We start from the raw sequence: 55,327 nt of genomic DNA, 5'->3' as shown, positions 1-55,327 counted from the left end.
CGCCCCGATGGGCATCGCCCACGCCCAGCTCACGCCCGCACCCACCGGCCCCGCCGGGGCCTCGGCACCGAACGATGCCAAGCGCGCCGCTTACGACAGTGCCGTCAAACAAGCGGATGCCAATTACAAAGCTGCCAAGGACAAGTGCGATGCGATGAAGGGTAATGACCGCGACGTCTGCCGTGCGCAGGCCAAGGGCGATTACAACGTCGCCAAGGCCAACGCCATGGTCGAACGCGATGGCACTGAAGCCGCCCGCAACCGCGCCGCCAAGGAAAAGGCCGAGGCCGACTACGACGTCGCCAAGACCAAGTGCGATGCCATGAAGGGCAACGAGAAGGACACCTGCGTGAAGGACGCCAAGGCCGCCTACACGCGCGCCAAGGCCGGCGACGAAGTGAGCCACGCCAAGGCGACGGGCACAGCCAAGGACGTCAGCGAAGCGCGCCGCGATGCCGTCAAGGACACCAACGACGCCAACTACAAGGCCGCGAAGGAACGCTGCGACGCCATGTCCGGCGACGCCAAGACAAAGTGCCAGAACGACGTGGCCGCCAAGTTCAAGAAGTAAGCCGTACGAAAGTCTCTACACGGGCGGCCTGCGGGTCGCCCCTGCTTTGTCTCAATCTCTCAACTCGCGACGGAGGACGTATGAACTGGGATCAGATCGAAGGTAAATGGGATCAGGCCAAAGGCAAGGTCAAGGAGAAGTGGGGCCAGCTCACCGACGATGACCTGACCGTGATCCGCGGCAAGCGCGACCAGCTTGCCGGCAAGATCCAGGAACGCTACGGCTATACGAAGGAGCGCGCCGAAGACGAACTCAAGGCGTGGGAGCGCGATACCCGCTGGTGATGCAGCGGTGATGTAGCGTCACGCGGCCGGCGCTTACTTGGCGACCGGCCGCTTGCCCAGCTTGCGTTGTAGCGTGCGCCGATGCATGTTGAGCGCCCGCGCGGTGGCGGAGATGTTGCCGCCGTGCTCGGCCAGCACGCGCTGGATGTGCTCCCACTCCAGTCGCGCGACCGACAGCGGCGCGGGGTTCTCCATCGTCTGTTCTGCCACGGCTTCAGACACGCCCACTTGCAGCGCCAGCAGAATCGAATCGACATTGGCTGGCTTGGCCAGGTATTCATCAGCGCCCAACTTGACCGCTTGCACGGCGGTGGCAATGCTTGCGTAGCCCGTGAGGATCAGCATGCGCGCGTCGGGCAGCGCCTGACGCAGTGGGGCAATCCAGTGCAGACCGGAATCTGTGCCGCCATGGGGCATCAGGCCCTTGTCGCTCGCGGCCAGGTGCAGATCGACAGTGACATACGAAAAGCGTGTCTGGCGCGCCAGGGCCAACGCTTCGCCGCCGGTGTGCGCGATCTGCGGAGCAAAGCCGCGACGCGTGAGCGCGCGCGCCAGCGTCTGCGCAAAGACGTCGTCGTCATCGAGGATCAGAAAGGGGGCGGGCTGCTGCATGGTGTTCTCCGGGGCCGTACGTGCACGGGGCTGCGTCAGGCCGTCTCGTTATGTGAAGAGGGTGGGCGCGCCAATGATGGGGGCGGCCGCGTGTTCCATCGGACCGCCAACCGGCAGTCGGAGTTCGGCAATGGCGCCTTGGGGCGGGTTCGGGCGTAGCACCACGGTACCACCCAGGCGGCGCGCCGTGGTGGAGGCCAGATACAGCCCGATGCCGTGACCGCCATGCCGGCTTGGCACCGGCGTGCGGCCGAGCGACGTCCGCAGGTCTTCCGGCAAGCCCAACCCCGTATCGACGATGGACAGCACGATCTGCGGCGGCATATCGCGGAGCACATCCGGATTGGCGTCGATCTTGGCGGTCAGCAGCAGCGGCACCAGGTCGCGGCCGGCGTGGTGCTGGCTGCGGGCGGCGTTGTCCAGCAGGATGGTGAGGATCTGGCCGACGTTCACCGCATCCAATTCCACCGCTTGCGCCGCAGGCGAGGTCTCGGTGTGGAGGCGGATGTCCGGATGCCGCAGTTGCCACGTCTGCGTGAAATCCGGTAGCCATTGGCCGAGTGGCTCGGGCGCGCCGTCGTTGGGTTTGCGCTGCAGGCGCGCCAGCGCGGCGCGGCACAGTTCGAGTTGCTGTTCGATGGCGCGCAGGTCTTCGCGGTACGGGGCGAGCGGGGAGTCGGGCTGTTTTGCGTCGTGCTGCAGCTCGCCGGCGATGACGGCCACGGTCGACAGCGGCGTGCCCATCTCGTGTGCCACGCTCGCGCCCTGCGACATCAGCGCTTCGATGCGTTGCTCGCGCAGCAGTCGCTCGCGTGCTTCGGTCAGCTGCGCTTCGCTCTCGCGCAGCGCGGCGGACAGGCGCGCCGTAAAGCCCGCGATCATCGCGCTGCTGGCCACGAAATCGATCCACATGCCGGCCAGGTGATACGCCACTGCATCGGCCTGGTTTGCCAGCTTCAGCGGGATGTAGTTGCCGAGCATCATGCTGTAGGCGGCCAGCGCGTAGAGCGTCAGGCCCACCACGTGTGCGATCGGCAGCATGGCCGCCGCAATTGCCAGTGCCGGCAGGTAGAACGAGACGAACGGGTTGGTCGCGCCCCCTGTGAAATACAGCAGGGCGGATAGCGCGGTCAGGTCCACCAGCAGTTGAACCGTGATCTCGATATGCTGCACGGGCCGGTTGCGCCGCACCCGCCATCCGGTAAGCAGGTTGAACAGCGCATGCAGGCCCATCACGCTCAGCAGCGGCACCACTGGCAGTTGCACGCCAAAGACGAGCGGCGCGAGCAGCATCAGGACGAGCTGGGTGGCAAGCAGGCTCCATCGCAGCCAGAAGAGGCGGCGTAGACTGGATGCGTCCAGCAGTGGCGCGGCAAGAGACAGGGTGGAAAGCATGGTGGACAAGTGTAAACGTGCGCACCGCGCGGTTCTCCGTGCGGCGATGCGTCAATCGGCCGCACAATTGTGCACCCAACCTATCTCCCCACAAACGCTGTGCTTTAATGCGCAGCACGTTTGTCCCCGACAGGAGCCCTTGATGATGACGTCCCGATCGATCCGTTCTTCCGCTCGCCTGGCAATGCTCTGCGCAGGCCTGCTCGCCAGTGCCGCCGCTTTCGCGCAGGTCACGGTGCAAGACGCCTGGGTGCGCGGCACGGTGCCGGGCCAGACATCCAGCGGCGCGTTCATGACGCTGCAATCGGCCGACGGTGCCAAGGTGGTGGGCGTGTCGACGCCCGTGGCGGGCACGGCCGAGATCCACGAGATGAAGATGGAGGGCGACGTGATGCGCATGCGCGCGATGCCCTCGCTGGACTTGCCCAAGGGCCAGACGGTGCAGCTCAAGCCGGGCGGCTACCACGTGATGTTGATGAACCTGAAACAGCCGCTGGTGAAGGACACCACCGTGCCGCTGACGCTGAAGGTGGAACTGGCCGACAAGCGCGTCGTCGAGCAGAAGGTCGAAGCCCGCGTGCGCGACCTGACCGCCGGCAACATGCCTGCCATGAATCACGGCGGCGAACACAAACATTGATGGCTTGCGGCGAGTGTCGCTTCAAGCCACGCAAGGGAGCATTCCCATGGCTAACAAGACACTGGGCACTCGCCAGAAACTGACGTTTCGCATCGAGCCTTCAACGAAGGCCGGCACTGCGCGCCCGCGCAACGTTCTCGTGCCGCTCGCCCGCGGCCGCAAGGCCGGCGCCCATACCGAAGGCGGTCATGCTGAGCGCCAGCGCGGCCGGGCCGACGTCCGCCGCGCACTGCGCACGCTGGACGACGACAGCAAAGACAAGGATTGATCGGTCAGTTGGATATAGATGCTGCCCTTGCCTGCGCAATCGCCTCGCGCAGGCAACGCTGACAGCGGCAGCCTTGTCCCGGGCGCCGCGCGCTGGCGGGCAGAGTTTCTTCGGTCGTGCACCAGCACGTCGCGTCGGGCTGCTTACCGTCGCCGATCGCTCCGCAGCGCATCTGCGCGCCGCAGACTGCACATACGGTGTTGGCGGCCGACGGGATCACGCTGGGCTGCTCCCGTCGTCGTCTTGCCCGAGCTTGTGCATCGCCTGGCGCAGGAACCCCATCTGGTGCGAGAACCGCGTACAAGCATCGCAGGCAAACAGATGCACGCGCAGGCGCAGCCGCTCGCCTGTGGACAGGTCGCGGTCCATCTTCGACACCAGCATGCGGTGGGCTTCCTTGCAGGTGGGCAGTCCCCAACGGTTCGGCATGGTTGTTCTCTGTGATGCGGCTTGGGTGCGCTTACGGGCGATTCAGGCGGCGGGCTGATTGCCGAACCAGTGCAGGTCAAGGCACTCGCGCAGGCGCATGCGGGCACGGTAAAGCAGTGCCCACGCATTGGTCGCGGTGATCTGCAATTCCTGACAGATTTCGTCGGTTTCCAGCTCCAGCCACTCCCGCATCATGAAGACGCGGCCAACGCGCGGCGGCAGGCGATCGACGCACATTTGCAGCACGTCGAAGAACTCCCGCCGCGACAGCGCGGCATCGGGGTCGCCCCAGTCGGACGGTGGGCTGGTGTAGTGGCCGTCGGCGGCGAACAGACTGTCGAAGACGGCCTCGTCGGAACGCATGCCGGCCTCATCGGATTCACCGCCCGCAAGCAGTGAGATGCGCACTTCGCGCCGCCCCGAGCGGATCGCATCGATGATCTTGTGCTTGAGGATGCCGATCACGTAAGTCTTGAGCGAGGCGTTGCCGGCAAAGCGCTCCGGGTGTTCGAGCACCGCGAGGATGGTGTCAGCCACCGTGTCTTCAGCCAAGGCCGTGTCGCGCAATTGCAGTTGCGCAAAGCGCAGCAGGTGAGGGCGCAGCGCGTCGAGTTGGTCGGGTGCGATGGCCATGTTTCCCCAGGGTGTTCTTTGTCCGCAACGGTTTGGTGGGCACGCAAGCTGCGGCCAAGACCGCGCGGGCTTTTCTTGTAAAATCGCGCCTGCCGAAAAATGGGCTGCTGCGTTTTGTGCGGCACGCGACATTCGGCGTTCCATCATACCCGCCTCAATCCGCCCAATCCCGGATGTCACCGTCATGACCGCTTCTGCTGCCCCCGACCCTGCTGGCCTCGCCCCCGAACTCGCGCACGTTGCGCCGGCGTTGAAGGCTGAGATTCTCGCGCAGGCCCTGCCTTACATTCGCAAGTTCCACGGCAAGACCATCGTCATCAAGTACGGCGGCAACGCCATGACGGAAGAAAAGCTCAAGCACGGCTTCGCGCGCGACGTGATCCTGCTCAAGCTGGTCGGCATGAACCCGGTGGTGGTGCACGGCGGCGGCCCGCAGATTGACGAAGCCCTGAAGAAGGTCGGCAAGCAAGGCACCTTCATCCAAGGCATGCGCGTGACCGATGAAGAGACCATGGAAGTGGTCGAGTGGGTGCTTGGCGGCGAAGTCCAGCAGGACATCGTCATGCTGATCAACCAATACGGCGGCCAGGCGGTCGGTCTGACCGGCAAGGACGGCGGCCTGATCCGCGCCAAGAAACTGAAGATGCCGGACCGCGAGCGCCCAGGCGAATTCATCGACATCGGCTTCGTGGGCGACATCGAGACGATCAACCCGGCCGTGGTTAAAGCGCTGCAGGACGACGCGTTCATTCCGGTCATTTCGCCCATCGGCTTCTCTGACGAAGGCCAGGCCTACAACATCAACGCGGACGTCGTGGCCGGCAAGATGGCCGAGATCCTGAAGGCCGAGAAGCTGGTCATGATGACCAACATTCCCGGCGTGATGGACAAGCAGGGCAACCTGCTGACCGACCTGTCGGCACGCGAGATCGACGAGCTGTTTGCCGACGGCACGATCTCGGGCGGCATGCTGCCGAAAATTTCGTCGGCGCTGGATGCCGCCAAGAGCGGCGTGAACTCGGTGCACATCGTCGATGGCCGTATCGAGCACTCGCTGCTGCTGGAAATCCTGACCGAACAGGCGTTCGGCACGATGATCCGCTCGCACTGATGCGAACCACTCGGGCGGTGCGGGTGCGCCATGCTGCGCGCGCCTTCCCGCGCGAGGTGCCGGCGGGCTCCCCACCCGCCCGGCAGCCGGTCTGGCTGTTCGACCTCGACAACACTCTCCACCACGCATCGCACGCGATCTTTCCGCAGATCAACCGGCTGATGACGGCGTACGTGGCCCGCGTGCTCGGCACGGATGACGCCACCGCCAGCCAGGTGCGCGTGGATTATTGGCGCCGCTATGGCGCCACGATTCTGGGCATGGTCCGCCATCACGGCGTCGACCCCGATGATTTTCTTGCCGAGGCCCACCGCTTTGAAGACCTTCGCGCCATGGTGCGCGCGGAGCGCGGCCTCGCCCAATTGCTGCGCGCCCTGCCGGGGCGCAAGATTTTGCTGACCAACGCGCCGGCCGCTTACGCGCGCGAGGTGCTGCGGCTCATTGGGCTGAAGCGCGCGTTCCTACGCGAAATTGCCGTCGAACACATGTGGGTGCACCGGCGCCTGCGTCCGAAGCCCGACCCGCTGATGCTGCGCCGCTTGCTGGCGCGCGAACGTATTGCGCCATCGCGCGCCATCCTCGTCGAAGACACGCTTTCTCACCTCAAACGCTATCGGCGCCTGGGGATCGGCACGGTATGGGTGACGGGCTATCTGCGGCGCGTGCCGCCCGGCGTGCTGCCAACTTCCGCTGCCGACGCATTGCATCCAATGCAAGCGTCAGCGGTGGGCGCGCGTGCAAATTCACCACATCAACCGGCTGCCACACCGATTTTGTTCGCCAACCGGCCCGGCTATGTGAGCGTGAAAGTAAAATCGGTGCTTCAACTAAAACGAAGGCTTGTTCGACGCGGCTAGGCAGTGGTAACTCCGCGCTCGGAACGGGAGAGGGGCCAGGAAGTCATGAGCAACGCGCAAACGGAGTTTCCGACCGCCGAGCCGGTCGCGGACGTCGCCATAGAAGCACTGCCAGTACGCAAACGCCCCCGCCCGGGCGAGCGCCGTGTGCAGATTCTGCAGACGCTTGCCAGCATGCTCGAGCATCCGCGTGGTGAAAAGATCACAACTGCGGGCTTGGCTGCACGGCTAGATGTCTCCGAAGCGGCGCTGTATCGCCACTTCGCCAGCAAGGCGCAGATGTTCGAAGGGCTGATCGAATTCATCGAGCAGACCGTCTTCGGCCTCATCAACCAGATCACCTTGCGTGAGGAACACGGCCTGCGGCAGGCGCATGCCATCGCGCACATGCTGCTGTCGTTTGCCGACAAGAATCCGGGCATGACGCGCGTGCTGGTGGGCGATGCGCTGGTCGGCGAAGACGAGCGCCTGCCCGAGCGCATGGCGCAGTGCCTCGATCGCATCGAAGCATCGCTCAAGCAAAGCCTGCGCATGGCGGTCACGCAGGGTGCCTGGCCGGCGGATGCCGACATCGCTTCGCGCGCCAACTTGGTTGTGTGTGCGGTGCTCGGGCGCTGGCATCGGTATGCCAAGAGCGGCTTCCGGAAGTCTCCGGTGGAAGGTGCGGATGCGCAGTTGCGGGTGCTGTTGGCCTGAGCCTGCACCACCCCAAACGAAAGCCCCGCATTGCGGGGCTTTTTATTTGCGCGTGCCGTTGGTCAGCCAATGGTGCGTATCGCTTCCGCCAAGGTATGAAACCGCGCGGCAATCTGCTCCGTTTCCACATGGCCATAGCCCAGCAGCAACCCAGGCAGGCGGCGCGCATCGTCCTGGTAATAACGCGAGAGTGGGCGCGTGACGACGTCATTGGCGAGTGCCAGATCAGCAACGGCCACATCGTTGGTGCCGGCGGGTAAGCCCAGTACCAGATGCAGGCCCGACGCGCCGTCGTGCACCGGCAGCGCGTCGCCGAACTCGTGAGCGATAGACGCTAGCAGCGTTTCGCGCCGTTCCGCATACACCCCGCGCATGCGCCGGATGTGGGAGACGAAATGGCCTTCCGCAATGAAGTCCGCCAGCACGGCCTGCGTGAGAATCTGGCCGCCGCGGAACATCTCCGATAGCCCCGTCGTAAACGCATCGGCCAGCGCGGGCGGCACGACCAGATAGCCAATCCGCAAGCTGGGGAACAGCACTTTCGAGAACGTGCCCATGTAGAGCACGCGCCCGCCTTCATCCAGTCCTTGCAGTGAGGGCAGCGGGCGGCTGCCGTAGCGGAATTCGCTGTCGTAGTCGTCTTCGACGATCCACGCATCGGTGGCGTGTGCGGTGGCCAGCAGCGCGCGGCGTCGCGCCAGGCTCATCACCGAGCCGAGCGGGTATTGGTGCGAGGGCGAGACCACCATGAGCTTGGGCGGCTTGCTGCGCTGGCGCCCGCGCGCGGGGATGTCAAAGCGCATGCCCTCGTCGTCCACCGGCAACGGCACGGTGCGTACGCCCGCGGCAGTGAGGACGCTGCGTACGCCCCAATAGCCCGGGTCTTCAATCCATGCGCTGTCGCCGGCGTCGCACAGCAGTTGCGCGATGAGCTGGAGCGACGGGTGGATGCCTGCCGTGATGATGATCTGCTCGGGCTCGCAGCGCACGCCGCGCGCGGTGCGCAGGTAGTCGGCCAGCGCGGTGCGCAGCGGCAGGTAGCCCGCACCCACGGGATACGTCAGCAGCGCAGGCGATGGCTTGCGCAGCAGCCGGTTGTGCAGGCGCGACCAGATGCGCGCCGGAAACATCCGCACCTCCGGTACGCCAGGCATGAAGGCGCCCCATTGGCGTGAGCTGGCGCCTGCATCGCGCACGAGCGCCCGGCCGCGCGTGGACAGCATCGGCGCAGACGGCGTGGCCGCTTCGGTGATTGGCGCGACCGCCGGTGCGGCAACCGCTGCGGCTGGTGCCGGCGCGGCGTCCAGCCGGTCCGGCGCGGTATCGGCGACGAAGGTGCCGCTACCCACGCCCGCCGAGACATAGCCTTCCACGCCGAGCTGCTCATAGACGTGGATGACCGTGTTGCGTGCGATGCCCAGTTCGGTGGCCAACTGCCGCGACGACGGCAGGCGCGTGCCCGGCTGCAGCTCGTCGCGCAGGATGCCTTCCTGCAACACGCGGTACAGGCGCCGATGGTCGGGCTCGCCGCCTGGCTCTGCGCGGTCGAAGCGGCGTTGCAGATAGTCGACCAGCATGCTGGCGCGGTGAGTTGGGGAATGGTCGGCCATGGTGCGCGATGGAACCAAAGTGGTTCCAAAAGAAAAACCTAATTGGGTCTTATTGTACAGAGCCAATGAAGCCACACTGGCTCGCATCGCCTCTTTCTCGACCCAACGCACACGACCGCCATGAACGCCCGAGATCCGCAACACGCGCCGCAACAGAACGCCCAATGGAATGCCCAATGGAATGCCCGCCGCCTGGCCGCTACGCCGCGCGGCGTTGGTGTGATGACCGACCGCTACGCCGAGCGCGCCGAGAACGCGCTGTTCTGGGACGTGGAGGGCCGCCGCTACATCGACTTCGCGGCCGGCATTGCCGTGGTCAACACGGGCCATCGCCATCCGCGTCTGGTGCAGGCCGTGCGCGAGCAGCTGGATCACTTCACGCACACTGCTTTCCAGATCGTGCCGTACGGCTCGTACGTCGAGCTGGCCGAGCGCCTGAACACGATCACGCCGGGCACGCATGCCAAGAAGACCGCGTTCTTCACCACCGGCGCCGAGGCCGTGGAAAACGCCATCAAGATCGCACGGGCGCACACGGGCCGCCCGGGTGTGATCGCACTCACGGGCGCATTCCACGGCCGCACGTTCATGGGCATGTCGCTGACGGGCAAGGTCGTGCCGTACAAGACGGGCTTCGGCCCGTTCCCGGGCAGCATCTATCACGTGCCGGCGCCTGTCGCATTGCATGGCGTGAGCACGCAGGATGCGCTGGATGCCATCCAGCGCCTGTTCAAGGCCGATATTGATCCACGCCAGGTGGCGGCCATCATCTTCGAGCCGGTACAGGGCGAGGGCGGCTTCTACCAGATGCCCGCCGACTTTGTGCGCGCTATCCGTGCGCTGTGCGACGAGCACGGCATCGTGATGATCGCCGACGAAGTGCAGACCGGCTTTGCCCGCACCGGCAAGCTGTTTGCCATGGAGCACACCGGCGTGCTGCCGGACATCACGACGATGGCCAAGGGCTTGGCCGGCGGCCTGCCGCTGTCCGCTGTCACGGGTCGCGCTGAGATCATGGACGCGCCGGCGCCGGGCGGGCTCGGCGGCACCTACGCCGGCAACCCGCTGGCGGTGGCCTCCGCACATGCGGTGCTCGACATCATTGCCGACGAGAAACTCTGCGAGCGTTCGGCCGCGCTGGGCGCACGTCTGGTCGATGCACTGAACGCTGCCCAGGCCAAGCAGCCGCGCATTGCAGAAGTGCGTGGCGTGGGCGCGATGGTTGCTGTCGAATTCAATACGCCGGACGGCAAGCCGGACGCCGATTTCACCAAGCTCGTGCAGCAGCGCGCGCTCGAAGCCGGCCTGCTCCTGCTGTCGTGCGGCGTGTACGGCAACGTGATCCGCTTCCTGTTCCCGCTCACGATTGAAGACGCGGTATTCGAAGAGGGCCTTGCCATCCTGCAACGTGCACTGGAGGGCTGACACCATGACCCGCACTGACTTGCCGAGCGCGCCGGTTACGCCGCCGATCGCACTGAAAGACCCCGGCCTGTGGCGCACGCAGGCGTTCCTCGCCGGCACCTGGGCCGATGCCGATGACGGCGCCACGCGCGACGTGACCGACCCCGCCACCGGCCGCAAGATTGGCACCGTGCCCGGCATGGGCGCCGCCGAAACGCGCCGCGCCATCGATGCCGCCCAGGTTGCGCAACGCGCCTGGCGCAAGGTGAGCGCACGCGATCGCGCCAAGATCCTGCGCAAGCTGGCCGATCTGATGATGGAGCACCAGCAGGATCTCGCTGCCATCCTCACGGCAGAGCAAGGCAAGCCGCTGCCAGAAGCCGCCGGCGAAATTGCTTACGCCGCATCGTTCATCGAGTGGTTTGCTGAAGAAGCACGCCGCATTTACGGCGACACGATTCCGTCGCCGCAGGGCGATCGCCGCATCGTCGTGCAGAAAGAGCCGATTGGCGTGAGCGCGGCCATCACGCCGTGGAATTTTCCCATCGCGATGATGACGCGCAAGGTCGGCCCGGCACTGGCGGCGGGTTGCTCGATGGTGGTGAAGCCCGCGCTGGAAACGCCCTACTCTGCGCTTGCGTTTGCCGAGTTGGCCGTGCGCGCGGGCGTGCCGGCAGGCTTGCTGTCCATCGTCACGGGCGATTCGCAGGCGATTGGCGGCGAGCTGACCTCCAACCCGATCGTGCGCAAGCTCAGCTTCACGGGCTCCACCGCGGTTGGCCGCTTGCTGATGCGCCAGTGCGCAGACGACATCAAGAAGCTCTCGCTCGAGCTGGGCGGCAACGCGCCGTTCATCGTATTCGACGATGCCGACGTCGATGCAGCCGTGGAAGGCGCGATGATCGCCAAGTACCGCAACGCCGGCCAGACCTGCGTGTGTGCGAACCGCTTCTATGTGCAGCGCGGCATCTACGACACGTTTGCCGCCAAGCTGGCCGATGCGGTGCGTGCGCTGCGCGTGGGCAACGGCACGGAGCCCGGCGTGCAGCAGGGCCCGCTGATCCACATGCGCGCGATGGACAAGGTGCAGCAGCACCTGGATGACGCCGTACGCCAAGGCGCCCGCGTGCTGGTGGGCGGCAAGCCGCATGCGCTGTCCGCGCAGGGCGGCGCGTTTTTCGAGCCGACCGTCGTCGTCGATGCAAAGGCCGACATGCTGGTCGCGCATGAAGAAACGTTCGGCCCGCTGGCCGCCCTCATTCCTTTCGACACGGAAGACGAGGCCGTGGCGGCCGCAAACGACACCGAGTTCGGGCTGGCCGCGTATTTCTACACGCGCGATCTTGGCCGCGCGTGGCGGGTTTCCGACGCGCTGGAATCGGGCATGGTCGGCGTCAATACGGGGCTGATCTCGACCGCCGAAGCGCCGTTTGGCGGCGTCAAGCAATCGGGCTTGGGCCGGGAGGGCTCGAAATACGGCATCGACGAGTACCTGGAGATCAAGTACATCAACATGGCCGGCCTTTGACCCCGCATATGGCAGGGGATCGGACGCATCACGCTGCGGTGATGCGTCCGCCGCCGCTTGCTCTATAATCACCTTCCTCTGGCGCGCCGATTTGACGACTGGCTTGCGGGCGCGCGGGAGTTCAGACTGCACGAATGTGGCTCTGGGCTCTCATTACAAATGCGGCTAAAGAGGTTCGGTCAGAGCGGGGGTGGTGAAAGCAAGCGCCCCACGTGCGCCACATGAGAACCCGATTGGTTGCGTGAACAGCGTTGCCGGTCGGGTTTTTTCTTTGGTGCCATGACAGACATCCAGGCTGACCCCGCGGTCACCGCAGCCGATGCGGCGCAGGCCGACACATCCTCTTCGAAGGCACATCAGGGCAAGCCGGCCAATGCCATCGGCCTGGTCGTACCCGAGCGCATGCACTTTGCCGAGCCGCTGCAACTGCGCAACGGCTCGCAGATCAGCGGCTACGACCTGATGGTCGAAACCTACGGCACGCTCAATGCCGACCGTTCCAACGCCGTGCTCATTTGCCACGCGCTCAACGCCTCGCACCACGTGGCGGGCGTGCACGCCGAGGGCGAAGTCGGCTGGTGGGACAACATGGTCGGCCCCGGCAAGCCGGTCGACACGAACCGCTTCTTCGTCATCGGGGTGAACAACCTGGGGTCGTGTTTCGGCTCGACCGGCCCCATGAGCCCGCATCCGGAAACCGGCCTGCCTTACGGCGCGCGCTTCCCCGTGGTGACGGTGGAAGACTGGGTGAACGCCCAGGCACGGGTGGCCGACCGTTTCGGCATCCAGCAATTTGCCGCGGTGATGGGCGGCAGCCTCGGCGGCATGCAGGCGCTGGCCTGGAGCCTGATGTATCCGGACCGGTTGCGGCACTGCGTGGTGGTGGCGTCCACGCCCAAGCTGTCGGCGCAGAACATCGCCTTCAACGAGGTGGCGCGCAGCGCGATCCTGTCCGACCCCGATTTCCACGGCGGCGATTACTACGCGCACAACGTCAAGCCCAAGCGCGGCCTGCGCGTGGCCCGGATGATCGGCCACATCACGTATCTGTCGGACGAGGACATGGCCGCGAAATTCGGGCGCGAGCTGAAGGCGGACGATATCCGTTTCTCGTTCGACGTCGAGTTCCAGGTCGAGAGCTACCTGCGCTACCAGGGCGACAAGTTTGCCGAGTATTTCGATGCGAACACGTATCTGCTCATCACGCGCGCGCTCGATTACTTCGACCCCGCACTGGCCTACGGCGGCAGCCTGACCAAGGCCGTTGCGCACACCAAGGCGAGTTACCTCGTGGTCAGCTTCATGACCGATTGGCGATTCGCCCCGGCGCGCAGCCGCGAGCTGGTCAAGGCGCTGCTCGACAACAAGCATCCCGTCACCTACGGCGAGATCGACGCGCCGCACGGCCACGACGCTTTCCTTCTGGAAGACGCGCGCTACCACGCGCTGGTCCGCGCCTATTACGAACGCATCGCGCAGGAGATCGGCGCATGACAACGCAAACGCTGAACCCCGCTGCGCCGTCCGAGGTGCCCAACATCCTGACCGACCGCGCGGACTTTCGTGCCATCGCCCGCTGGATCGAGCCGCACTCCACCGTGCTCGATCTTGGTTGCGGCGACGGCAGCCTGCTGCGCGTGCTGCAGGATGAGCTCGACGTGCTGGCCTACGGCATCGAGATCGACGATGCGGGCGTGCTGGCGTCCACGAAAAAGGGCGTGCACGTGATCCAGCAGAACATGGAAGGCGGGCTGGCGCTGTTCGAGGACAAGAGCTTCGATACGGTCATCCTGTCGCAGACGCTTCAGACCATCCACAACACGGCGCAGGTGCTGCGCGAGATGCTGCGCGTGGGCCGCGAGTGCATCGTGTCGTTCCCGAATTTCGGCTACTGGCCGCATCGGCTGTCGATCTTCCGCGGGCGCATGCCGGTGTCCAAGTCGCTGCCGTACGAGTGGTACAACACGCCCAACGTGCGCGTGCTGACCATCCGCGACTTTGAAGCGCTGGCGCCCAAGGTGGGACTGGTGATTCTCGATCGCGTTGTGCTGCACGAAGGCAGCGTGGTGCGTTGGGGCGCCAACTGGCGCGGCAGCGTGGCGGTGTACCGGGTGCGCGCGGGCTGATTGCCCCGGCAGCTGTGTGCGCCCCTGATGTGCTGGTTTGTGCGCCCCCGCACGTGGCAATTTGGCGCGTTACACTGGGTCATCTTCCGTTGAGGAGTGGGTGATGAGCAGACAGGTCCGGCGCAGAAGTCCGCGCATGCTGCAGGCGGTGTTGGTGGTGGCGATGGGTGCGGCGATGTCGTTTGCATCCGCTGCAACGTCGCCTGCCGACACACAGGGCGATGCCGCCGCCCTCACCCAGATCGCCATCGCGCACTACGAAAAGAACGATTTCGGCCACGCCTTCGACGAGTTTGCCGAGGCCGCGCAGCGCGGCAACCGGCTCGCGCAGTTCAACTACGCGATGATGCTGATGCGCGGCGAAGGCACCGTCGCCCGCCCGGAAGAGGCGGTCAAATGGCTGCGCCGCGCCGCCGACAACCAGATGACCCACGCGCAGTTTGCCTACGGCGAATTGTTTGAGCGCGGCGAGCTGGTACCGCGCTCCCTGGAAGAAGCCAACAAGTGGTACGAGCGCGCCGCCGCCGGCGGGCATGTCGAGGCGCAGCGTGCGCTGGCCACCAACTACTTCACGGGGCGCGGTGTGCCGCGTGACTACGGGCGCGCCTTCAGCTGGTACAAGAAGGCAGCCGAGGGTGGCGACGGACCCTCGCAATACATTGTCGGCAGCTATTACGAGCGCGGCGAGCCCGGCGTGGTCGCGCAGGATATCGAGCAAGCCAAGAAGTGGTACGGCAGGGCGGCCGCCCAAGGCGATGTGGGGGCGCTCGGCAAGCTGCGCGAGCTGGTGGAGAAAACCTATCGTGCCAAGCACGGCGACCCGCCCACAACGGCACGTCAATCAATGTAGCGCACGCAAGCAAAAACCGCCGGGCATGGCAGCATGCACCGGCGGTTTTGCTTTGGAGCAGGTTCAATCATTCATCAACAGCACCGGCCGACGCGTCCGGCGTAGCGCGCGTCCTGGCGTTCGCGGAAGAAGTCTTCGTACGACATGACGGTTTGGCCCGGATGGGTCTCCTGCATGTGGCGCACGTAGGTGTCGTAGTCCGGCACGCCGACCATCAGGCGCAGCGTCTGGCCCAGGTAGCGGCCGAAGTTTTCGAGTTCTTCGCGCATGCCCGTGCTCATGCGCCCAGCGCTTCGTACGGCGTTTCGTTGGTGGTCGGACGGCTCGCGGCGCGCGCCTTGAGCACCGTGCGCAGGCCATACCAGGCGATGCTCACGACCACGAGAATGAACAGGCCGCACAGGAACGCGTCGATGCGGTCGTTCAGCACCACTTGCTGCATCTGCGCCATCGACTTGGCCGGGGCCAGCAGCTTGCCTTCGGCAATCGCGCTGGCGTACTTGTTGGCGTGCGCCAGGAAGCCGATCTTCGGGTCCGGATCGAACAGCTTCTGCCAGCCGGCGGTGAGCGTGCAGATCAGCAGCCAGATGGTCGGCAGCAGCGTCACCCAGACGTAGCGATCGCGCTTCATCTTGACCAGCACGCAGGTGCCCAGCGTCAGCGCAATCGCGGCGAGCATCTGGTTGGAGATGCCGAACAGCGGCCACAGCGTGTTGATGCCGCCCAGCGGATCGATCACGCCCTGGTACAGGAAGTAGCCCCACAGTGCGACGGTCGCGGCCGTGGCAATGAGGTTGGCGACGAGCGAATCCGTGCGCTTGAGTGCCGGCACGAAGGTGCCCAGCAGATCCTGCAGCATGAAGCGCCCGGCGCGCGTGCCTGCATCCACGGCGGTGAGGATGAACAGCGCCTCGAACAGAATCGCAAAGTGGTACCAGAAGGCCATCATGGCCTGGCCGCCCACCACCTGGTGCAGGATGTGCGCCATGCCCACGGCCAGCGTTGGCGCGCCGCCTGCACGGGCGAGGATGGTGTTCTCGCCGACGTCCTTGGCGGTCTGGATCAGCACGTCAGGCGTGATGACAAAGCCCCAGGTGGACAGCGTGTGTGCCACCGTATCGGGCGTCGCGCCCACCAGCGCCGCCGGGCTGTTCATCGCGAAGTACACGCCCGGGTCGATGACCGAAGCGGCCACCAGCGCCATGATGGCGACGAACGATTCCATCAGCATCGCGCCGTAGCCGATGAAGCGTGCTTGGCGTTCGTTCTCCAGCAACTTGGGTGTGGTGCCCGACGAGATGAGCGAGTGAAAGCCCGACACCGCACCGCACGCAATGGTGATGAACAGGAACGGGAACATGTTGCCCGACCACACCGGGCCGCCGCCGCCTGCAAACTGCGTGAGCGAAGGCATCTGCATCTTCGGCGCGACGATCAGGATGCCGATGGCCAGTGCCATGATCGTGCCGATCTTCAGGAACGTCGACAGGTAATCACGCGGGGCAAGCAGCAGCCACACCGGCAGCACCGAGGCGACAAAGCCGTAGCCGATCAGCATCCACGTGAGGGCCTTGCCGTCGAACGTGAACAGCGGCGCCAGCGCGGCATTTTCATGCACCGCCTGACCACCGACGATGGCGAGCATCAGCAGCACGAAGCCGATGATGGAGATCTCGCCGATGCGGCCCGGACGGATGTAGCGCACGTACACGCCCATGAACAGCGCGATGGGAATCGTCGCGGCCACCGTGAAGGTGCCCCACGGCGAGCCGACCAGCGCCTTCACCACGATCAGCGCCAGCACGGCCAGGATGATGATCATGATGAGGAACGCGCCAAACAGCGCGATCACGCCGGGCACCGTGCCCATCTCGCTCTTCACGAGGTCGCCCAGAGAGCGGCCGTCGCGGCGCGTGGAGATGAACAGCACGATGAAATCCTGGACCGCGCCGGCAAACACCACGCCGGCCAGGATCCACAGCATGCCGGGCAGATAGCCCATCTGCGCGGCCAGCACGGGGCCCACCAGCGGGCCAGCTCCGGCAATGGCCGCGAAGTGGTGGCCGAACAGCACGTGCTTGTTGGTGGGAACGTAGTCGAGCCCGTCGTTGTAACGCCAGGCGGGCGTTTTACGGGTGCCGTCCAGGCCGAGCACCTTGTCGGCGATGAAGCGGCTGTAGTAGCGATACGCGATCAGGTAGATGCATACGGCGGCCACCACCACCCATAGCGCGCTGACTGCCTCGCCGCGCGCAAGCGCAACGGTGGCAAAGGCAGACGCGCCAAGAATGGCGACGACCAGCCAGATCAGGTGTTGCCTGACGAAGCTCATGTCGGTCTCCTCGAACCTTGGTCGAAGTAATGTGCTGAACGCGGGATGTGGGTTCATCCCTGCGGTGAGTCCTGCCCCGTGACAGGGGCGTGTAGTATTTGCCAGCCGCACCCCGCGCCACAAGCGGAGGACTACGCAGCACACGTCCGTAGTTCTACGCAGACCCCACACCTGACCGAGACCGCGCCGCCACCTTGCGATGCCGCAATGCTCGCCGCGTTTTGCCATGAAGCTCCGCCAGAAGATCCTGCTCCTCGCCGTTGCACCGCTGACCATCGCCATGCTGGCGATCATGCTGACCGTGCGGCATCAGTCGATTGCGCTGGCGCGGCACGAGCGGCAGTTGGTGGAGTCGGCGTACCTGCAGGCCAAGGAGACCGAGCTGCGGTCTTACGTCAAGCTTGCGCAGAGTGCCATCGCGCCGTTGCTTGCGTCCGGCCACAGTGGCGATCCGGCCGGGGACGAAGCCACCCGCGACGAAGCCATGCGCACCCTCGCCCGTCTCGACTTCGGCACCGACGGCTATTTCTTCCTCTATGACCTGCGTGGACGCAACCTGATGCACCCGCGCCAGCCCGAACTGGTCGGGCGCGATCTGTGGGACCTAACGGACTCGGGCGGCCAGCCGACCATCCAGAAACTGGTGGCGGCCGCGCAGGCGGGCGGCGGTTTCGTGCGCTACATGTGGGACAAGCCCTCCACGCACCAGAGCGTGCCCAAACTCGGTTATGTCGAGCCAATCCCACAGTGGGGCTGGATGGTGGGCACCGGTCTGTACCTGGACGACATCGAGCAGACCTTGCGTGAGATTGATCAGCGTGCGCAGGCCAACATCGACCAGACGCTGGCGTGGGTCGTTGGCATTGCCGCGATCAGCATCCTGCTGGTAGCCGGCAGCGGTTTGGCGCTGAACGTGAGCGATCACCGCCAGGCCGATGCCAAGCTGCGCCAGCTCGCGCAGCAGGTTGTGAAGTCTCAGGAGGACGAACGCGCGCGCGTCTCGCGCGAGTTGCACGACGGCATCAGCCAGGTGCTGGTGTCGACCAAGCTGCTGCTCGAAACCGCGCATGGGCATCTCGAAGCGTCACCTGCATCGCCGCCGTCGATCGAACGGGCGGACAGCATGTTGCGCCGCGCGCTTGATCGGTTGAACGGCGCGCTGGGCGAGGTGCGGCGCGTGTCGCACAACCTGCGTCCCGCCCTCCTGGATGATCTCGGCTTGGCGGCTGCGCTGGAGCTGCTCGTGCGTGAAACACGCGAAGCGCACGAAGACAGCCAGCCGGGGTTTGCGATTGCGCTCGAAGTGGTCGGCCCGCCCGTGCAGCTACCGGACGCATGCAACACCGCGCTGTTCCGCATCGCGCAGGAGGCTGTCTCGAACATCGAGCGCCATGCCACGCAAGCCACGCGCATCGGTGTGCTGCTTGAAAACGATCTCGATGCCGTGCGCTTGTCCATTCGCGACAACGGCCCCGGCTTTGATGTGGAATCCGTGCAGGTGGATCCGCAACACGGCATCGGCTTGCGCAACATGCGTGAACGCATGGCCGCGCTGGGCGGCACCTGTACCGTCGCCTCGGGCCCGCACGGTACCGAGGTGTGCGCTGTGCTCCCGCATATCGTCATCGCCCAACTGGTTTCTGCTCCCTCTTCTCCTCTCGTATGAACATGCGTACTCCTGCGCCCGTCAAACTGCTCCTCGTCGACGATCACCCGCTCGTGCGCGATGGTGTGCGCATGCGGCTGGAAGCCGTGCCGCATTTCGAAGTGGTGGGTGAAGCCGGTGACGCCGATGCCGCCCTGCAGGCTGCGCGCACCTTGGCCCCCGATCTGGCGCTGATGGACATCGGCATGCGCGGCATGAACGGCATCGCGCTCACCGAGAAGTTTGCCGAGGAATTTCCCGAGATTGCCGTGCTCGTGCTCTCGATGCACGACAACCTGGAGTACGTGCGGCAGGTGATTCGCGCCGGCGCGCGTGGCTACGTGCTCAAGGACGCGCCCGCCAGCGAACTGGTCGAGGCCATCGACGCGGTGCTGGCCGGTCGGCCGTTCTACAGCGCGCAGTTGGCAATGCGCATGGCCGAGCAGGCTGTCATGCCCACGCCGGTCGAGGCGCTCACGCCGCGTGAGCGCGACATTCTCGAGGGCATCGCCAAGGGCTACGCCAACAAGCGCATCGCCGACGAGCTGGGCCTGTCCGTGCGCACGGTGGAATCGCACCGCCTGAACCTGAAGCGCAAACTCGGCATCGAGGGACAGGCGGAACTGGTGAAGTTTGCGGTGGAGCTGGGAAAGGGGCGTTAGGCGCCCTTTGTGCCCTCCACGTAATCGCGCACCATTGCCTCGAACGAGGTGTCGCGGCCAAAGCCCATCGCATCCGCGCGGGCGGTATTGAAGCGCGCCGGCCAGCTTTGCACGATGGCCTTGATGCGAGCGTCCGGCTCCCAACGGATGCGCGAGACCGGCGCATCGCCCGCCACCTTGCGCAGCGCCTCCACCATCTCCCCCACGCGTACCGTAATGCCCGGCAGATTCAGTGATCGGCGATTGCCCCAGGCCGACGCCGGCAGCGTGTACGCGTGCAGCAGCGAGGCTACCACCTGGCGCGGCGAGGCCAGCCACAGTTCGGTCTCGGCTTCCACCGGGCAGATGGCTTCCTCGCCAGCCAACGGCTCGCGGATGATGCCGCTGGCAAAGCTCGAGGCCGCGCCGTTCGGTTTGCCGGGGCGCACCGACACCGTCGGGATGCGCACCGCGCGGCCGTCGATGTAGCCCTTGCGCGAATACTCGCCGACGAGGAATTCGCCCATCAACTTCTGCACGCCGTACGAAGCCTGCGGCGTGGCCGCTGTGTCGTCGGTAACGATGGCTGGCAACTGGCCTCCGAACACTGCCACCGAGCTTGCGAACAGCACGCGCGGCGCACGGCCGGTCTTGGCGTGCTGCGCGCGTAGCGCATCAAGCAATGCGCGCGTGCCGTCCAGGTTCACGCGCATGCCCAGGTCGAAGTCAGCCTCGGCGGTGCCGCTCACCACGGCGGCCAGGTGGAACACGCCGCCCACCTCGTTGTTGTCACCCCCGTCGATCACCTTTGCAATGAGGGCTGGGTCGGAAGCGTCGCCCGTCACGTAGCGCACACGCGCATCGGCAATCTGGCCGGCCACCTGGTCCAGCACGATGAAGGTCTCAACGGGTTGTACCGAGCCGTCCGCACCGGGCAGGCCGGGTTGCTCGAGCAGTGCCGCCAGCACGCGCTGGCCCAGGAAGCCGGCGCCGCCGGTGATGACGATGTTCATGGTGTCTCCTTGTTGCCCGACGTAACCCGCCGGGCGTTTTGATCGATGCCTAGGGTAAACAGGGATGAAGCTCTGCGACTCAACTTGTATGATGACACGACGAATTTACGCTTGCCAAGACATCCCTACCCCATGTTTGAACGACTCGACGCCGCGCCTTCCTTGTCCGACCGCGTGGCCCAGACCCTGATGGACAAGATCGACGCGGGCGAACTGCGCCGCGGTGAACGCATGCCGTCCGAAACCGTGCTCGGGCAGGAATTCGGTGTGAGCCGTACCGTGATTCGCGAGGCCATCTCGCGCTTGCGGCACGAAGGCGTGGTCGAAGCGCGCCAAGGCAGCGGGGTGTACGTCACGCAGCAGGCTGGCCTCAAGCCGTTGCGTATCGACGCGGCGCAGGCCGGCTCGATCGACGCCGTACTGCACATCATCGAACTGCGTCGCGCGCTGGAGGCCGAAGGCGCTGCGCTGGCCGCCCAGCGCCGCACGGACGCCGAGATGATCGAGATCGACGCCGCACTCGACAGCATCGACGCGGCGGTGGCGGCCGGCGGTGACGGCGTGACCGAAGACCTGCGTTTTCACCACGCCATCGCGGCCGCCAGCGGCAACCCGTTCCTCGTGCAGGCACTCGGCTTCTTCAGCCAATACCTGGAAGAAGCGATTGGCGTGACGCGCAGCAACGAAGCGCGCCGCGAAGACTTCGCCCGCCAGGTCCGCGACGAGCACCGCGCGATGGTCGAAGCCATCCGCCACCGCGACGCCCTGGCTGCACGCAATGCCGCACAGACGCACATGTTCAATGCCGCACGTCGCCTGGCCGAGGGCCGCGACACGGTCCAAGACTGATTTCAGGAGCGATTCATGACGCAAACGGCGGCTGACCGTAAGGTTGGCGTGATCGGACTCGGCGCCATGGGCCTGGGCATTGCCAAGACCCTGCGCAATCACGGCTACACCGTACATGCGTGCGATGCGCGCCCGGGTGCCGCTGCGGATTTCGCCAAGGAAGGCGGCGTTGCGTGTGCAACGCCTGCTGAGGTGGCGGCGGGTGTGGACGTGGTGGTCTCGGTGGTGGTCAACGCCGCGCAGACCGAAGCCGTGCTGTTCGGCGAGGGCGGAGCTGCGGCCGCCATGCGACCGGGCAGCACGTTCGTCATGTGTTCCACGGTCGACCCGAACTGGTCGATTGCGCTGGAGGCGCGCCTCGCGCAGCAGGGCATTCTGTATGTGGATGGCCCCATCTCCGGCGGTGCGGCCAAGGCCGCGTCGGGCCAGATGACCATGATGACCTCAGCCACGCCCGAGGCGTATGCGGCAGCGGGCCATGTGCTAGACGCCATGGCCGGCAAGGTCTATCGCCTGGGCGACAAGGCCGGCGCGGGCAGCAAGGTCAAGATCATCAACCAATTGCTGGCCGGCGTGCACATCGCCGCCGCCGCCGAAGCCATGGCCCTGGGCCTGCGCGAAGGCGTGGCAGCGGATGCGCTGTACGAAGTGATCACGCATAGCGCGGGCAACAGCTGGATGTTCGAAAACCGCATGGCCCATGTGCTGGCCGGCGACTACACGCCGCTGTCCGCCGTCGACATCTTCGTCAAAGACCTGGGACTCGTGCTCGATACCGCGCGCGCCACCAAGTTCCCGCTGCCGCTGGCGGCTACCGCTCATCAGATGTTCATGCAGGCATCCACGGCCGGCTATGCGAGGGAAGACGACTCCGCCGTGATCAAGATCTTCCCCGGGATCACGCTGCCGGAGGGCCAGCCGAAATGAGCGCAGCGCCCACGTCCCGCCCCGTCCTTGGTTGCATCGCCGATGATTTCACCGGTGCGACCGACCTCGCCAACATGCTCGTGCGTGCCGGCATGCGCACCGTACAGACCATCGGCGTGCCACAGGCAGGCGGCGAGGCCATCGCTGCGGATGCCGATGCCATCGTCGTCGCGCTCAAGTCGCGCACGATTGCCGCGGCCGATGCCGTGGCGCAGTCGTTGAATGCCCTGCACTGGCTGCGCGCGCAAGGCTGCTCGCGCTTCTTCTTCAAATACTGCTCGACCTTCGATTCCACCGACGCGGGCAACATCGGCCCGGTTGCCGAGGCCTTGATGGCCGAACTGGGCACCGATTTCACATTGGCCTGCCCCGCGTTTCCGGAGAACGGCCGAACGATCTTCCGCGGCCATCTGTTCGTGGGCGACGTGCTGGTCAACGCGTCAGGCATGGAGCACCATCCGCTGACGCCGATGCGCGATCCGAACCTGGTTTCGGTGCTGGCGCGCCAGAGCGCGGGCAAGGTCGGCTTGCTGCGTTACGACACCATCATGCGCGGCGCGCAGGCGGCGCGCGATCAGGCTCAGCAACTGCGCGACGACGGCGTGAAGCTGGCGATTGCCGATGCCATTTCCAACGACGACCTGATCGTGCTGGGCGAGGCATTTGCCGACCTGCCGCTGCTGACGGGCGGCTCGGGCTTGGCGCTGGGCTTGCCGGCGCAATATCGGCGCGCAGGGCTGATCACCGCGCACGGCAATGCGGCGCAGTTACCTGCGGTGCCTGATTCGGCGATCGTGCTATCGGGCAGTTGTTCGCGTGCGACGAACGCGCAGGTGGCGCACTGGCGTGCATCGCGTCCCGCGTTCCAGATTGATCCGCTGGCGCTGGCCGAAGGCAAACCGGTGGTGGTCGAGGCGCTCGATTTCGTGCACCGCCATGCCGGTCAGACCGTGCTGGTGTACGCCACCAGTGCGCCGGAGCAAGTGGCCCACGTACAGAAGACGCTTGGCGTGGAGCGCGCCGGCAAACTCGTTGAAGATGCACTGGGCCGCATCGCCCGCTCGCTGCATGCTGACGGCGTACGCCGCTTCGTGGTGGCCGGCGGTGAGACCTCGGGCGCGGTGGTACAGGCGCTCGACGTGCGCGCGCTTCGCATCGGCCAGCAGATTGATCCGGGCGTGCCCTGGACGGCCACCATCGACAACGATCCGGTTGCGCTGGCACTGAAGTCCGGCAATTTCGGGACGGTGGATTTCTTCGAGAAGGCGCTAGCGCAACTGGCGCAGGCCACAGCGGAGGCTGCGGTATGAGTGCGTCCACCGAAACAGCCCTGCGTGAAGAGATCGCCCGCGTCGGGCAGAGCTTGTATGCGCGCGGTTACACCGTCGGCACGGCAGGCAATATCAGCGCACGCCTGCCTGACGGCTGGCTCATCACCCCCACCGATGCCTGCCTCGGCACGCTGGACCCGGCGCGTATCGCGAAGGTGCTGGCGACGGGCGAGTGGGTCGGCGGCGACAAACCGTCGAAAACGCTTGCCCTGCATCGCGGCATCTATAGCCGCAATGCAGATGCGCATGCCGTGGTGCATACGCATTCGACGCATCTCGTGGCGCTCACGCTGGCCGGCGTGTGGCATGAAGCCGATGTGCTGCCGCCCATCACGCCGTACTACGTGATGAAGGTCGGCCACGTGCCGCTCATCACGTATCAGCGGCCGGGCCATCCGGATGTGGCTACGCAGATCGCATCACTGGCCAACGATGTGCGTGCTGTGCTGCTCGATCGGCTGGGGCCCGTGGTGTGGCACGGCTCGGTGTCGAATGCAGCTTACGCGCTGGAAGAACTGGAAGAAACCGCACGGCTTTGGTTGATGACCGAACCCAAACCTGCACCGCTGTCCGACGCGCAGATCGACGAACTGCGCCAGACGTTCGGGGCCCGTTGGTAGAGCAACCGGCAGCAGACCGGTAGCGCCCGCCGCACAGCCCATATAACACCTACACCGGAGACCACATGAACACCTCGACCGCCACCACGGCGGCGTTGCCTTCGCACGCCGTTTCAAAAGAGGACAGCGTTTATGCGCGCGTGTCGCGCCGCATCGTCCCGCTCATCATGCTGTGCTACGTGGTTGCGTATCTCGACCGCGTGAACGTTGGGTTTGCGAAGCTGCAGATGTCGCAGGCGCTGAATTTTTCCGAAACGGTGTACGGGCTGGGTGCCGGCATCTTCTTCATCGGTTACTTCCTCTTCGAGGTGCCGAGCAACCTGCTGATGAACAAGATTGGCGCGCGCATCTGGATCGCGCGGATCATGATCACGTGGGGTTTGATTTCGGGCGCTTTCGCGTTCGTGCAGACGCCCACGCAGTTCTACGTGATGCGGTTCCTGCTGGGTTTGGCCGAAGCGGGCTTCTACCCCGGCGTCATCCTGTACCTGACGTACTGGTATCCATCGCATCGCCGCGCGCGGATTGTGGCGATGTTCATGGCCGCCATCCCCATCTCGGGCATCTTCGGCAACCCGCTGTCGGGCTGGATCATGAGCGCGTTCCATGGGACAGGGGTAGGCGGCGGGTGGCAGGGCTGGCAGTGGATGTTCGTCATTGAGGCCATTCCTGCCATGCTGGTGGGCCTGCTGGTGCTGTGGAAGTTCGATGACAGCATCCGCAAGGCCAATTGGCTGTCGGAAGACGAGAAGCAGATTCTCGAAGCCAACATTGCTGCAGACAACAAAGGCAAGACCGAGCACCACGGCATCGGCAAGGTGTTCTCCGACCCGCGCGTGTGGATGATGAGCCTGATCTACTTCGCCTTCGTCATGGGCCAGTACGGACTGACGTTCTGGATGCCGACGCTGGTGAAGAGCGCCGGTGTGACCGACACGTTCATGGTGGGCGTGCTCTCTGCGATTCCGTACGTGTGTGCGGCGATCACCATGGTGCTGATCGGCCGCAGTGCCGATGCACGACGCGAGCGTCGCTGGCACCTGGTTGTGCCGGCGCTGATGGGCGCAGTCGGTTTTGCTGTGGTGGCGACGGCCGGGCACAACGTGGCCCTGTCGATTGTCTTCCTGTCATTGGCTGCCGCAGGTGTGCTGACGTGCGCGCCGCTCTTCTGGTCGATGCCGACTGCGTTCCTGCAAGGCACCGCTGCAGCTGCCGGTATCGCCGCCATCAACTCGGTCGGCAACTTGGCCGGCTTCGTGAGCCCCTATATGATCGGTGCGCTCAAGGACATGACGGGCAGCACATCCGCCGGCATGTATGCGCTGGCAGGCGTGCTGGTGCTCGGTTGCATTGCCGTGTTGCGCACGCCGCCACAGCTCGTCAACAAATAAGCAATCGTCTTCAGAGGTCTGTCATGCCGCGCTTTGCCGCCAACCTGTCCATGATGTACCAGGAGCACGCGTTCCTCGACCGCTTTGCCGCCGCGGCAAAGGATGGCTTCGAGGGCGTGGAGTTTCTGTTCCCCTACGACTTCGACAAGGCGGATATCCGTGCTCGCCTTGACGACGCTGGCCTCACGCAAGCGCTGTTCAATGCCCCGCCGGGCGACTGGGCCGGCGGCGAGCGCGGCATTGCCTCATTGCCCGGGCGCGAAGCGGAATTCAAGCGCGGCATTGCGACCGCGCTGGAGTATGCGCAGGTGTTGGGCAACACGCGCCTGCACGTGATGGCCGGCCTTTTGCCCGCAGGTGCGGACCGCGCACGCCATCACGCCACCTACGTTAGCAACGTCGCCTACGCTGCGCGCGAGGCTGCCGGCGCGGGCGTCACCATCGTGCTGGAGCCGATCAACACGCGCGACATGCCGGGCTTCTTCCTCACGCACCAGGCGCAGGCGCATGCGGTGTGCAAGGAAGTCGGCGCGACCAACGTCAAGGTGCAGTTCGACCTGTACCACGCGCAGATCATGGAGGGCGACCTGTCAGTCAAGCTCAAGCAGTACATCGGTGGTGTGGGCCACGTGCAGATTGCCGGCGTGCCCGATCGCCACGAGCCGGACGAAGGTGAGCTGAACTATCCGCACCTCTTCGCCTTGCTCGACACGCTTGGCTATGACGGCTGGGTCGGCTGTGAATACCGGCCGCGTGCGGGTACGAGCGAAGGGCTCGGCTGGCTCAAACGCTGGCGGGAGGGCCGGCGCTGACGCAGCAGCACAAGAAGGAACTGCGCCAATCTGTCTAGGTTAGGGCGCGCATGACCGGGCACTGACGCAAAAGAAAACCGCCGCTGCGCGATGCGCAAGCGGCGGTCTGCCGTGGCGGACAGGCGCGTTAGGCGCCCAACTGAGCCGGGCCGAGCGAGCGAGTCGTCGGGACGCGGCCGTATGCCGGCAACTCGGCCTTGCGGGTCGCCGCTTCCAGTTGCATGCCGATCACTTCGGCCGCATGCGCGGCCGTTGCGCCGCTGGCGCCGACCACGAGCCGATAACCGCCGCCGCGCACGGTCTGGATCAGGCCATCGCAGGGCGTACCGGCCAGCGCTACGCGCAGCTTGCGCACGTGTACATCCACCGTGCGCTCACCCACGAAGACATGGTTGCCCCAAACGCGGTCCAGCAGTTGCGTGCGCGAATGCACGCGTTGCGGATGCGCGACGAGAAAGTGCAGCAGGCGGAATTCCAGCGGGCTGAGCGGAATGGCGCGCGGGCCGGTTTCGGTTTGCGCAGTCACGCCCAGCGTGAGCGGATCGAGGCGCAGGCCGTTGACCTGCAGGATGTCGTCGCCATGCTGATGCGGCGCACGACGGCGCAGTACGGCGCGGATGCGGGCATGCAGCTCGCCCGTGTCGCACGGCTTGACGACGTAGTCGTCGGCACCGGCGTCGAGCGCGGCAATCTTGGCGCGCGCATCGCCATGACGGGATAGCACGATGACCGGCAGGCCGCGCGTCTGCATGTTGGCGCGCAACGCCAGCAGCATGTCGATCGACTCGCGCTCGGGCCATGTCCACTCCATCAGGAGCAACTCAGGCATGGCGGCCAGGATGGCTGCCTGCGCCTGGCCCGGATGGCTGACCCGTTGAACGTCGTGTCCACCATCACGCAGGGAAAACGACAGACGCTCCCCCTCTGCCTGGTCTTGTTCGACCAGCAAGATCTGAATACCCACTTTGTGATACCTCCCGTCTAACCAGCCGACACACTCCGGCGAGCAGCCCTGCGGCTGCGCTCTGCTGTCTGCGGTGCGCGTTGTTATGAGTGCCATGCGGGCAATTGCGCGTGTGCTCGCATGTCATTTCTTGCGGGCGCTGTTGTCCGGCCATCGGCCGTGCGCGGATCGTCATGCTGCTATTCCCGTCGACGATCGCCAGCGGAGCCTCCTGGGTGGTGTCCAGGGTGGTCCTGAGAAAGATCTGCAAGCCCCTCGGTGCCTGCCGCAGCCTGCCGAACCATGCAATCGTTTGCATAGTCTGCGGCGTTGTCTGCGCGCAATCCGAGCCGGCGCCCCCCCGAGCGCCGGGGAAGTAGGGATCCCCCACCTCCTTTGGCATAAGGCTTGTTCGCCCTTTCCCGTTTCCTCTAGTCATGAACCCCCCCTCTGGCTCAGAGAGAAAGGATTCCGTTTTGCCGGATTATAAGAATCCCGTAGGGATTCGTCACGCAGGAATTTTAAAATTTGGAAATTCATTCAATCCGACACGTATTGGGGTGCCGTGGTTGACATGCATTCTTCATAAAGCTATGCCAGGCAACGTTCTTGGCCGATACCATGCGTGCAATGATTCAAGCGTGGCATAAATGCATGGCGATTATGCTCGCGCCGCCATAATGGCCGCTTCCATGTGTGTGTCGGTATTTTTTACAAAGCAAATCGTTTAGCTAAAAATCAATTGATCTGTTTTGTTGGCAGGGGTAATTCGCACGATTTAAAACTTTAGGATTACTGCTCATTGTTTGGGCAACCTTCCGCGGGCGGACAAAAAAAAGCCCGCGCGAGGCGGGCTTCTTGTCCTGATGCCGAGGCGGCGGCGGGCGTCAGCCCTGCAGGCGTTCTTCCAGGCGGGTCTTGGCGTCGGGCAGCGCTTGCGGCAGGCCGTGTGCCAGTTTCGTGAACAGCTCGTCGTGCAGAGCCAGTTCCTGCTTCCAGGCGTCCGCGTCCAGCGAGATCACCTTGGCGAACTGCTCGGCCGTGAAGTTCAGCCCATCCCAGCTCAGTTCTTCGTAGCGCGGCGACACGCCGAAGACGTGCTCATCGCCCTGCGCCCGGCCTTCGATGCGATCGACCATCCACTTCAGCACCCGCATGTTCTCGCCAAAGCCCGGCCACACGAACTTGCCGTTCTCGTCCTTGCGGAACCAGTTCACGCAGAAGATCTTCGGCAGCGTGGCGCCGCTCTCGGCAAGCTTCTCGCCAACCTTGAGCCAGTGCGCAAAGTAGTCGGCCATGTTGTAGCCACAGAACGGCAGCATGGCGAACGGGTCGCGGCGCACCACACCTTGCTGGCCGGCAGCAGCGGCGGTGGTTTCCGAGCCCATCGTGGCGGCCATGTAAACGCCTTCGGTCCAGTCCCGCGCTTCGGTCACGAGCGGCACGGTCGTCGAACGGCGGCCGCCGAAGATGAACGCATCAATGGGTACGCCCGCGGGGTTGTCCCATTCCGGATCGATCGAGGGGCATTGTGCTGCCGGCGCCGTGAAACGCGCGTTCGGATGCGCTGCCTTGCGGCCGGTTTCCTTGGCGGTCTCGGGTGTCCAGTCCTGGCCTTGCCAGTCGATCAGGTGGGCAGGCGGCGTGTCCGTCATGCCTTCCCACCACACATCGCCGTCGTCGGTGAGCGCCACGTTGGTGAAGATGACGTTCTCTTTGAGCGTGGCCATCGCGTTGAAGTTGGTCTTCTCGCTGGTGCCCGGGGCCACGCCAAAGTAGCCGGCTTCCGGGTTGATGGCGTATAGGCGCGTTTTGCCGTTGGCGTCCTTGCGGGGCTTGATCCAGGCGATGTCGTCGCCGATGGTCGTCACCTTCCAGCCGTTCAGGCCTGCGGGCGGAATCAGCATCGCAAAGTTGGTCTTGCCGCAGGCCGACGGGAAAGCCGCCGCCACGTGATACGTCTTGCCTTCCGGCGACGTCACGCCCAGGATCAGCATGTGCTCGGCCAGCCAGCCCTGGTCGCGGCCCATGGTGGAGGCGATCCGCAGCGCGAAGCATTTCTTGCCCAGCAGCGCGTTGCCGCCGTAGCCCGAGCCGAACGACCAGATTTCGCGCGTTTCCGGGAAATGCACGATGTACTTGGTCGGGTTGCACGGCCACGGCACGTCTTTCTCGCCCGTGGCGAGCGGCTTGCCGACGGTGTGCACGCACGGCACGAAATCGCCGTCGGTGCCCAGCACGTCGTACACCGCGCGACCCATGCGGGTCATGATGCGCATGTTCACGGCCACATACGGGCTGTCCGACAGCTCCACGCCGATGTGGGCGATCGGCGAGCCCAGCGGGCCCATCGAGAACGGCACCACGTACAGCGTGCGGCCGCGCATGCTGCCGTCAAACAGGCCGTTCAGCGTCTGGCGCATCTCGGCCGGGGCCGTCCAGTTGTTGGTGGGGCCGGCGTCTTCCTTCTTCTGCGAGCAGATAAAGGTGCGGTCTTCCACGCGCGCCACGTCCGACGGGTCCGACAGCGCCAGGTACGAGTTCTTGCGCTTGGCCGGGTTGAGCTGCTTCATCGTGCCGGCGGCCACCATTTCGGCGCACAGGCGGTCGTATTCCTCTTGCGAACCATCGCACCAGACGATGCGCTCCGGCTTGGTGAGCGCTGCCACCTCGCCAACCCACGCGATCAGGCGCGGGTGTTTCACGTACTCGGGCACGTTCAATGCAGGCACGCCCTGCATCACGGGTTGATTCATGACCAAAACTCCAATGGAAGTGAGAAAGAAATCGGTGGCGGATCAGCACGGCGGCCGCGCCCAGCGGCGGGTGGGAAAGCGATCGACGGCGCATCAGAAGCGAGCCGGATCAGCGATTTCCAGAGGGAGAGGTGAGGCAGGCGGAGGGACGGTGGCCGTGCTGATTTCACATTCAGTTACAAAGCGGTGCGCTGGCGGAATGTGGGTTTTTCCGGGCAGCGGGGGCCGCGTGCGCTAAAGTGGCGGGACCGAGGTCAACAGACCCTAGAACAAGGACTCGTCACCAGCGGGGCTGCGCAAATTGCGTGCCCGCGGCGGGCAATTCCGAACGTCGACACGGATTGTCGTGCGACGAGGGATGGGAAGAATACCACCGCGAGGGATCGCTGTTTTTTGCTGCGCACCATTGTTCGAAGTGAGATGTCGATGAAGATTGCCGTACTGGACGACTACCAAGACGCTGTTCGCAAGCTGGATTGCTTCAGCCTGATGCAGGACCACGAAGTCAAAGTGTTCAACAACACCGTCAAGGGTGTGGGTCAATTGGCCGCACGCGTGGCGGACGTTGAAGCCATCGTGCTGATCCGGGAGCGCACGCGTGTTACGCGTCAGTTGCTCGACCGCCTGCCCAAACTCAAGATCATCAGCCAGACTGGCCGGGTGTCGCGCGATTCGGGCAGCCATATCGACCTGGATGCCTGTACCGACAAGGGCGTTGTGGTGCTGGAGGGCAAGGGCTCGCCGGTGGCGCCGGCTGAACTGACCTGGGCGCTGGTGATGGCCGCGCAGCGTCGCATTCCGCAATACGTGGCGAGCCTCAAGCACGGCGCGTGGCAGCAGTCGGGGCTGAAATCCACGACGATGCCGCCCAACTTTGGCATCGGCCGTGTCCTGAAGGGCCAGACGCTGGGCATCTTCGGCTACGGCAAGATCGGCCAGCTCGTGGCCGGCTACGGCCGCGCCTTCGGCATGAATGTGCTGGTGTGGGGCCGCGAGGGTTCGCAGGAACGCGCGCGAGCCGACGGCTTTGCTGTGGCGGAATCAAAGGACGCGCTGTTCGAGCAGTCCGATGTGCTGTCCGTCCATCTGCGGCTGAACGACGAAACGCGCGGCATCGTGTCGGTGGCTGATCTCACGCGCATGAAGCCGACCGCCCTTTTCGTCAACACGAGCCGCGCCGAGCTGGTGGAAGAAAACGGCCTGGTGACGTCGCTCAATCGTGGGCGTCCGGGCATGGCTGCCATCGACGTGTTTGAAACGGAACCCATCCTGCAGGGCCACACCCTGCTGCGCATGGAGAACTGCATCTGTACGCCGCACATCGGCTACGTCGAACGCGAAAGCTACGAGATGTACTTCGGCTTTGCGTTCCAGAACATCCTCGATGTGCTCCAGGGCAACGTCGACAGCGTGGTCAACCCGACGGCGCTGGCGCCCGCGCTGATCCGCGCATAACGCCAGCCGTCCTGCCCGTCGTTTCCGTCAATCAAGCCGCGGCGCGCAACTGCGGCTGGTTGGCGCCCGCGCCATCGAAGCGGAAGCTGTCCATCGCCAACGATCCGTACGTCACCGTATCGACCACGTGCTGAGCCTGGACGCCGCCCGGCGTGGCTTGGCTCGGCTGGCCCATCGCGGCGCCCAGTGCCACGTACAGCGGCATGAGGTGTTCGTCGGTGGGGTGGGCGTGGGCGGCGTTCGGGGCTTGCGCGCGGTAATCGCAGAACCGGGTGAAATCGCCGCTGCGGATGCCATCCGTCATCGTCTCGATCATCCATTCGCGAAAGGCCGTCACCCAAGGCTCAACCGGCACGCCATGCTGCGCCATGCCCGGGCCGCGCATCAGCGCGCGCAGGTTGTGCGTGAAGCTGCCGGAGCCGACGATCAGCACGCCCTCGTCGCGCAGCGGCGCGAGCGTGCGCCCCATCGCCATCTGGCAAGCGGGCGACAGGCCCGGCATCAACGAGACCTGCACCACGGGGATCTTCGCCTCCGGAAACATCAGCATCAGCGGCACCCAGGCCCCGTGGTCCAGCGGCTGGCGCGGGTCCAGCACGGTGGAGGCCTGTTCCTCCAGCCCGGGGACGATGTTGCCGTCGATCAGCGTGCGGATGCGTTCAGCCAGGTCAGGCGCCCCCGGCGGGGCGTATTCCAGCGCGTACAGTTGCGGCGGGAAACCGCCGAAGTCGTGCCAGGCTTCCTGCTGAGCGCGGGCGGTCACAGCCGGCCGGCGCGTCATCCAGTGCGGCGAAACCACAACGATGGCGCGCGGGTTGAGGGCGGCCATTTCTTGCCCGAGCGCCGCCAGCATCTTGCCGACAGGACCCGGATCAGCCGCCAACATGGGCGACCCATGGGACAGATAAAGCACGGGGAGCATGTCAAATTTCCTGAAGAATATAGTTCCCATTCTGCGCCGACCCGGCACCAGTAACGTGCATGGTTTTGCAGACCGGGGTCAGGAAAATTGAACAAGTGCGCTTACATGCTCAGCAATTCCTCTGCCACGGTTGGGTGCAGGCCGACGGTCGACTGCAGATGCTTGAGCCGGACGCCCATGCGCACGGCCATCGCCAGTGCCTGGATGATCTCCGGCGCAGCGTTGTCGACGATGTGCGCGCCCAGCACGCGTCCGCTGCGGGCATTGCATACCAGCTTGATCAACGATTCCATGCCCGAGCCCGCAAAACGCTGCTCCAGCGAGACGAAGCGGCGGACCACCACGTCGATACGGTCTGCCAAGGCGCGTTTGTCGGTGTCCGGCCCGCGCTTGCCCAGTTCGGGCCAACGCGTGCGGGCGTCGGCTTCGGTCAGGCCCACGCTTGCGATGGCCGGATCGCAAAACACGGCCATCGGCACGGTGTCCATGTCGGGCAGCTTGGTGCCTTTGCCGAATAGGCGTTCGGCCACGTAGCGGCCCTGCGCGGCGGCCACGGGTGTCAATTGCAGGCGGCTGGCGCCGCAGATGTCGCCCACGGCATGCACGCCGCGTGCGCGCGTGCGGAAATGGCGGTCGACCGCAATGCGTCCGTGCGCATCGAGCGTGACGCCGGCCGCGTCCAGGCCAAGGCCCGCGACGTTCGGCGTGCGGCCGATGGCGCTTAACACACGCTGGGCGCGTAGCGCGCGGGGAGCGTCGCTGCCTTCGATGCTCGCGTAGACGGTCACGCCGCCGCTATTCACGGCATCGCGTTCGACGCGGACAACATCGGCGTTCTGGATCAGCTCGACGCCGCAGCCGGCCAGCGACTGCGCGGCGGCCTCGGCCACCGTGGCATCAAATTCAGGCAGCACGCGCGCATCGCGCGTCAGCACGGTGACCCGCACGCCGAAGCGCGCCAGCGTCGAGGCCATTTCCACCGCGATGACGCCACCGCCCGCGATGATGAGCGACGCGGGCGGCGTCTCCCAGCCGAACACGTCGTCGGAAGTGCAAGCCAGTTCCGCGCCGGGTACGGGAAGCGGCGTGGGGCGGGCGCCGGCAGCCAGCACGATCTGGCGCGCGCGCAGCGTGGTCTTGCCGGACTCGGTTTGCAACCGGACGATGCCACGGCCACGCAGCGAGGCAGTGCCGCTCAACCACTGCACGCCGGCATCGACAAGGTGGGCGAAATGCGCTTCGTGCAGCCGCGCGACTTCGGCACGCGTCCGCGCGATGGCGTCGGCCCAGGCGTCGGCGGCGTGCGCGGCGCGCAAACACCGCGCCATTGTCTGCGACCAGGCGGCGCCGTAGCCGAGCAGTTTCTTGGGCACGCATCCGCGGTTGACGCAGGTGCCGCCGACTTGCGCACGGTCGATCAGCAGCGTCCGTGCCCCCAGTTGCGCAGATCGGCGCGCAGCCGCGAGCCCGGCAGAACCGGCGCCGATCACGATCAGGTCAAACGCATGTGCAGGGTTGGCGGGCATAAGTGTCCGTCGAAGTGGCATCGGCCGGACGACCTGAGCGGCACGCCGGCGGGCGCGCCCATGTGGAGCAAGCGGCGCGCCCGCCGCCTGTCTTTGTCTTGGAGGAGGTGGTTACGCAGCCACCGCCGTGGCGAACCCGCGTGGAAGTTCGCGCAGGAAGGTTTCGCCGTCATGACGGCCGAGTGCATAGGCGTCGCGCATGGCGCCAGGGCGGGTGTAATCCCAGCTCGAAATGGGAACCTTGCGCGAAGGTTGCACATAAAACCGGCGCTGCACGCCGCCAGCCACCGGCACATCCATGCGGAAATACGTCGGGCGCGGGTACAGGCGCGTGACGAGCACCAGCGCATCGCCCGGCGTAGCATCCAGCGCGTGCACGGGCACGTTGTCGACCATACCGCCGTCGAGTACCGGCCGCCCCGCGCGCCGAAGCACCGGCGTGAAAGGCGGGGTGGACGCCGATTGCAGGAGAAGATCGGCCAAGTCCTCGGGGGTGGCACAATCCTGCGCGCGCACGATTTCCGGCGTGAAGCCGAGGCGCCTGCCCAGCGTCGGGTGCAGCGTCTTGCGAACGTGCTTTTCGATGTTGTAGGCAATCAGCCCTGCCGCCACGGCGGAGCGAGCGCCCAGCCAGCGCGGGATGTGGGCCACGCCGATGCGGATCTCCGGCGCCTGTGCCAGCCGCGCGAAGCGACCCTCGCCGAACACCGTCAGCAGCGCCGTCCTGTACATACCGTAGTGCGGAAACACACGCTCGCCGCGCAGCAGGTTGCCCCAGTGGGCGTTGCGGGTGTTTTGGCGCAGGGCCTCGCCGTAGTAATCCATCAGCTCGGCCGAATTCCATGCATGCAGCATGCACGCCGTCGATGCGCCGGCCGAGATGCCGGCAATCACGCGCGGGGCCAAGCCCAGTTCAGGCTCCACGACATCCCACCAGCCGGCCTGCCACCAGCACCGGTTGCCGCCGCCGGCAAAGACCATCTGATCGAACACGGGCGTGTTCATGCCGAGGCCCCGGTGTGGGCGGCAGCGGCTGCCGCGGGCTCCAGCCGCAGCGACGGCGCGTATTTGAGGGTGTCGATGCACGCATCCAGCAGGCGCTCGCGCTTGGTGGCGAGGCTGGAGGCGTCCGGGTAGAACAGGTAATCGCCCATGATGCCGTTGAAAGTGGCATGGAAATGCGCCACGGCCAGCGGGATGTCCAGGTCGGCCGGCAGCTGCCCGCGCCGCGTCGCCTGTTCGATGATGCTCGTCAGGTGGGTCATGCCTTCCTCAAACGATTCCTGTTGGCGCTTGAGGATGGGGCTCGTGTCTTCCACGAACTCGCACTTGTTGAACATGATCTCGAAGACCTTGCGCCAGTGCGCATCTTCCACGAGTTGCCGCAGCAGGAAGTTGCCCACCGTGCGCAGTTCGCCCAACGGATCATCGGCTTCCACCCCGAGCGGGGTGCACATGGTCTCCATGGGCAGCTTCACGCGCTCACACATGGCGGCGAATACGTCGGTCTTGTTGCGGAAGTGCCAATAGATGGCGCCGCGCGTCACACCCGCGGCCTGCGCAATATCCGATAGCGATGTGCGTGCCACGCCGCGCGCATAGAACACGTCTTCCGCCGCGTCCAGGATGCGGTTGCGGGTTTCCAGTGCTTCTTCCTTCGTTCGTCTGACCATGATCTTCCAGAGGAACGCCGTGCCATCTCGGCGGGCGTTCTTTCGATTGGCTTTTGTGCAATGCACAATTCCTGGCAACGCACCATTGCGCTTCGCACAACGCGGCTTGGGGTCCGTTGGCTGACAATGCTTGTCGCAGCGCGGTATTCGCTGCCTGTTCGCTTGATCGCCGTCATTGCTACGAACTCCGGAAACGTGTCAACGGAGTCCCTATTCCCAACGGCGTGACTTACATACATACGCGAACGTATCTATAATAGCGCGCACTCCGTCGCTTGCCCATGGCCGTATGCGCCACATCCATCCCGGGCACGTGCGCTGGGGCCGGCTTCGTGTCTGTCGGCAGCCAGGGCGGAGATCGACTGCCGATCGCTCCCGCGTCTTAGCATTCTGGTCCAAGTTGTTGCGAGTTCGTCGCAAAAGCCATATCGCATGCCGCCAGATGCAGCTAGCATCGGACGTTTTCGTTTTGTGTTTTTTGGTTTCGCTGACGGTTTGCCGGCGTCGCACTCGTTTGCGCGGCGTTGCGGCACCCGGCATTCCGCTTATCGCCACATGGGGTCATCTATGACGAACACCCGCCGTTATCACCAACTCGCTGCCGCCGCATTCATGGTGGTGGCACTTGCAGCCTGCGGCAACAAGCAGGCACAAGGGCCGGGCGGCGCCGGCATGCCTCCGACCGAAGTCGGCGTTGTGACCGTGCAGCCGCACTCCGTTGGTCTGACCAGCGAGTTGCCGGGCCGCCTGGAGGCCACGCGTGTGGCGCAGGTGCGAGCACGGGTCGCGGGCATCGTACTCAAGCGCACCTACGCCGAAGGCAGTGACGTGAAGGCCGGCCAACAGTTGTTCCAGATCGATCCGGCGCAGTACAAGGCGTCGCTCGACAGCGCCAAGGCACAGCTTGCGCGTTCGGAAGCCACGCAAACGCAGGCGCAACTGAAGGCTGAGCGCTACAAACCGCTGGTTGCCACCAACGCCATCAGCAAGCAGGACTACGACGACGCCACCGCCGCCGCCAAGCAAGCCACCGCTGACGTGGCCGCCGCCCGCGCCGCCGTGGAAACCGCCAAGCTGAACGTCGGCTACGCCAGCGTGACTTCGCCCATCTCCGGCCGTGCCGGTCTGGCGCAGGTTACCGAAGGCGCGCTCGTGGGCCAGGGTGAGGCGACGCTGCTGACGACCGTGCAGCAGATCGACCCGATCTATCTGACGTTCACGCAGTCGAGCACCGAAGTGCTGCGCCTGCAGCAGGCGCTCAAGGACGGCAAGCTGGCGAAGGCCGGTGGTGACGCGGCCAAGGTCACGCTCGTGACGGATGACGGCCGTGCCTACGCCCAACCGGGCAAGCTGTACTTCTCGGACCTGACGGTGGACCCGGCCACGGGCACGATCACGCTGCGCGCGATTGTTCCGAACGCCGACCGCACGCTGCTGCCGGGCATGTACGTGCGTGCCCGCCTGGAGCAGGCCGTGGACGAGCAGGCGATCACGGTGCCGCAACAAGCCGTGACGCGCAGCCCGGACGGCGCCTCCGTCATGGTTGTCGACGAGAAGGGCATGGCAGCGGTGCGCCAGGTCCAGGCCGACCGCTCGACCGGTACGGAATGGATCGTCTCCAGCGGCCTGAAGGCGGGCGACAAGGTGATCGTCGACGGTCTGCAGAAGGTCCATCCGGGCGCACCGGTCAAGGCCGTGCCGTGGCAGCCGATGCAGGCGGGCCAGGGCAAGGGGCCGCAAGGTCAGGGTGGCCAGGGTAGCGGCGCCGCACCCGCACCGGCAGCCAGCGCCCCTGCTGCAAGCACTCCCGCTGCCAGCGCACCGGCAGCCAAGCAGTAAACAAGGAGCCATCGCATGGCAAAGTTTTTTATCGATCGCCCGGTCTTTGCCTGGGTGCTCGCGCTGTTCATCATCCTTGCTGGGGCGATTTCGATCACCCAGCTGCCGATCTCGCAGTATCCGACCATCGCGCCGCCGTCCGTCATCATCACGGCAACGTACCCGGGCGCGAATGCGAAGACGCTGGACGAGTCCGTCACCAGCATCATCGAGCAGGAAATGAACGGTGCGGACGGCCTGCTCTATATGGAGTCGGTCAGCCAGGGCGGTAACGGCCAGGCGCAGATCACCGTGACGTTCAAGGCCGGCACCGATCCGGCGCTGGCGCAGGTGGACGTGCAGAATCGCCTGAAGCGCGTGGAAGCGCGTTTGCCGTCTGCAGTGACGCAGCAGGGCGTGCAGGTCGACAAGGCCCGCTCGAACTTCCTGCTGTTCGCCACGCTGGCATCCACCGACGGCAAGATGGATCCGGTGGCGCTGGGCGACTATATCTCCCGCAACGTGCTGAATGAAATCAAGCGCGTGCCGGGTGTCGGCCAGGCCATCCTGTTCGGTACGGAGCGCGCCATGCGCGTCTGGATCGATCCGGCCAAGCTGGTCGGCTACAAGCTGACGCCCACGGACGTCTACAACGCCATTCGCGCACAGAACGCGCTGGTCTCCGCCGGTACGATCGGTGACTTGCCGTCCGTCTCCGACCAGCCCCTCGCGGCGACGGTCGTGGTGGAAGGCCAGCTCACGACCACCGAGCAGTTCGGCAACATCGTGCTCGTGGCCAAGCCCGACGGTTCGCTGGTGCGCGTGAAGGATGTGGCGCGCCTGGAACTGGGCGGCCAGACCTACTCGACGTCTGCGCGGATCAACGGTCAGCCGATTTCCGCAATTGGTGTGCAGCTCTCGCCCACGGGTAATGCACTGGGCACCGCCAAGGCCGTGAAGGCCAAGCTGGAAGAACTTTCGAAGTACTTCCCGGCGGGCGTGGAATACAAGGTGCCGTACGACACCTCGAAGTTCGTCCAGATCTCGATCGAAGAAGTGGTCAAGACGCTGTTCGAGGCCATGGTGCTGGTGTTCCTGGTGATGCTGCTGTTCCTGCAGAACATCCGCTACACGCTGGTGCCGTCGATCGTGGTGCCGATCTCGCTGCTCGGCGCGTTTGCCGTGATGAACGCGTTGGGTTTCTCGATCAACGTGCTGACGATGTTCGGCCTCGTGCTGGCGATCGGTATCCTCGTTGACGATGCGATCGTGGTGGTGGAAAACGTCGAGCGGATCATGGCCGAGGAAGGCCTGCCCCCGCGCGAAGCCACCCGCAAGGCCATGGGCCAGATCACGGGCGCCATCATCGGTATTACGCTGGTGCTGATGGCCGTGTTCATCCCGATGGCGTTCTTCTCGGGCTCGGTGGGCGCGATCTATCGCCAGTTCTCGCTGTCGATGGTGTCGTCGATCTTCTTCTCGGCGCTCATGGCGCTGACGCTCACGCCGGCACTGTGCTCAACCCTGCTCAAGCCGATCGAAAAGGGTTCGCACCACGAGAAGAAGGGCTTCTTCGGCTGGTTCAACCGCATGTTCAGCACCACCACGAACCGTTACCAAAGCTTCGTGGAGCGCATGCTGAAGAAGACCTTCCGCTACATGGTCATCTACGTTGCGCTGATCGTTGCGGTGGTGTTCCTGTTCCTGCGCCTGCCGTCTTCGTTCCTGCCGACCGAAGACCAGGGCTACATCGTGACCAACATCCAGTTGCCGCCGGGCGCATCGGCCAACCGCACGCTGGAAGTGATCAAGCAGGTCGAGAACTACTACAAGCATGAAAAGGCGGTCGAGAACATCGTGGCCGTGCAGGGTTTCAGCTTCTCGGGCAACGGGCCGAACGCCGGTATCGTGTTCACCCCGTTCAAGGACTGGAGCGAGCGCAAGGGCAAGGATCAAACCGCTGACGCTGTGGTTGGCCGGGCCTTCGGTGCGCTGTTCGGTGGTATTCGCGATGCGATCGTGTTCCCGCTGAACCCCCCGCCGATTCCGGAACTGGGTAACGCAACGGGCTTCACGTTCCGTCTGCAGGACCGCGCAGGCCTGGGCCACGACGCGCTGATGGCTGCCCGCAATCAGCTGCTGGGGATGGCGGCGAAAAGCAAGATCATCACTGGCATGCGCCCGGAAGGTCTGGAAGATTCGCCGCAGTACCAAGTGGATATCGACCGCGAGAAGGCCAACGCGCTGGGTGTGTCGTTCACCGACATCAACGCCGTGCTGTCGACGGCGCTGGGTTCGGCGTACGCCAACGACTTCCCGAACTACGGTCGTCAGCAGCGTGTGATCGTGCAAGCGGACAAGATCAACCGCATGCAGCCCGAAGACATCATGAACCTGTACGTGCGCAACGCGCAGGGCAACATGGTGCCGATGTCGACGTTCGCGAGGGGCCATTGGATCGTCGGCCCGGTGCAGCTCGTGCGCTACAACGGCTATCCGGCTGTCCGCCTGTCGGGTGCGGCCGCGCCGGGTGCCAGCTCGGGTGACGCCATGGCCGAGATGGAACGTCTGGCTGCCAAGCTGCCGGCGGGTATCGGCTACGAGTGGACGGGCCAGTCGCTGCAGGAAAAGGCCTCGGGCTCGCAGGCGCCGGCGCTGTATGCGCTGTCGCTGCTGGCGGTGTTCCTGGTGCTGGCGGCGCTGTATGAAAGCTGGTCGATCCCGGCGGCGGTGATTCTGGTGGTGCCGCTGGGCGTGCTCGGCGCATTGCTGGGCGTGACGCTGCGCGCGATGCCCGATGACGTGTACTTCAAGGTCGGCCTGATTGCGGTGGTGGGTCTGTCCGCCAAGAACGCGATTCTGATCATCGAGTTCGCGAAGGACTTGCAGGCGCAAGGCAAGGGCCTGATCGAAGCGACGCTCGAGGCCGTGCACCTGCGGTTCCGCCCGATCATCATGACGTCGTTCGCCTTCATCCTGGGCGTGCTGCCGCTGGCGATTGCCACCGGCGCCAGCTCCGCCAGCCAACGCGCCATCGGTACCGGCGTGATGGGCGGGATGATCACCGCGACGGTGCTGGCCGTGGTGCTGGTGCCCGTGTTCTTCGTGGTGGTCCGCCGCATCTTCAAGGGCAGCGAGCGTCAACGCCGCCTGGATGCCGCGCACCGTCCGCTGGACGAGGAAATCTGAACATGCAGAAAACGATGACCTTTCGAACCCCCGCGCTGCTGCCGGCGCTCCTGCTGGCCGCGGGCGTGCTGTCCGGCTGCTCGCTGGCGCCCACCTATGAGCGCCCCGACGCCCCGGTAACGAGCGCGTATCCGCAGGCACCGGCCGGCTATGCCGTGCCGGCAGATTCCGCCAAGCCCGGCGAGAACGTGCCCCGCGCGACCGAGCTGGGCTGGCGCGAGTTCTTCCCCGATGCGCGGCTGCAGAAGCTGATCGGCCTGGCGCTCGAGAACAACCGCGACCTGCGCGTAGCCATGCTCAACGTCGAGGCCGCGCGTGCGCAGTACCGCCTGCAGATCGCCGACCTGCTGCCGCCGGTCAATGCGTCTGCCACGTACACGCGCAGCCATACGCCGCCGTCGATCTCGACCACCGGCGGCGACATCTATACCAAGCAGTACCAGCTTGGCGTGGGCATCAGCAACTATCAGGTGAACCTGTTCAGCGTGGGCGACGTCACGTCGTCTGCGCGTGCAAGTTATCTGGCGACGGATGAGGGCCGGCGTGCCGCGCAGATCAGCCTGATCTCGCAGGTGGCCAAGGCCTACCTGAACGAGCGCGCGTACGCCGAGCAGCTTGAACTGGCCCAGCAGACCCTGAAGGGCCGCGAGGACTACTACAAGCTGGCCAAGCAGCGCTTTGACGTGGGCGCCTCGTCGGCGCTGGATCTGCGTCAGACCGAGACGCTGGTGGAATCGGTGCGTGTGTCGGTGGCGCAGCTGACGCGCCAGTATGCTCAGGCGACCAACGCCCTTGTGCTGCTGGTGGGCGCCCCGCTGCCGGCCGATCTTCCCGCGCCGACCATGGTGTCGTCGGAGAAGATCGTGGCCGACATTCCGCCGGGTCTGCCGTCGGAGCTGCTGGAGCAACGCCCTGACATCCGCCAGGCCGAGCAGAAGCTGATTGCCGCCAACGCCAACATTGGCGTAGCGCGTGCGGCGTTCTTCCCGAGCATCGGGCTGACGTCCAACGTGGGTACGGCCAGCGGCGCGCTGCATGATCTGTTCAAGAGCGGAACAGGGTTTTGGTCGTTCGTGCCAAACCTGACGCTGCCGATCTTCAACTGGGGCACCAACATCTTCAACCTGGACTTGACCAAGACCAACCAGAAGATCGCGGTGGCCAACTACGAGAAGACGATCCAGACGGCCTTCCGTGAGGTGTCCGACGCCCTCGTGGCGCGCGGCACGCTGGAAGATCAGGTGGCCGCGCAGAAGCGCTTCCGCGATGCCACGGCCGATCGCCTGACGCTGTCTGACCAGCGCTATCGCAACGGCGTGTCGAGTTTCCTCGATGTGCTCGACGCGCAGCGCGATCTGTTCAGCGCCGACCAGACCCTGGTGCAGACGCGCCTGGCCCGCCTGACCAACGCCATCGATCTGTACACGGCACTGGGTGGCGGTCTGCAGGAGCACAGCACCACGGTGGCGGCGCAGCAGGCTCAGCCGACGGCTGCCCCGGGTGTTGCGCCCGCCACGCCGGATATGACGCCGCAGCCATCGAAGTAAGTTCGCGTCTGTTCGCTCGAAAGCCCGCCTTGTTCAGGCGGGCTTTTTTTCGCCTGTGCCCTTTGCGCTGGCACTGGATTCAAGAAAGCGAAGCAGCGCCGCTTCTTCGCGTCGCAGGCCCTTGCGTGCGCGGGTCGGGGGCAGTGCTTCTAGCTCGCCGGCCAGGAAGGCGTCCACCACGGCCGGATGCACATAGCACTTGCGGCAGACAGCCGGCGTGTTCCCCAGACGCTTGGCCACGGCAGCAATGGCTTCCACCACCTGCCGGCGCGCCTCGGTAACATTCGCCGACGTGCGCCCGCGCAGCAGATCCAGCGCGAGCACGCTGCCGGCCCAGGTGCGGTAGTCCTTTGCCGTGAAATCTGCGCCCGTGATCTCTTGTAAGTACGCATTCACATCCGTGGAATCCACCACACGGCGCTCGCCAGCTTCGTCGATGTACTGGAACAACTCCTGGCCCGGCAGATCGACGCAGCGTCGGATGATGCGCGCCAGGCGCGGGTCCGATACCGACACGTCGTGCTCCACGCCGCTCTTGCCGCGAAACTGAAAACGTACCGTATTGCCATGCACCTCCACGTGGCGATTGCGCAGCGTCGTGAGCCCATAGGAGCGGTTGTCGCGTGCATACGCAACGTTGCCTACACGCACGAGCGTCACGTCCAGCAGAAGGACCACCGTCGCCAGCATCTTCTCGCGCGATAGACCCGGCGCCGCCAGGTGGGCGGTGATCGCCTCGCGCACGCGCGGCAGCGCCGCCCCGAAGGCCAGCAGCCGCCCGTACTTGTCGGCATCGCGAAAGGCGCGCCAGTCGGCGTGATAGCGGTATTGCTTGCGCCCGCGCGCATCGCGCCCCGTCGCCTGCAAATGGCCGCCCGCGTGTGGGCAGATCCAGACGTTGGTGTAGGCCGGCGGGATCGCCAGCTTGTTGATGCGCGCAATGACTGCGGGATCGCGGATGCGCTCGCCACGCGTATCGAAATAGGCGAAGCGGCCGCGCAATCGGCGCCGGGTGTAGCCCGGCCGCGTGTCGTCCACATAGCGCAGCCGCTCGGGCAGTGCTTCGGCGGAGGTTGGCGCGCTTGAGGCAATCGTCGCTGGCGCAGACTTGGGAACGCGTTCCACGATAGAGATCAGGAGAGATGCTTGCTCTGAGCAAGCGGCGTTCCTCCCGCTCCGTGCACCGCCTACCCGCTCATGGCGTAGTATCGAGGCCACGCATCTGCTCAAAATTGCGGCAAGAAATGGCCTTTCCGCCACAATCGGAAGTGCCTTGCATCGGTAAACGGATTCAACTACACTGCACGCCCTCTGGGCGGTATATAATCCGCTGTTTCGCCGTCCACCCGAATACTGAGCAAGGGACCCGATGACCACCATCCGTCTGAAAGAAAACGAGCCGGTCGAAGTTGCGCTGCGCCGCTTCCGCCGTGAAATCGAGCGCACTGGCCTGATCAAGGAACTGCGCGCCCGCACCGCTTACGAAAAGCCGACGACCGAGCGCAAGCGCAAGAAAGCTGCTGCCGTTTCGCGTACGCGTAAACGCCTGCGCTCGCAAATGCTGCCGAAGAAGCTCTACTAAGATCGCGCGATTGTTTCGGTAGCACCAATCGGGTGCTGCCGCTGGCGGTGTGAAGTCAATCGACGTCCGTTCCGCCGAGCTTGGTTTGTAGCGCCTTGCGCGCACCGGAAGCCTTTCCGGATTCAACCAACGCTCCACTCCCCGATACAGAAGCTAGCAAGATGCGGTTGATGGCCTGTGCGCCATTGTCCGCCGCTTCGGTGCGCGCTGCGCGTGCCCTTCCTGTTTCAAACGACATCCGCCAGCGGTAATTGACCGGCTGGCTGTTGGCGTTTGTTGTGCCGATTCCGCACGGGAGTACATTGGCGAGCATCCTTTGTACGCGCTCTCTGAGACAACGATGTCTACCGATTCCAATGAATACTGGTTTCCGGCCAAGCGCTACGGCTGGGGATGGGGCTTGCCTTCGCGTTGGCAGGGTTGGGCGGTACTCGTCATCTATGCCGTACTGCTGGGGGCTGGCATCGTGGGGCTGCACCCGGGGCAAACGCAGTCGAGCTTTGCGTTGTACGTGCTGGGCGTGACAGCGCTGCTGTTACTGGTCTGCTGGTGGAAGGGAGAGCCGCCACGCTGGCGTTGGGGGCGGGACTGAGCGGTCTACTTGCCCATCAACTGCGCAGATACGGGCCGACCCGTTTCTCCAGCAAGGCGACGAGTTCGGGCTGCATGAACACGTAGTCGTCGGAAATATCCAGACACACCACATGCTTGCCGCGTAGTCGCGGACCAAACCGCTGCGACAGGCGCCGCTGGTGGCTGCGTTCCATGACGAAAATCGTCTCAGCCCAGTCGAGCTGATCGGCGTCGAGTTGCACGTCTGCGTCGGAAGCCAAGCCCGCAGAATCTGTCTCGACGTTTGGCCACCTGGCGAAGACCGCTTCCGCCGTCGGGCTGCGTAGCCGATTGCGGCTGCAGATGAAGAGCACACGCATCGGGCTAAACCGATGCCTCCAGCGCCGCCGCAACCGATGCGCGATAGCCCTTCGGCAAGTTCACCGGCAACGCGTCGGGCGCAAATAGCCCAAGGCGCTTGTGCTCATGACTGACGGTGGGTTCAAACGGGCCCACCAGCGCGCACGCGTACGTGGCAATGAGCACATGCTTGCCCGGCACGACTTCGAACAGATACGTGTCGATCTGGTCGCCCACTTCCACCCGCAGGTTCAACTCTTCGGCAATCTCGCGTATCAGGCATTCGGCCGAGGACTCGCCCCGTTCAATGCGGCCACCCGGCAGTTCCCATTCTTCGCGCTCATTGAGCAGTAGGACGACCTCGCCGGTGGGCACGCGCAGGACGCCTTTGATGGAGATGGGGTAGGTAGACGTGGCGGTCACTTGCCAATACAAAACCGACTAAAAATCACCCCCAGCAAGTCATCACTCGAAAACGCCCCCGTGATGCTGTTCAACGCCTCCTGCGCAAGCCGTAATTCTTCGGCAAACAGGTCCAGCGATTGTGCTTGTTGTGCCGCGTGCTCCGCCGCCGTGGCGAGATGTTCGCGGGCCGTGCGCAGCGCCGCTAGATGGCGCTCGCGCGCAAGGTAAAGCCCCTCACCTCCGCCCTGCCAGCCGGCGATCTCCAGTAACGCCGCGCGCAGCAATTCAACGCCCAGGCCATCGCGCGCCGAGAGCCATACCTCGGGCGGCTCAGTATCCACGCGGCCCGGTACGGCCACGCCAGAGAGGTCGATCTTGTTGACGACGCGCAGGGTCGGCACGCCGGCGGGTACGTGCTCGGCGATGCGGGCGTCGATGGCAGCGTCTTCGGGTGAGAGGCCGTTGGCGCGATAGTCCGCCGCATCCAGCAGATGCAGCACGACATCGGCGCGGGCGATGGCGGCCCAGGTGCGCTCGATTCCGATGCGCTCGACTTCGTCTTCCGTATCGCGCAGGCCCGCCGTGTCGACGATGTTCAGCGGGATGCCTTCAATCTGAATCGTCTGCTGCACCTTGTCACGCGTGGTGCCGGCAATCGGCGTGACGATGGCAAGCTCCGCGCCGGCCAGCGCATTGAGCAACGACGATTTGCCGACGTTCGGTTGCCCCGCCAGCACCACGTGCAGGCCTTCGCGCAGCAGCGCACCTTGGCGCGCCTGCGCCAGCACGCCATCGACGGCCGCGCGAATGCCGGCAAGCTGGCCGCGCGCGTCGGAGGCTTCCAGAAAGTCGATTTCCTCTTCGGGAAAATCCAGCGTTGCCTCCACCAGCATGCGCAGATGAATCACGCGCTCAACCAGCGCATGCACCGCCTGCGAAAACGCGCCATCGAGCGAACGCGCTGCCGAACGTGCGGCAGCTTCGGTACTGGCCTCGATCAGGTCGGCGACGGCCTCGGCCTGCGCCAGATCCATCTTGTCGTTGAGGAAAGCGCGGCGTGTGAACTCGCCGGGCTCCGCCACGCGCAGGCCGATCTCGCGACCAGCGGCCAGGCAGCGTTGCAGCAGCAGTTGCATCACGACGGGGCCGCCGTGCCCCTGCAGCTCAAGCACGTCTTCGCCCGTGTACGAATGCGGCGCCGGAAACCACAGCGCGATGCCGCGATCGATGGCGTTGCCGGCGGCATCGAGAAAGGGCAGGTAGGTCGCCTGGCGCGGCGTCAGCAGGCGTCCGCACACGGCTTGCATGACGGTGCGTACGTCGGGCCCCGACACGCGCACCACGCCAATGCCGCCCCGCCCAGGGGCGGTGGCAATCGCGGCGATGGGGATCGTGAGGATGGGCGCACGCGGCGCGGCGGAAGCGTTTGGCAAGGCGGCGGGGTGGTCATCAGCGGTCATGGGCGGTATTGTGCGGCAGCCGCGCAGTTGCGCGCCAGTTTCCAGCCCTGGAGATTCGGATGATCGATCACACCGGCGTCGTCGTCAGCGACTTTGAGGCCAGCAAGCGGTTCTACGAACAGGCACTCGGCGCCATTGGCCTGGGCAAGGTGCTGGAGTTTCCTGCGGCCGTCACCGGCCACACCGATGTGGCGGGCTTTGGGCCTCCGGGGAAGGCGGAGTTCTGGATTTCAGCAGCGATGGCGGGGCAGGAGCCGAACAAGCCGCCGCTGCACGTGGCTTTCCGCGTCGCCAGGCGTGCCGAGGTGGAGGCTTTCTACGCTGCGGCAATGGCCGCAGGCGGCACTGACAATGGCGCACCCGGCGTGCGCGCGCACTATCACCCGAACTACTACGGCGCTTTCGTGCGCGACCCGGACGGCCACAACATCGAGGCCGTCTGCCACGCTCCCAGGTGAAGCACTTGAAGCGCTTCAAGGTGGCGTAAAAAAGGGCACCCGAGGGTGCCCCTTTTTGTTGAAGCGCATTCGCCTTACTTGGCGGGTGCCGCCTTCTTGTTGGTGCCCAGCATGCGGTTGATCGACCATTGCTGCGCGATCGACAGGCAGTTGTTCACCACCCAGTACAGCACCAGGCCGGCCGGGAAGAAGAAGAACATCACCGAGAACGCGATCGGCATGAACATCATGACCTTGGCCTGCACCGGATCCGGCGGGGTCGGGTTGAGCCTGGTCTGCACGAACATCGAGACGGCCATCAGCACCGGCAGGATGTAGAACGGGTCAGGCGTGGACAGATCGTGCACCCAGCCGATCCAAGGCGCACCGCGCATTTCAACCGACGACAGCAGCGCCCAGTACAACGCCATGAACACCGGAATCTGGATCACGATCGGCAGGCAGCCGCCGAGCGGATTGACCTTCTCGGTGCGGTACAGCGTCATCATCTCCTGGTTCATCTTCTGCGGGTCGCCCTTGTGGCGCTCGCGGATGGCCGTCATGCGCGGCTGCAGGTCTTTCATCTTGGCCATCGAGCGGTAGCTCGTGGCCGACAGCGGGAAGAACACCAGCTTGATCAGCACCGTGAGCGCGACGATCGACCAGCCCCAGTTGCCCAGCATCGCGTGGATCTTTTCGAGCAGCCAGAACAGCGGCTTGGCGACGATGGTCAGCCAGCCGTAGTCCTTCACCAAATCCAGGCCCGGCGTGATGGCCTCCAGCATGCGCGCCTGCTGCGGGCCGGCAAACAGGCGTGCCGTTGCCGACACACTGGCGCCCGGCGCGACCGTGCCCAGCGGCTCTTGGATGCCGATGCGGTAGAAGTTGGTGTCGACGCGGTTGACGTAGTACTCGCGCTTGACGTTGTTTGCCGGAATCCACGCCGATGCAAAGTAGTGCTGCACCATCGCCACCCAGCCGCTGTCGGTCGGGGCCGGCACCTGTGCCTTGCCCTTGTCGATGTCGGCGAAGGTGATCTTGTGGAACTTGTCGCCGTCGGTGTACACCGCCGGGCCGGTGAACGTGCTGTAGAAGCGTGAGTGCTCCACAGCGCCGCCGTCACGAGCCAGTTCCAGGTACAGCGTCGGGTTGATCGGTGCGGTGCCGTCGTTCGTCACGTCGAAACGCGTGTCGATCACGTAGCTGCCGCGCTTGAAGACGTACGTCTTGGCCAGCTTGGCGCCGCCCTTGTCGGCGGTGAGCGTGATCGACACATCGTTGCCCGTGCCCAAGTCGCGCGGGCCGGCCGATGCCGTGAACACCGTCGTGTGGTTCGGGAAGTCACCGCCGATCAGGCCCGAGCGCGCCAGATAGGTACGCTCGACGCTGCGGTCGAACAGCACCATCGGGTTGCCGTCGTGGTCTTTCTGACCAAGCAGTTCGAGCTTGGTGACGATGGCGCCGTCGGTGTCGATGGTGGCGCGCAGCAGGTCGGTCGAGATGACGATCTTTTCCGAAGCCGGTGCCTGCGAAGCGGCGCCCGTAGCCGGGGCGGCTTGCGACCCGGCAGCAGCCGTCGTGGAGGCGCTGTTCGGCACGTCGCCTGCTGGCGTGCTGCCCGGCGCGGCGGCTGTGGTCGTGGCCGTTTGCGGCGTCGGGAAGAACATCGACTGGTGGCCATTCGCGCGTTGCCAGTTGTCGAACAGCAGGACAACCGCCAGCGAGAAGATCACCCAGAGAATGGTGCGTTTGATATCCATGTCGGATTACGGTCTGGGAAGGTGAAGCCAGCGCCGAAAAGCGGCTGCGCAGCCCGATCTTGAACCTGCGATGCTCACCGTACCCTTGTACGGTTGCGCTTCTCGGTCCAACTTTGGGCTGCTCGCTACGTTTTCCGGCACTGCCTGGATCGACGGCCGCGCAGGCTGGGAGTCAGCTGCGGTCGCGTCGGTCGATGCGGGATCGGGGGAGCGGGGCACAGCGTCGCCAGCAGCGGGCGGCACAGGATCATACCCGCCTTGTGCGAACGGATGGCAGCGGCATAGACGTTTTGCCGCAAGATAACTGCCGTAACCCGGCCCGTGAGTGAGCACGGCGTCGCGCGCGTAGTCAGAACAGGTGGGGAGGAAACGACATTGCGCGCCCACAAACGGGCTGAACGCCACTTTGTAGATGCGCAGCAGAAACAGCAGCACGCGCGTCATTGCGTGCTCCCAGCGGTGGGCTGGGAGGGGGCGGCGGCAGGTGGTGCCGGCAGCGGGCGCGTCGCAATCTCGAACAGATGCACCAGCTCTTCGCGGCAGATGCGCTTGAAGGCGGCCACGGTCGGCACGTCTTGACGCGGAAACTTGGCCTGCAGACGGATCAGCACGTCGCGCCCGCCTAGCAGAGGCTGCCGCAGGCGGAACAACTCGCGGCACTGCCGTTTGATGAGGTTGCGCTCGACAGCACGCTTGGCGAATTTCTTGCCGATTACCACACCGAGGCGGGCTTGAGCGGCGCCGTTGGCGCGCACATACAGCACGAAGTGACGACTACGCCGGACAGGCCGCAAAGCAAAAACGGATGAAAACTCATCCGTTTTTGTCAGCCTCGCGGCCTTGGGGTAGGCGTGCAGGCCCATCGCCAGCGTGCCGCAAAGCCATGGGTAACGGCCAGGAGCCGCCACCCTCGGCGCGGCCGTCTTTAGATGGCCAGGCGCTTACGACCCTTGGCGCGGCGTGCGTTCAGCACGGCACGGCCACCACGGGTCTTCATGCGGACACGGAAACCGTGGGTGCGCTTGCGACGGGTAACGGAAGGTTGATAGGTACGCTTCATGATGCACTCTCTTGTTAATGGGTGGTGCGGACATTGCCGCACGCGCCGGGCCTAGGGCTACCGCCGCGGCCTGGTGTCGATTCAGTCAGAGAAATCGCCCACGCAGACTGCCGTGCGCTATGTTGTTCAGGTCTAGGGTGTCACCGGAACATCGGGCACCGAGAGCATCGGGCCTAAGCCGGATCAGTCGCGACGAAGTGTTTCTCGCCCCGCATCTGACACGAACAAGCGTGCGCTCCCCTGCTGCGCATCGCAGAACCCGACATTTAAGCGGCATTTCCCACATCTGTCAAGCCTTCCTGACTGGGGATAACGTGCGCCCGGCGCCCGAAATTCACCCGGCGACGAGTTGTCCCCATCGCCTTGTGCGGCTTGGTGTGCTCTGCGCAAAGCCTTGTGGTGACTGGGTTTGCGGCGAGTCAACAAAATCGGTTGTCCACCGCTACTCACAGCGGGTCCACAGGTTATCCACAGACTTATCCTTTGTGGATAACTTTCGGCCGGGGGTACAATCCCGTTCCAATAACGAAAGCCACCCGGTTTCTGGCCTGCGCCAGGAGCCCGGCGGCCGGCCCTCCCGGGGACGTCAACAGACGCGTGTGGCGCCGGTCAAACACCTAACGATAACGATGCAGGATTTCTGGCATGCGGCGTCCGCTCAGCTCGAGAGTGAGTTGACGCCGCAACAATTCAAGACGTGGATCAAGCCGCTGACGCCGCTGTCGTTTGACGAGCAGGCGTGCACGCTGCGGATTGCTGCGCCCAACCGCTTCAAGCTCGACTGGGTCAAGAGTCAGTTCTCTGGCCGCATCCAGTCGCTTGCGTGCGACTACTGGGAGGCGACCGTCGACGTGCAGTTCGTGCTCGACCCGACCGCCGGCCAGCGCCAGGCGGCCTTGCAGCCGTCGCTCGCGCCGGTGCCGATGCAACCTTTGGGCGCCCAGCAGATTCAACCGCGGCAGGCCCTGCCGGCCGGCAACGGTGCCGCGCATGACGCGACTAATCTGCGCGCCGCGCCGGCCGTGTATCGCGAAGCCGCGCTTGCAACGGCGGGCCATGCCGCTGCCGATATCGACGTGCCCGTGATGGACGCCACCGAGGTCAGGGCCCAGTCGTACCGCATGCCGCCGCAGGCGCCCGCCGTGGTCGCGAGCCTTGCCGCACCGCCGCAGGCGCCGGTGGACGACTCCGTACACGAGCGCTCACGGCTCAATCAGATCCTCACGTTCGACAACTTCGTCACCGGTAAGGCGAACCAGTTGGCGCGCGCTGCCGCCATCCAGGTCGCCAATAACCCGGGCAAGTCGTACAACCCGCTGTACCTGTACGGCGGCGTGGGCCTGGGCAAGACGCACTTGATCCATGCCATTGGCAACTTCATGCTGATGGAGAACCCGCGCGCGCGCATCCGCTACATCCACGCGGAGCAGTACGTGTCTGATGTGGTGAAGGCGTATCAGCGCAAGGCGTTTGACGATTTCAAGCGCTACTACCACTCGCTCGATCTGCTCCTGATCGATGACATCCAGTTCTTCTCGGGCAAGAACCGCACGCAGGAAGAATTCTTCTACGCGTTCGAGGCGCTGATTGCCAACCGTGCCCAGGTCATCATCACCAGCGATACGTATCCGAAAGAGATCACCGGCATCGACGACCGCCTGATCTCGCGCTTCGACTCCGGCCTGACCGTGGCCATCGAGCCGCCCGAGCTGGAGATGCGCGTCGCGATTCTGATGAAGAAGGCGCAGGCCGAGAATGTGATCGTGCCGGAAGAGGTGGCCTTCTTCGTGGCCAAGCACCTTCGCTCCAACGTGCGTGAGCTGGAGGGCGCGCTGCGCAAGATCCTGGCGTACTCGAACTTCCACGGCAAAGAGATCACGATCGAGGTTACGCGCGAGGCGCTCAAAGACCTGCTGACCGTGCAGAACCGCCAGATCTCGGTGGAAAACATCCAGAAGACCTGCGCGGATTTCTACAACATCAAGGTCGCGGATATGTATTCCAAGAAGCGGCCGGCCAACATCGCGCGCCCGCGTCAGATCGCCATGTATCTGGCCAAGGAACTCACGCAGAAGAGCCTGCCCGAGATTGGCGAATTGTTCGGCGGACGCGACCACACCACGGTGCTGCACGCGGTGCGCAAGATTGCCGACGAGCGCACCAAGGACGCCCAGCTCAACCACGAGTTGCACGTGCTCGAGCAAACGCTCAAGGGCTGACCGCACGATGGTCAGCAGAGCGCATGGCAACGCCATTCGCCCTGAATCAAGCCTCGACAGACGCCCGCTCGAATGCGGGCGTCTTTTCATGCACAATAGACATATTTGCCGCGCGCGTGACGCTATCCAGCGCCCCCTTATTTGCGGTATAATTTGTGATTAACCCCTTGATTTACAACAACTTTGGGTTAATCGCGAATGCTCCTGCAGGCACCGGCCCATGTGGCCCAGGCTGGGGCGCGCGCGGTGTCACCTCTCAAGCCAAGGATCGCCTTCATGCAATTGGTCAAAACCTCGCGAGACAACCTGCTGCGTCCGCTGCAAATCGTGAGCGGCATCGTGGAACGCCGACACACGCTGCCCATCCTGGCCAATCTGCTGATCACCAAGCAAGGTGAACGGGTTTCCTTCCTGTCCACCGACATCGAAATCCAGATCACTACGCACGCCGATTGCGGCGCCGGCGCCGGCGATATCGCCACCACCGTGGCCGCCCGCAAGCTGGTCGACATCCTGCGTGCCATGCCCGACGGCGAAGTCGCTCTCACGCTCAACGACAAGCGCATGACGGTGCAATCCGGCAAGAGCCGCTTTGCGCTGCAGACGCTGGCCGCTGAAGAATTCCCGACTGTCGCAGAGGCAACCGATTTCGGCGCCCGCATCACCGTGCCGCAGAAGACGCTCAAGCACCTGCTGGCGATGGTGCACTTCGCGATGGCCCAGCAAGACATCCGCTACTACCTCAACGGCATGCTGCTGGTGGTGGACGGCAAGCAAGTCATGGCTGTCGCCACCGACGGCCACCGCCTGGCCTACTGCGGCGTGGAAACCGGTGAGCAACCGGCAGGCGCCGGCGGCCGCCAGGAAGTCATCATCCCGCGCAAGACCATCCTCGAACTGCAACGCCTGCTGGAAGACGTGGACGATCCTGTCTCGGTGCAACTGGCCTCCAACCAGGTCAAGTTCACCTTCGGCAATATCGAGCTGATCTCCAAGCTGGTCGAAGGCAAGTTCCCGGATTTCCAGCGCGTGATCCCGAAGGGTTACCGCAACAGCTTCACGATCGACCGTGCCTTCCTGCAGCAGGCGCTGCAACGCACGGCCATCCTGACCACCGACAAGTTCAAGGGCGTGCGCTGCATGCTCGACACCAACGTCCTCAAGATCAGCTCCACCAACGCTGACCAGGAAGAAGCGCAGGAAGAACTCGAAATCGACTACCAGGGCGATGCACTGGATATCGGTTTCAACGTCACCTACCTGCTGGACGTGCTGGCCAACCTCAAGGCCGAAAAAGTGCAGGTAAGCCTGGGCGACTCCAATTCGAGCGCACTCATCACCCTGCCCGACGACGACACCTTCAAGTACGTCGTCATGCCGATGCGCATTTGACGCACCGCTGCACCCAGAGCAAGACGAGGGGCTGGATCGTGACGATCCGCCCCTTCGCCGTTTTTAAGCAACCCCGCTGTGTGCGTTGAGATAACCATTTCCGCGCCCATGGCAGCGAGCAGAACGACATGACCGAAGAGCAGAAACCGCAATCCACCCCCGCCGAGGCCAACAGCTACGACGCCGCCTCGATCCAGATCCTGGAAGGCCTGGAGGCGGTACGCAAGCGGCCGGGCATGTACATCGGCGACACCTCGGATGGCACCGGCCTGCACCACCTCGTGTTCGAGGTGCTGGACAACTCCATCGACGAAGCACTGGCTGGCCATTGCACCGAGATCCAGGTCACCATCCACACGGACAACTCCATCTCCGTGATCGACAACGGCCGCGGCATCCCGACCGGCATCAAGTTTGACGACAAGCACGAGCCCAAGCGCAGCGCGACCGAGATCGCCATGACCGAGCTGCACGCCGGTGGCAAGTTCAACCAGAACAGCTACAAGGTGTCGGGCGGTCTGCACGGCGTGGGCGTGTCTTGCGTGAACGGCCTGTCGAAGTGGATGAAGGTGACGGTGCGCCAGGGTGGCAAGGTGCATTACATCGAGTTTGCACAGGGCGTGCCGCAAAACCGCCTGATCGAAACCGTGCAAGGTCCGGACGGCCAGATGGTCGAAGTCTCGCCGCTGCGTGTGTCGGGCACCACCGACAAGCGCGGCACCGAAGTGCACTTCCTGGCCGACGAAGAAATCTTCACCAACGTCGAATACCACTACGAGATCCTCTCCAAGCGCATTCGCGAGCTTTCGTTCCTGAACAACGGCGTGCACATCAAGCTGACCGACCAGCGCACCGGCAAGGAAGAAGACTTCGCCTTCTCGGGCGGCGTGAAGGGCTTTGTTGAGTACATCAACAAGAACAAGACCGTGCTGCACCCCACCATCTTCTTTGCCTCGGGCGAGAAAGACGGCGTGGCCGTGGAAGTGTCGATGCAGTGGAACGACGCCTACAACGAGCAGGTGCTCTGCTTCACCAACAACATCCCGCAGCGTGACGGCGGCACCCACCTCACGGGCCTGCGCGCGGCCATGACGCGCGTCATCAACAAGTACATCGCCGACAACGAGATCGCCAAGAAAGCCAAGGTCGACACCTCGGGCGACGACATGCGCGAAGGCCTGACCTGCGTGCTGTCCGTCAAGGTGCCGGAGCCCAAGTTCAGCTCGCAGACCAAGGACAAGCTCGTCTCGTCGGAAGTGCGCCTGCCCGTGGAAGAAGTCGTGGCCAAGGCGCTGAGCGACTTCCTGCTGGAAACGCCCGTCGACGCCAAGATCATCTGCGGCAAGATCGTTGAAGCTGCCCGCGCGCGTGAAGCCGCCCGCAAGGCCCGCGAAATGACGCGCCGCAAGGGCGTGCTCGACGGCATGGGCCTGCCCGGCAAACTGGCCGACTGCCAGGAGAAAGACCCCGCGCTGTCAGAACTCTTCATCGTCGAGGGTGACTCCGCAGGTGGATCGGCCAAGCAAGGCCGCGACCGCAAGTTCCAGGCAATCCTGCCGCTCAAGGGCAAGATCCTGAACGTCGAGCGTGCGCGCTTCGACAAGATGCTCTCCAGCCAGGAAGTGCTCACGCTCATCACCGCCATGGGCACCGGCATTGGCAAAGACGACTACAACCTCGACAAGCTGCGCTACCA

General features: G+C 64.8%; 52 protein-coding genes and 1 pseudogene (2 of these 53 running past the window's edge). 30 read left to right on the top strand and 23 right to left on the bottom strand.

The window, feature by feature from the left end; genetic code table 11:
* Both ACTJK6_RS08995 and ACTJK6_RS08990 read left to right on the top strand, forming a co-directional pair.
* Positions 1–571 carry the 3' portion of a hypothetical protein gene (locus tag ACTJK6_RS08995; RefSeq protein ID WP_232041580.1) on the top strand. 44 nt of this gene lie to the left of the window's left edge, so the window shows 571 of its 615 coding nt (coding positions 45–615); the start codon falls outside the window, past its left edge; it ends in the stop codon at positions 569–571.
* Between the two features lie 80 nt (positions 572–651).
* Entirely contained in the window at positions 652–855 is a 204-nt protein-coding gene (locus ACTJK6_RS08990; RefSeq protein ID WP_024977038.1) for a CsbD family protein, read from the top strand.
* Between the two features lie 33 nt (positions 856–888).
* Here the strand turns inward: ACTJK6_RS08990 and ACTJK6_RS08985 are convergent, their stop codons facing one another.
* Together ACTJK6_RS08985 and ACTJK6_RS08980 are read right to left on the bottom strand one after the other, a co-directional pair.
* The gene (locus tag ACTJK6_RS08985; RefSeq protein ID WP_024977037.1) at positions 889–1,467 is read right to left on the bottom strand and encodes a response regulator transcription factor; all 579 of its coding nucleotides are present in this window, start codon (positions 1,465–1,467) and stop codon (positions 889–891) included.
* A gap of 48 nt (positions 1,468–1,515) precedes the next feature.
* Positions 1,516–2,862 (bottom strand): ATP-binding protein, encoded by a 1,347-nt coding sequence (locus tag ACTJK6_RS08980; RefSeq protein ID WP_232041581.1) that lies wholly within the window; start codon positions 2,860–2,862, stop codon positions 1,516–1,518.
* Positions 2,863–3,007: 145 nt separating this feature from the next.
* Here ACTJK6_RS08980 and ACTJK6_RS08975 point away from each other — a divergent pair, with 145 nt between their 5' ends.
* The gene (locus ACTJK6_RS08975; RefSeq protein WP_392397781.1) at positions 3,008–3,502 is read left to right on the top strand and encodes a copper chaperone PCu(A)C; all 495 of its coding nucleotides are present in this window, start codon (positions 3,008–3,010) and stop codon (positions 3,500–3,502) included.
* A gap of 46 nt (positions 3,503–3,548) precedes the next feature.
* A complete protein-coding gene (locus ACTJK6_RS08970; protein WP_024977034.1) occupies positions 3,549–3,770 on the top strand; it encodes a hypothetical protein in 222 nt (73 codons plus the stop codon).
* A gap of 216 nt (positions 3,771–3,986) precedes the next feature.
* On the opposite strand, the gene ACTJK6_RS08965 is transcribed toward ACTJK6_RS08970, so the two are convergent.
* Both ACTJK6_RS08965 and ACTJK6_RS08960 read right to left on the bottom strand, forming a co-directional pair.
* Positions 3,987–4,199, bottom strand: coding sequence for a zf-HC2 domain-containing protein (locus ACTJK6_RS08965; RefSeq protein ID WP_232041583.1), 213 nt, complete (start codon positions 4,197–4,199; stop codon positions 3,987–3,989).
* Between the two features lie 42 nt (positions 4,200–4,241).
* Entirely contained in the window at positions 4,242–4,832 is a 591-nt protein-coding gene (locus tag ACTJK6_RS08960) for a sigma-70 family RNA polymerase sigma factor (protein WP_440838752.1), read from the bottom strand.
* Between the two features lie 184 nt (positions 4,833–5,016).
* Between ACTJK6_RS08960 and argB the strand changes: the two genes are divergently transcribed.
* Genes argB through slmA form a run of 3 tightly spaced genes read left to right on the top strand, consistent with a single transcriptional unit; the run spans position 5,017 to position 7,496 of the window.
* On the top strand, positions 5,017–5,943 hold the full coding sequence (argB, locus tag ACTJK6_RS08955; protein ID WP_092974093.1) for an acetylglutamate kinase: 927 nt from the start codon (positions 5,017–5,019) through the stop codon (positions 5,941–5,943).
* Entirely contained in the window at positions 5,943–6,800 is an 858-nt protein-coding gene (locus ACTJK6_RS08950) for an HAD-IA family hydrolase (protein ID WP_252692104.1), read from the top strand. The genes argB and ACTJK6_RS08950 overlap by 1 nt, the downstream gene beginning before the upstream one ends.
* Positions 6,801–6,845: 45 nt before the next feature.
* Complete coding sequence (slmA, locus tag ACTJK6_RS08945; RefSeq protein WP_252692103.1) at positions 6,846–7,496, top strand: nucleoid occlusion factor SlmA; 651 nt, start codon at positions 6,846–6,848, stop codon at positions 7,494–7,496.
* Between the two features lie 62 nt (positions 7,497–7,558).
* Here the strand turns inward: slmA and pdxR are convergent, their stop codons facing one another.
* Positions 7,559–9,073, bottom strand: a complete 1,515-nt coding sequence (pdxR, locus tag ACTJK6_RS08940) for a MocR-like pyridoxine biosynthesis transcription factor PdxR (protein WP_232043078.1) — start codon at positions 9,071–9,073, stop codon at positions 7,559–7,561.
* 153 nt (positions 9,074–9,226) lie between these two features.
* Here pdxR and gabT point away from each other — a divergent pair, with 153 nt between their 5' ends.
* The 5 genes from gabT to ACTJK6_RS08915 all read left to right on the top strand — a co-directional run bounded on the left by gabT (position 9,227) and on the right by ACTJK6_RS08915 (position 15,014).
* Positions 9,227–10,531: a 4-aminobutyrate--2-oxoglutarate transaminase gene (gene gabT, locus ACTJK6_RS08935; RefSeq protein WP_440838751.1), complete on the top strand. Its 1,305-nt coding sequence runs from the start codon at positions 9,227–9,229 to the stop codon at positions 10,529–10,531.
* A gap of 4 nt (positions 10,532–10,535) precedes the next feature.
* A complete protein-coding gene (locus tag ACTJK6_RS08930) occupies positions 10,536–12,038 on the top strand; it encodes an NAD-dependent succinate-semialdehyde dehydrogenase (protein ID WP_440838750.1) in 1,503 nt (500 codons plus the stop codon).
* Positions 12,039–12,317: 279 nt separating this feature from the next.
* Positions 12,318–13,532: a homoserine O-succinyltransferase MetX gene (gene metX, locus ACTJK6_RS08925; RefSeq protein ID WP_322017068.1), complete on the top strand. Its 1,215-nt coding sequence runs from the start codon at positions 12,318–12,320 to the stop codon at positions 13,530–13,532.
* On the top strand, positions 13,529–14,164 hold the full coding sequence (metW, locus tag ACTJK6_RS08920) for a methionine biosynthesis protein MetW (protein WP_232041590.1): 636 nt from the start codon (positions 13,529–13,531) through the stop codon (positions 14,162–14,164). Before metX ends, metW begins: the two co-directional genes overlap by 4 nt.
* 103 nt (positions 14,165–14,267) lie before the next feature.
* Positions 14,268–15,014, top strand: coding sequence for a tetratricopeptide repeat protein (locus tag ACTJK6_RS08915; RefSeq protein ID WP_232041591.1), 747 nt, complete (start codon positions 14,268–14,270; stop codon positions 15,012–15,014).
* 74 nt (positions 15,015–15,088) lie between these two features.
* Here the strand turns inward: ACTJK6_RS08915 and ACTJK6_RS08910 are convergent, their stop codons facing one another.
* Both ACTJK6_RS08910 and ACTJK6_RS08905 read right to left on the bottom strand, forming a co-directional pair.
* Positions 15,089–15,283, bottom strand: coding sequence for a YbdD/YjiX family protein (locus ACTJK6_RS08910; RefSeq protein ID WP_232041592.1), 195 nt, complete (start codon positions 15,281–15,283; stop codon positions 15,089–15,091).
* A gap of 8 nt (positions 15,284–15,291) precedes the next feature.
* Positions 15,292–17,346: a carbon starvation CstA family protein gene (locus tag ACTJK6_RS08905; protein WP_440838749.1), complete on the bottom strand. Its 2,055-nt coding sequence runs from the start codon at positions 17,344–17,346 to the stop codon at positions 15,292–15,294.
* 226 nt (positions 17,347–17,572) lie between these two features.
* Here ACTJK6_RS08905 and ACTJK6_RS08900 point away from each other — a divergent pair, with 226 nt between their 5' ends.
* Both ACTJK6_RS08900 and ACTJK6_RS08895 read left to right on the top strand, forming a co-directional pair.
* Entirely contained in the window at positions 17,573–19,012 is a 1,440-nt protein-coding gene (locus ACTJK6_RS08900) for a cache domain-containing protein (RefSeq protein WP_260803740.1), read from the top strand.
* Positions 19,009–19,653, top strand: coding sequence for a response regulator (locus ACTJK6_RS08895; RefSeq protein ID WP_260803741.1), 645 nt, complete (start codon positions 19,009–19,011; stop codon positions 19,651–19,653). The genes ACTJK6_RS08900 and ACTJK6_RS08895 overlap by 4 nt, the downstream gene beginning before the upstream one ends.
* On the opposite strand, the gene denD is transcribed toward ACTJK6_RS08895, so the two are convergent.
* Positions 19,650–20,645, bottom strand: coding sequence for a D-erythronate dehydrogenase (gene denD / locus ACTJK6_RS08890; RefSeq protein ID WP_316870357.1), 996 nt, complete (start codon positions 20,643–20,645; stop codon positions 19,650–19,652). The two genes, ACTJK6_RS08895 and denD, sit on opposite strands and share 4 nt — an antisense overlap.
* 132 nt (positions 20,646–20,777) lie before the next feature.
* Here denD and ACTJK6_RS08885 point away from each other — a divergent pair, with 132 nt between their 5' ends.
* The 6 genes from ACTJK6_RS08885 to otnI all read left to right on the top strand — a co-directional run bounded on the left by ACTJK6_RS08885 (position 20,778) and on the right by otnI (position 26,575).
* Positions 20,778–21,494 carry a FadR/GntR family transcriptional regulator gene (locus tag ACTJK6_RS08885; protein WP_260803743.1) on the top strand — a complete coding sequence of 239 codons (717 nt, stop codon included), beginning with the start codon at positions 20,778–20,780 and terminating at the stop codon, positions 21,492–21,494.
* A gap of 15 nt (positions 21,495–21,509) precedes the next feature.
* Positions 21,510–22,421 (top strand): L-threonate dehydrogenase, encoded by a 912-nt coding sequence (gene ltnD / locus ACTJK6_RS08880; protein WP_260803744.1) that lies wholly within the window; start codon positions 21,510–21,512, stop codon positions 22,419–22,421.
* On the top strand, positions 22,418–23,731 hold the full coding sequence (gene otnK, locus ACTJK6_RS08875; RefSeq protein ID WP_440838748.1) for a 3-oxo-tetronate kinase: 1,314 nt from the start codon (positions 22,418–22,420) through the stop codon (positions 23,729–23,731). Before ltnD ends, otnK begins: the two co-directional genes overlap by 4 nt.
* Positions 23,728–24,372 (top strand): 3-oxo-tetronate 4-phosphate decarboxylase, encoded by a 645-nt coding sequence (gene otnC / locus ACTJK6_RS08870; RefSeq protein ID WP_260803746.1) that lies wholly within the window; start codon positions 23,728–23,730, stop codon positions 24,370–24,372. Before otnK ends, otnC begins: the two co-directional genes overlap by 4 nt.
* Positions 24,373–24,437: 65 nt before the next feature.
* On the top strand, positions 24,438–25,763 hold the full coding sequence (locus ACTJK6_RS08865) for an MFS transporter (RefSeq protein WP_440838747.1): 1,326 nt from the start codon (positions 24,438–24,440) through the stop codon (positions 25,761–25,763).
* 23 nt (positions 25,764–25,786) lie between these two features.
* Positions 25,787–26,575, top strand: a complete 789-nt coding sequence (gene otnI, locus ACTJK6_RS08860; protein WP_440838746.1) for a 2-oxo-tetronate isomerase — start codon at positions 25,787–25,789, stop codon at positions 26,573–26,575.
* Positions 26,576–26,702: 127 nt separating this feature from the next.
* Here the strand turns inward: otnI and ACTJK6_RS08855 are convergent, their stop codons facing one another.
* Both ACTJK6_RS08855 and ACTJK6_RS08850 read right to left on the bottom strand, forming a co-directional pair.
* Positions 26,703–27,539, bottom strand: a complete 837-nt coding sequence (locus ACTJK6_RS08855) for a winged helix-turn-helix domain-containing protein (RefSeq protein ID WP_440838745.1) — start codon at positions 27,537–27,539, stop codon at positions 26,703–26,705.
* Positions 27,540–28,405: 866 nt separating this feature from the next.
* Positions 28,406–30,274 (bottom strand): phosphoenolpyruvate carboxykinase (GTP), encoded by a 1,869-nt coding sequence (locus tag ACTJK6_RS08850; protein ID WP_440838744.1) that lies wholly within the window; start codon positions 30,272–30,274, stop codon positions 28,406–28,408.
* Between the two features lie 426 nt (positions 30,275–30,700).
* Between ACTJK6_RS08850 and ACTJK6_RS08845 the strand changes: the two genes are divergently transcribed.
* On the top strand, positions 30,701–31,729 hold the full coding sequence (locus ACTJK6_RS08845) for a D-2-hydroxyacid dehydrogenase family protein (RefSeq protein ID WP_232041605.1): 1,029 nt from the start codon (positions 30,701–30,703) through the stop codon (positions 31,727–31,729).
* 31 nt (positions 31,730–31,760) lie between these two features.
* On the opposite strand, the gene ACTJK6_RS08840 is transcribed toward ACTJK6_RS08845, so the two are convergent.
* From ACTJK6_RS08840 to ACTJK6_RS08825, 4 genes are all read right to left on the bottom strand, one after another.
* Positions 31,761–32,651, bottom strand: a complete 891-nt coding sequence (locus tag ACTJK6_RS08840; protein WP_322017081.1) for a DODA-type extradiol aromatic ring-opening family dioxygenase — start codon at positions 32,649–32,651, stop codon at positions 31,761–31,763.
* A gap of 101 nt (positions 32,652–32,752) precedes the next feature.
* Positions 32,753–34,177, bottom strand: coding sequence for a dihydrolipoyl dehydrogenase family protein (locus ACTJK6_RS08835; RefSeq protein WP_440838743.1), 1,425 nt, complete (start codon positions 34,175–34,177; stop codon positions 32,753–32,755).
* 111 nt (positions 34,178–34,288) lie between these two features.
* Complete coding sequence (locus ACTJK6_RS08830) at positions 34,289–35,182, bottom strand: patatin-like phospholipase family protein (protein ID WP_316870349.1); 894 nt, start codon at positions 35,180–35,182, stop codon at positions 34,289–34,291.
* Positions 35,179–35,850, bottom strand: coding sequence for a TetR family transcriptional regulator (locus ACTJK6_RS08825; protein ID WP_232041609.1), 672 nt, complete (start codon positions 35,848–35,850; stop codon positions 35,179–35,181). Before ACTJK6_RS08825 ends, ACTJK6_RS08830 begins: the two co-directional genes overlap by 4 nt.
* A 567-nt stretch (positions 35,851–36,417) precedes the next feature.
* Between ACTJK6_RS08825 and ACTJK6_RS08820 the strand changes: the two genes are divergently transcribed.
* The 3 genes from ACTJK6_RS08820 to ACTJK6_RS08810 are packed head-to-tail and all read left to right on the top strand — an operon-like array spanning position 36,418 to position 42,404.
* Entirely contained in the window at positions 36,418–37,689 is a 1,272-nt protein-coding gene (locus ACTJK6_RS08820; protein ID WP_260803753.1) for an efflux RND transporter periplasmic adaptor subunit, read from the top strand.
* 15 nt (positions 37,690–37,704) lie between these two features.
* Entirely contained in the window at positions 37,705–40,857 is a 3,153-nt protein-coding gene (locus ACTJK6_RS08815) for an efflux RND transporter permease subunit (RefSeq protein ID WP_232041611.1), read from the top strand.
* Positions 40,858–40,859: 2 nt separating this feature from the next.
* Positions 40,860–42,404 (top strand): efflux transporter outer membrane subunit, encoded by a 1,545-nt coding sequence (locus ACTJK6_RS08810; RefSeq protein WP_440838742.1) that lies wholly within the window; start codon positions 40,860–40,862, stop codon positions 42,402–42,404.
* 33 nt (positions 42,405–42,437) lie between these two features.
* Here the strand turns inward: ACTJK6_RS08810 and ACTJK6_RS08805 are convergent, their stop codons facing one another.
* The gene (locus tag ACTJK6_RS08805) at positions 42,438–43,529 is read right to left on the bottom strand and encodes a DNA topoisomerase IB (protein WP_440838740.1); all 1,092 of its coding nucleotides are present in this window, start codon (positions 43,527–43,529) and stop codon (positions 42,438–42,440) included.
* 244 nt (positions 43,530–43,773) lie between these two features.
* On the opposite strand from ACTJK6_RS08805, the gene rpsU reads away from it, so the two are divergent.
* On the top strand, positions 43,774–43,986 hold the full coding sequence (gene rpsU / locus ACTJK6_RS08800) for a 30S ribosomal protein S21 (protein ID WP_003262970.1): 213 nt from the start codon (positions 43,774–43,776) through the stop codon (positions 43,984–43,986).
* A 55-nt stretch (positions 43,987–44,041) separates the two neighbouring features.
* Here the strand turns inward: rpsU and ACTJK6_RS08795 are convergent, their stop codons facing one another.
* Complete coding sequence (locus ACTJK6_RS08795) at positions 44,042–44,299, bottom strand: hypothetical protein (protein WP_433865976.1); 258 nt, start codon at positions 44,297–44,299, stop codon at positions 44,042–44,044.
* Positions 44,300–44,326: 27 nt separating this feature from the next.
* Here ACTJK6_RS08795 and ACTJK6_RS08790 point away from each other — a divergent pair, with 27 nt between their 5' ends.
* Entirely contained in the window at positions 44,327–44,578 is a 252-nt protein-coding gene (locus ACTJK6_RS08790) for a hypothetical protein (protein ID WP_260803756.1), read from the top strand.
* A gap of 16 nt (positions 44,579–44,594) precedes the next feature.
* Here the strand turns inward: ACTJK6_RS08790 and ACTJK6_RS08785 are convergent, their stop codons facing one another.
* The 3 genes from ACTJK6_RS08785 to mnmE are packed head-to-tail and all read right to left on the bottom strand — an operon-like array spanning position 44,595 to position 46,763.
* Positions 44,595–44,918, bottom strand: a complete 324-nt coding sequence (locus tag ACTJK6_RS08785) for a low molecular weight protein tyrosine phosphatase family protein (protein ID WP_440838738.1) — start codon at positions 44,916–44,918, stop codon at positions 44,595–44,597.
* A 4-nt stretch (positions 44,919–44,922) separates the two neighbouring features.
* A complete protein-coding gene (locus ACTJK6_RS08780) occupies positions 44,923–45,321 on the bottom strand; it encodes an NUDIX hydrolase (RefSeq protein WP_440838736.1) in 399 nt (132 codons plus the stop codon).
* The gene (gene mnmE / locus ACTJK6_RS08775) at positions 45,318–46,763 is read right to left on the bottom strand and encodes a tRNA uridine-5-carboxymethylaminomethyl(34) synthesis GTPase MnmE (protein WP_440838735.1); all 1,446 of its coding nucleotides are present in this window, start codon (positions 46,761–46,763) and stop codon (positions 45,318–45,320) included. The genes ACTJK6_RS08780 and mnmE overlap by 4 nt, the downstream gene beginning before the upstream one ends.
* Positions 46,764–46,822: 59 nt before the next feature.
* Here mnmE and ACTJK6_RS08770 point away from each other — a divergent pair, with 59 nt between their 5' ends.
* Positions 46,823–47,221, top strand: coding sequence for a VOC family protein (locus tag ACTJK6_RS08770; protein ID WP_343619459.1), 399 nt, complete (start codon positions 46,823–46,825; stop codon positions 47,219–47,221).
* A 74-nt stretch (positions 47,222–47,295) separates the two neighbouring features.
* Here ACTJK6_RS08770 and yidC read toward each other — a convergent pair whose 3' ends face one another.
* From yidC to rpmH, 4 genes and pseudogenes are all read right to left on the bottom strand, one after another.
* Complete coding sequence (gene yidC / locus ACTJK6_RS08765) at positions 47,296–48,960, bottom strand: membrane protein insertase YidC (RefSeq protein WP_440838734.1); 1,665 nt, start codon at positions 48,958–48,960, stop codon at positions 47,296–47,298.
* A gap of 147 nt (positions 48,961–49,107) precedes the next feature.
* Positions 49,108–49,404, bottom strand: a pseudogene (gene yidD, locus ACTJK6_RS08760) (membrane protein insertion efficiency factor YidD); the annotation flags it as partial.
* Positions 49,401–49,823 (bottom strand): ribonuclease P protein component, encoded by a 423-nt coding sequence (rnpA, locus tag ACTJK6_RS08755; RefSeq protein ID WP_316870726.1) that lies wholly within the window; start codon positions 49,821–49,823, stop codon positions 49,401–49,403. The gene rnpA and the pseudogene yidD, both read right to left, overlap by 4 nt.
* A gap of 62 nt (positions 49,824–49,885) precedes the next feature.
* Complete coding sequence (gene rpmH / locus ACTJK6_RS08750; RefSeq protein ID WP_003262958.1) at positions 49,886–50,020, bottom strand: 50S ribosomal protein L34; 135 nt, start codon at positions 50,018–50,020, stop codon at positions 49,886–49,888.
* Between the two features lie 629 nt (positions 50,021–50,649).
* Here rpmH and dnaA point away from each other — a divergent pair.
* The 3 genes from dnaA to gyrB all read left to right on the top strand — a co-directional run.
* Positions 50,650–52,239 carry a chromosomal replication initiator protein DnaA gene (gene dnaA / locus ACTJK6_RS08745; RefSeq protein WP_316870312.1) on the top strand — a complete coding sequence of 530 codons (1,590 nt, stop codon included), beginning with the start codon at positions 50,650–50,652 and terminating at the stop codon, positions 52,237–52,239.
* A 276-nt stretch (positions 52,240–52,515) separates the two neighbouring features.
* Complete coding sequence (gene dnaN / locus ACTJK6_RS08740) at positions 52,516–53,631, top strand: DNA polymerase III subunit beta (protein WP_232041621.1); 1,116 nt, start codon at positions 52,516–52,518, stop codon at positions 53,629–53,631.
* A gap of 128 nt (positions 53,632–53,759) precedes the next feature.
* A protein-coding gene (gene gyrB / locus ACTJK6_RS08735; RefSeq protein ID WP_440838733.1) for a DNA topoisomerase (ATP-hydrolyzing) subunit B crosses the window boundary here: on the top strand, positions 53,760–55,327 show its 5' portion. Its footprint extends 961 nt past the window's final position; the window shows 1,568 of its 2,529 coding nt (coding positions 1–1,568); its start codon is at positions 53,760–53,762; its stop codon lies beyond the right edge, outside the window.

It is taken from the genome of Ralstonia sp. 22086 (genome assembly GCF_052045975.1).
GTDB lineage: Bacteria > Pseudomonadota > Gammaproteobacteria > Burkholderiales > Burkholderiaceae > Ralstonia > Ralstonia wenshanensis.
This window is presented reverse-complemented; position numbering and strand designations above follow the sequence as displayed.

Bases quoted from the DNA above. Each gene is read 5' to 3' on its own strand.
- ACTJK6_RS08905 (WP_440838749.1), bottom strand. From the start codon at position 17,346: ATGAGCTTCGTCAGGCAACACCTGATCTGGCTGGTCGTCGCCATTCTT.
- ltnD (WP_260803744.1), top strand. From the start codon at position 21,510: ATGACGCAAACGGCGGCTGACCGTAAGGTTGGCGTGATCGGACTCGGC.
- metX (WP_322017068.1), top strand. From the start codon at position 12,318: ATGACAGACATCCAGGCTGACCCCGCGGTCACCGCAGCCGATGCGGCG.
- slmA (WP_252692103.1), top strand. From the start codon at position 6,846: ATGAGCAACGCGCAAACGGAGTTTCCGACCGCCGAGCCGGTCGCGGAC.
- ACTJK6_RS08885 (WP_260803743.1), top strand. From the start codon at position 20,778: ATGTTTGAACGACTCGACGCCGCGCCTTCCTTGTCCGACCGCGTGGCC.
- ACTJK6_RS08815 (WP_232041611.1), top strand. From the start codon at position 37,705: ATGGCAAAGTTTTTTATCGATCGCCCGGTCTTTGCCTGGGTGCTCGCG.
- ACTJK6_RS08930 (WP_440838750.1), top strand. From the start codon at position 10,536: ATGACCCGCACTGACTTGCCGAGCGCGCCGGTTACGCCGCCGATCGCA.
- mnmE (WP_440838735.1), bottom strand. From the start codon at position 46,763: ATGACCGCTGATGACCACCCCGCCGCCTTGCCAAACGCTTCCGCCGCG.
- ACTJK6_RS08820 (WP_260803753.1), top strand. From the start codon at position 36,418: ATGACGAACACCCGCCGTTATCACCAACTCGCTGCCGCCGCATTCATG.
- otnC (WP_260803746.1), top strand. From the start codon at position 23,728: ATGAGTGCGTCCACCGAAACAGCCCTGCGTGAAGAGATCGCCCGCGTC.
- ACTJK6_RS08865 (WP_440838747.1), top strand. From the start codon at position 24,438: ATGAACACCTCGACCGCCACCACGGCGGCGTTGCCTTCGCACGCCGTT.
- gabT (WP_440838751.1), top strand. From the start codon at position 9,227: ATGAACGCCCGAGATCCGCAACACGCGCCGCAACAGAACGCCCAATGG.
- ACTJK6_RS08985 (WP_024977037.1), bottom strand. From the start codon at position 1,467: ATGCAGCAGCCCGCCCCCTTTCTGATCCTCGATGACGACGACGTCTTT.
- ACTJK6_RS08795 (WP_433865976.1), bottom strand. From the start codon at position 44,299: ATGCTCGCCAATGTACTCCCGTGCGGAATCGGCACAACAAACGCCAAC.
- ACTJK6_RS08910 (WP_232041592.1), bottom strand. From the start codon at position 15,283: ATGCGCGAAGAACTCGAAAACTTCGGCCGCTACCTGGGCCAGACGCTG.
- ACTJK6_RS08825 (WP_232041609.1), bottom strand. From the start codon at position 35,850: ATGGTCAGACGAACGAAGGAAGAAGCACTGGAAACCCGCAACCGCATC.
- pdxR (WP_232043078.1), bottom strand. From the start codon at position 9,073: ATGCTGGTCGACTATCTGCAACGCCGCTTCGACCGCGCAGAGCCAGGC.
- ACTJK6_RS08960 (WP_440838752.1), bottom strand. From the start codon at position 4,832: ATGGCCATCGCACCCGACCAACTCGACGCGCTGCGCCCTCACCTGCTG.
- denD (WP_316870357.1), bottom strand. From the start codon at position 20,645: ATGAACATCGTCATCACCGGCGGCGCCGGCTTCCTGGGCCAGCGCGTG.
- ACTJK6_RS08970 (WP_024977034.1), top strand. From the start codon at position 3,549: ATGGCTAACAAGACACTGGGCACTCGCCAGAAACTGACGTTTCGCATC.
- yidC (WP_440838734.1), bottom strand. From the start codon at position 48,960: ATGGATATCAAACGCACCATTCTCTGGGTGATCTTCTCGCTGGCGGTT.
- ACTJK6_RS08850 (WP_440838744.1), bottom strand. From the start codon at position 30,274: ATGAATCAACCCGTGATGCAGGGCGTGCCTGCATTGAACGTGCCCGAG.
- metW (WP_232041590.1), top strand. From the start codon at position 13,529: ATGACAACGCAAACGCTGAACCCCGCTGCGCCGTCCGAGGTGCCCAAC.
- argB (WP_092974093.1), top strand. From the start codon at position 5,017: ATGACCGCTTCTGCTGCCCCCGACCCTGCTGGCCTCGCCCCCGAACTC.
- ACTJK6_RS08790 (WP_260803756.1), top strand. From the start codon at position 44,327: ATGTCTACCGATTCCAATGAATACTGGTTTCCGGCCAAGCGCTACGGC.
- otnK (WP_440838748.1), top strand. From the start codon at position 22,418: ATGAGCGCAGCGCCCACGTCCCGCCCCGTCCTTGGTTGCATCGCCGAT.
- otnI (WP_440838746.1), top strand. From the start codon at position 25,787: ATGCCGCGCTTTGCCGCCAACCTGTCCATGATGTACCAGGAGCACGCG.
- ACTJK6_RS08785 (WP_440838738.1), bottom strand. From the start codon at position 44,918: ATGCGTGTGCTCTTCATCTGCAGCCGCAATCGGCTACGCAGCCCGACG.
- ACTJK6_RS08770 (WP_343619459.1), top strand. From the start codon at position 46,823: ATGATCGATCACACCGGCGTCGTCGTCAGCGACTTTGAGGCCAGCAAG.
- ACTJK6_RS08950 (WP_252692104.1), top strand. From the start codon at position 5,943: ATGCGAACCACTCGGGCGGTGCGGGTGCGCCATGCTGCGCGCGCCTTC.
- ACTJK6_RS08895 (WP_260803741.1), top strand. From the start codon at position 19,009: ATGAACATGCGTACTCCTGCGCCCGTCAAACTGCTCCTCGTCGACGAT.
- dnaA (WP_316870312.1), top strand. From the start codon at position 50,650: ATGCAGGATTTCTGGCATGCGGCGTCCGCTCAGCTCGAGAGTGAGTTG.
- dnaN (WP_232041621.1), top strand. From the start codon at position 52,516: ATGCAATTGGTCAAAACCTCGCGAGACAACCTGCTGCGTCCGCTGCAA.
- ACTJK6_RS08845 (WP_232041605.1), top strand. From the start codon at position 30,701: ATGAAGATTGCCGTACTGGACGACTACCAAGACGCTGTTCGCAAGCTG.
- rpsU (WP_003262970.1), top strand. From the start codon at position 43,774: ATGACCACCATCCGTCTGAAAGAAAACGAGCCGGTCGAAGTTGCGCTG.
- ACTJK6_RS08810 (WP_440838742.1), top strand. From the start codon at position 40,860: ATGCAGAAAACGATGACCTTTCGAACCCCCGCGCTGCTGCCGGCGCTC.
- ACTJK6_RS08980 (WP_232041581.1), bottom strand. From the start codon at position 2,862: ATGCTTTCCACCCTGTCTCTTGCCGCGCCACTGCTGGACGCATCCAGT.
- ACTJK6_RS08975 (WP_392397781.1), top strand. From the start codon at position 3,008: ATGACGTCCCGATCGATCCGTTCTTCCGCTCGCCTGGCAATGCTCTGC.
- ACTJK6_RS08830 (WP_316870349.1), bottom strand. From the start codon at position 35,182: ATGAACACGCCCGTGTTCGATCAGATGGTCTTTGCCGGCGGCGGCAAC.
- rnpA (WP_316870726.1), bottom strand. From the start codon at position 49,823: ATGGGCCTGCACGCCTACCCCAAGGCCGCGAGGCTGACAAAAACGGAT.
- ACTJK6_RS08965 (WP_232041583.1), bottom strand. From the start codon at position 4,199: ATGCCGAACCGTTGGGGACTGCCCACCTGCAAGGAAGCCCACCGCATG.
- ACTJK6_RS08900 (WP_260803740.1), top strand. From the start codon at position 17,573: ATGAAGCTCCGCCAGAAGATCCTGCTCCTCGCCGTTGCACCGCTGACC.
- ACTJK6_RS08835 (WP_440838743.1), bottom strand. From the start codon at position 34,177: ATGCCCGCCAACCCTGCACATGCGTTTGACCTGATCGTGATCGGCGCC.
- ACTJK6_RS08915 (WP_232041591.1), top strand. From the start codon at position 14,268: ATGAGCAGACAGGTCCGGCGCAGAAGTCCGCGCATGCTGCAGGCGGTG.
- ACTJK6_RS08840 (WP_322017081.1), bottom strand. From the start codon at position 32,651: ATGCTCCCCGTGCTTTATCTGTCCCATGGGTCGCCCATGTTGGCGGCT.
- rpmH (WP_003262958.1), bottom strand. From the start codon at position 50,020: ATGAAGCGTACCTATCAACCTTCCGTTACCCGTCGCAAGCGCACCCAC.
- ACTJK6_RS08990 (WP_024977038.1), top strand. From the start codon at position 652: ATGAACTGGGATCAGATCGAAGGTAAATGGGATCAGGCCAAAGGCAAG.